We start from the raw sequence: 57,311 nt of genomic DNA, 5'->3' as shown, positions 1-57,311 counted from the left end.
CAGCGTGGCCGCGACCACGGTGGTCGCCGACGTGTCGGTGAACGACTCCACCGTCGCCGAATTGACCTCCACCTTCATGTTGGAGAACTTGCCCTCGTCGAAGAACTGCACGGTGCTGCCGGCATCGGCCTCGACCCGCTCGCGCGCCTCGCCGGTGGTCAGCGGCACCACCACCGCCTTGATCTTCTCCGGAGTGGTGCCCGCGGCCATCATGGATTCGAAGTAGGTGGTGACGAACGACGACGCCGCAGACTTGGAGTCGTCGAAGGCGCTGAGCGTGCGCGACTTGGCCGTCAGCTGCCACGACAGCACCGCGATCGCGACGACCGCGGCCACGGCGACCAGGGCCAGACCGGCGGTCAGGAGGGCGCGCGCGGAGATCGTGAACTCACGACCGCCGGACGCGGCCGGGGCCGCCGACTCGGCGCGCCGGGCCGCCTTGGCCGCCACCCCGCTGTCCTTGGTTCCGCCGTCCTTGGTTCCGCTGTCCTTCGCGGGAGCGTCCGTGGTCACGTCGGAGGCATCCTCTGCCGGGGAATCCGAGCTCATACGTCCTTCATCATCTCGTTGGTCACTGCGTGCGGTATCGGTGGCGGGCGCGCTCAATTCAGCGGCACCGTACGACTGTTCGGATCGTAGCCGGGCGGCGGGTTGGCGGTGTCGTCCCCCTTCGGCCGCGGGGCGTTGATCGATCCACGTCGCTGCTGGTTCGGATCATCGGTGACGCAGTACAGGTTGGTCGGCACCGACGCCTCCATGATCTTGGTCGGGCGGGTGGGCGTCACTTGGTAGTCGCAGTACGGACGCGGGTAGAGCGACGCCAAGGTCCACCATGCGCCGTGGTGGAACATCTTCTGCGACTGCACCGAGCCGTCCCGGATCGATGGGAACAGCACCGCGAGCGTCGGCGCCCGCAGCGCGCCCTGCTGGGCGACGTCGATGAACTGCGCCAGCACGTCGGTGATCGGGTCGGTGATGGTGTCCAGGGATCCGGTCAGACTGACCAGTCGGCTCGATCCGGTGCCCATCAGCGTGCGCAGTTCGGCATCGGCCTCGACCGCAGCGTCGATCACCGAGCCGAGCCCGTCGACCAGGCGGCCGAAGTCCGGCTGCACGTCGGCGGTGGTCTCCATGATGGTGCCGACGTTCTGAATCAACGCCGTGGTCTGCGGCATCACCTTGTACAGCTGCGCGAAGATCACGCCGCCGGAGGAGAAGATCGAACGCAGCTGGTTCGGCTGGTCGTCGTTCAGCGCGATGGTGAGTTCGCCGAGCGCCGACGACAGCTTGTCGGTGTCGATCTGCGCGATCAGGTCCAGGCTCGATTCGAGCACGCCGGAGAAGGGTGCGGTCACGTCGGTCTGGGCGGTCTCGATGACGGCACCCTCGCTCAGGAACGGTCCGTCATCGGTGGTCGGGACGATGTCGACGTACTGCTCGCCGGCGGCCGACAGGCCCAACGCCGAGAACGTGGCGTTCCGATTGATCCGGTAGTCGTCGTTCAGGCTGAGTCGTACGTTCACCGTGCGGGGCGTCACCTGAATGTCTTCGACGTCGCCGATCTCGACGCCGCGCAGCGTCACCTTCGAGGTGTTCTGCAGGCCGCCGGAGATCGGGAACTTCACCGTCACCTCGTAGCGGCCCTGCCAGGGCCGCCAGCTCAGCGAGACGAAGGCCAGGTAGGCCAGCGCCAGCACCATCACCAGGGCGAGGGCGAGGTTGCCCAGCAGCATGGAGTGTTTCCGCAGGAAGGCCATCATCAGTTCGGCGCCCCGTTCGTTCCGTTGAGCCGCGCCAGCACGACGGCCAGCGTCTGCTGCAGACTTTCCAGACCGCCCTGCAGATCCTGGAGCTCGGGGAACCGCGACGCCGCGTCGAAGCCGACGCCCGGGGTGAGCCAGTACAGCTTGGTCGCCACCGTGGCGGCGCTGCCCGGCGTCGAGTTCTGCCACTTCGGGTTCAGCTCGAACAGACGCTGCATCAGCGGCCCCAGTTGCGGGGCCGTCTTCTCGAGAGCGACGGCGGCCGTGCTGAGGTGGGTGAACAGGCTGATCAGGTCGTCCTGCCGCTGGTTGAGGAAGTCGGTGGTCGCCCCGGTCACCACGTTGGACTTGTTGAGCGTGTCCAGGATGAGGCCGAGTTCACCATTGATCGCGTTGATCGCCGGCGGCAGCTTGTTCACCGCGGCGGCGATCTGGTTGCGGCCCGCCGCCAGGTCGGCGGTGAGGGTACGCGTGGTGGCCATCGCCGTGTCGACCTCCGCCGAGTTCGCGTTGAACCGGCTGATCGCGGTGGTGAAACCGTTGATCGCGCCCTGCAGCTCGATGTACTTGGTGTCACCGGACAGGGCCGTCGACAGTTCGGTGAAGATCTGCTGCAGCGCGCCGACCGAGCCGGAGTCCACCTGCGCGGTCATGCTGATGAGCAGATCCTCCACCGTGGCGGCGGCCGACGTCGGACCGGTCAGGGTCTCACCGTTCGTCATCGTGCCCCCGGTCGGGTCGACCGGCGGGTTCAGTGCGACGAAGACGTCGCCGAGCGGCGTCGCCTGCCGCAGTTCGGCACCGGTGCCGACCGGGATCGACGAGCTGGTCGAGACCTTCATGGTGACCACCGCGCGGTAGTCCTTGGCGACGATGTCGGAGACCACGCCCACGTCGGTGCCGCCCAACCGCACCTTGGCCTGCGCGGGCAGGTTGAGGGCGTTGTCGAAGACGGCCTTGAGTTCGATGGTGTCGCCCAGCGAACCCGGTGCGGGCAGCGGAATCTGTTCGACGGTGATGCCGGGTACCGCGCCGCAGGCGGTGAGGCTGACGACGGTGGCCAACGAGACCGCACCCATCGCGATCTTCTTCATCGAGGTCATTTCTTGCTCAACTCCAGCAGGCCCGAGTAGATGCCCAGGTCCGGACCGAAGTCGCCGAGCTGGCCGGTGCGGCAACCGTTCTTCTGCAGGTTGATCGCCTCGCAGAAGCGGGACAGCAGTTCGTTGTCGATGAGCGACTTGTCCAGGAGCACCTGCGCGCGCCACGCGCCCTGCTCGGCGGAGATGGAGTTCGCGAGGTTCTGGAACAGCAGCGGCCCCATGTCGATGGTGTCGACGAGTTGCCGCGAGTAGTCCGACAGGTTCGACGCCAACGACGCCAGCCCGGTCATCGACGACGACACGTTCCCCGCGTTGCCCTCCAGGAATTCGGCCGTGTTCTGCAGGGCCGCGTTTACATTGTCGAGGGTGGCCTGCAGGCCGACGCTCTGTTCGCCGAGCATCTCCGACACCGTGGTCACCGAGTCCGACAGCGCCAGCATCTTGGGGTAGTTCGCGGTCAGCGTGCTGGTCAGCTCGCTGATGGTGCGCAGGATCTGCCCGATGCCGTCGGCGTTGTTCGCGCCGAGCTTGCCCGCCTTCTCCAGCGCGGCCAGCGCCTCCCGCAGCCGTTCGCCGTTGCCGTCGGCCACGCCGGACGCGATGTCGACGAGGTCGGCGATCGGCTGTTCCCCGCCGGGCTTGCCCTTGAGGTTCTCCACCAGCGCGTCGATCGAGTCGAACAGCGTGCCGATCTCCACCGGCGACGCGGTGTTCGCCACGGTGCCGCCGGCCGCCAGCTTCTCCCCGCCGGTGTACACCGGGGTCAGCTCGATGTGCCGGGTGGTGACGATCGACGTGTTGACGATCGCGGCGGTCGCATCCTTGGGGATCGCGATGTCGCTGTCGACCGCCAGCTCCACCTTGACGCGCGTGCCCTCCGGGTGGAGGGAGACGACGCGACCGACCGGCATGCCGAGCACCGCGACGTCGTTGCCCTCGTACAGGCCGGCCGCGCTGTCGAAGTAGGCCGTGTAGGTCTGCGCCGCGCCCACGGCCGTCTGCAGGCCGGTCGGGACCAGCGAGCAGGCGCTCAACGTGAGCCCGCCCACCGCCGCCAATGCCGCCGCCGCCAAGGCCGGGGTGCGTTTGAAGCCCGTCACGCGCTTGTTCCCCCTCAACATCCGTCCACCACCCGCGCCTTGCACAGCCAGTTGTCCGGGAAGATGCCCCACGGCAGGTAGCCGTTGGCGTACGGCCCGTCACCGGTGAGGTTGCTGATCGACCGCGCCGTCACCGGCAGGATGTCGAGCATGTTCCGCAGGTTGTCGCGGTTCTTCTCCAGGCCCTGCGAGATGGTCGTCAAGTTCGCCATCAACGGCGCGAACTGGCCCTGGTTGGCGTCGGCGAGCAGTTCGGCCTGCGCCGTGAGATCGGCGAGGCCGTCGAGCAGCCGCGTCACCAACGCCTCGCGCGCGGTGATCTTGCCCGCCAGCTGCGCACCCTGTCCGACGATAATCGACAGTTCGTGCTGGCTCCCGGCCACCTGGTCGGTGACCGTCTCGGTGTCCTTGATGAGCTGATTGATCTGGTCGGTCCGGTTGTTGATCACGTCGGACATCCGGGTCAACGCGTCCAGCGTCGGTTCGGCGATCGCCGGGACGCCGTCGAGCTGCTTGTTGAGTCCGCGGAGGCTGGCCGCGAGCTGCGCGTCGTCGATCCCCTCCAGGATCGGGACCCCCGCCTCCAGCGTCTTCTGCAGGTCGTAGGGCACCTCGGTGTTCGGGACCACGCCGCCCGGAGCGGGCCCGGCGCCGTTGCCCATGTCGACCTCGACGAACCGCTGGCCGAGGAGCGTCGACAGTTTGATGGTCGCGACGCCGTTGTCGGTGATGTGCACGTCGTCATCGACCCGGAAGGTCACCTCGACGTGGTCGCCGGCGAGTGCGGTGCCGGTCACCTCACCCTTATCGATACCGGCCACCCGCACCTTGTCGCCGGGACGGATCCCACCGGCGTTGGTGAAGTTCGCGGTGTAGGTGGTCTTGCCGATGCCGAGCTCGCTGAACCCGACGATGGCCACGAGCAGCGCGATGATGGTGACCGAGCCGATCAGGCCGTACCAGAGCAGGCGGCGTTCGCCCCAGGAGTGACGCAGCTTCTTCTTCATCAGCGGCACACCACCGAATGCTGGTTGCCGCCGATCTGCCGCAGCAGGCCGGGCGGAAGGAAGACGTTGCCGATGGAGATGTCCAGTTCACAGGCGTAGATGTTCAAGTAGGCTCCCTGGCTCATCACCATCGGGAAGTGGACGAGGAACTCGGGCAGCACCGTGGCGCCGCGGTCCAGGGTGGGGCCGATCGCGATCAGCTTGCTGGTGGCGTTGCGCGCGGCGGTGCCTGCCGTCTCCAAGGAGGCCTGGCTGTCGCCGATCACCGTGCCGAGGCCTTGCGCCGTGCGGCCGATGAGCTGCACCGACTTGCCGAAGGCTGCGGAGTTCCCGTTGAGGCCCTCCACGAGCTGGGCGGTGTTGTCGATCAGCTGCTGCACCTGGTCGCCTTGCGAGGCCAGTTCGCGCATCACCACCGACAGGTTGGTGATGATGGCGCCGAGCATCTCGTCGCGGTCGGCCATGTCGTCGGCCACCTGGCCGATCTGGGTGAGCGTGTTGCTCAGCGAGATCTGATCGCCCTCCTGGAAGGTGTTGATCAGGCTCATGGTGAGGCCGTTGACCTGCTCCGGGGTCAGGGTGTCGAAGACCGGCTGGAAGCCGGCGAGCAGGCGGGTCACATCGAACGAGTCGACGCCGTCCTGCTTGAGCGCGCTGCCCTTCCCGAGCGGCGCGCCGGGGGCGTCGCCGACCAGACTCAGCGCCACGTACCGCTGACCGATGAGGTTCTGGTAGCGGATCGCAGCCTGCGTGTTGTCGTAGATCCTCTGGTCGGTGAGGACGTCGAAGCCGACGCGGGCCTGCCCGTTCTCCAAGTCGATCGATTCGACACGACCCACGCGGACACCGGCCATGCGCACGTCGTCGCCGACGGCGAGGCCGGACGCGTCGTGGAAGACGGTGGAGTAATCGCCGGTCGGACCGTCGAGGGTCCGCTCCAGGGTCGACCAGATCAGGTAGGTCATGAACAGCGCTGCGAGCGCGAACGCGGTGAAACCGATGAGCGGTTTACGAATGCTGGCCGACGGCTGGCTCACTTGGCTCCTCCCTGCGGTGCGGTTGCGGACGGCCCCGGAACGGGGGTGACGCCGGAGACCAGCGGTCCGAGCATCAGCGATTCGGCCGCGGTGGGCTTGCGGCCCAGTGCCGCCGCGATGGTCTTCTCGTCATGTGCGGTGGTGACCTTGCCGGACACCGTGCGACGCTGCAGGCCCTCCTCCGGGTAGATCATCAGCGGACCGGACATGGTGGGTCCGGTGCCGGTGCCCGGGCCGATGCAGCCGGGGCCGCGGAGCTGGCCGTACGGCCCGCCGTCGTACACCGGGCAGTTCTGGCGACCGTAGCGTTCGAACGGGCTGAAGCTGATGCCGAGGTTCAGCTGCACCTTGCCGTTGATGCCGGTGAAGACGCCGAGGACTCGCCCGGCGAGCACGTACAGTTCGCGCACGGCCTGCGGCATGGCGTCGGGCTGCAGCATGAGGGCGCCGATGGTGGTGTTCAGGTCGCCGACGAGCCGGATACCGCCGTCGCCGTTCTTGGCGAACATCGTCTGCGTCTGGTCGAGCAGACCCTGCCCGGCCGACAGCAGCGCGGTCAGGTTCCGCTGATTCTCGGCGATCGTCATGGCCGGGACCACGCTGCGACCCAGTGCGTCGAGCAGTTCCGGCGTCGATTCCGCCAGCCCGCCGATCGCGGCGTTGTAGTTGTCGAAGCCCGACGGCGCACCGGCCGGGAACTGGGCGTTGAGCTCGCGGAAGTAGCCGTCGAGCACCGGCAGGAAGGTCTTGAAGGTCGCGCCGCCGCCGCGCAGTGCGTCGGCGATGTTGCCGAGCACCATGCCCAGGTCCTCCGGCGGCACCGCCTTGAGCAGGTCGCGCAGATCGTTCTGCGCGTCCTGCAAACGGATGGTGTCGGCAGTGGTGTCGGCGGGGATCGTCGCACCGCTCGTCAGATGCGACGACGACGGATCGGCCGGCTGGATCAGCTCCACCGAGTTCACGCCGAACAGGTTCGCCGGAACCGTGCGCGCGGTGGTGTTGGTGGGAATGCCCTCGGCCTGCTTTGGCAGGAGTTCGATGTTGACGCGCTTGAGCGGCCCCGCCGCACCGTCGTGGACCGTGCGGACGGCCTCGACGCTGGCGACCGCGCCGACGATGAAGCCGTTGTACCGGACGTCGGCGCCGGGGATCAGGCCGTCGCCCACGTCGGTCATCTCCGCGACCACGTCGGTCCGGCTGTCGAAGGTGCCCTGGTACCGCATGACCAGCAGCGCGAGCACCACGATGCACACCGCCAGAAAGGCGACGCCCCGCCACAGGTACTGGCCGACCGACGGGTCGCGGCCTCCGGTATCCACTCGAACCATGGTCAGTTACCCCGAAATCTTGATGCCCGACGTGGTGCCCCAGAACACCAGCGTCATGATCAGGTTGGCGAAGACGATCGTGATGATCGCCAGGCGGATCGCGTGGCCGGCGGCCACGCCGACACCTTCCGGACCGCCCGAGGCGAAGTAGCCGTAGTAGCACTGGATGAACGTGGTCAGCAGCACGAACACGATCACCTTCAAGAAGGAGAACAGCACGTCCGTGGACAGCATGAACTGCTGGAAGTAGTGCAGGTAGGTGCCGGCGCCCTGGCCGCTCTGCACCTGGAACATCACCTGCGCGGCGATGTAGTTCGCGGCCAGCGCGATCGCGTACAGCGGGACGATCGACATCACGGCGGCCGCCATGCGGGTGGTCACCAGGTACGGCAGCGGCCGGATCGCGATCGCCTCGAGCGCGTCGATCTCCTCGCTGATCCGCATCGATCCGAGCTGCGCGGTGAACCGACAGCCGGACTGCGCGGTGAACGCGGTCGCCGCCAGCAGCGGGGCGATCTCGCGGGTCGTCGCGAACGCCGACAGTGCGCCGGTGATCGGTTCCATGCCCAGCAGGTTCAGCGCGGTGTAACCCTCGATGCCGACCGTGGCGCCGCCCATGATGCCCAGGATCACCATGACGCCGACGGTGCCGCCGCCGACGACGATGGCGCCGTTGCCCCACGCCACATCGGACAGCAGCCGCCAGACCTCTTTCTGGTAGTGCCGGAAGGTGATCGGCGCCAGCCCGATGGACTTGACCAGGAAGGTGATCAGGTGGCCCATCGAGACCAGGCCGTCGCGCGGGACGGTCCACAGCTTCTTGAGACCGACGAGCGGCCGCAGGACCGGCGCGGTATACCGCGAAGCGGTCATGTCACACCACCTTCGCCGGGACCACGAGGGCGAAGAGCTGCGTCAGCACCACATTCACCGTGAAGAGCAGGATCACCGAGTTGACCACCGCCGCGTTCACCGAGTTGGCCACACCGGCGGGGCCGCCGCTGGTGGTGAGGCCGCGGTCGCAGGCCACCACCGCCACGATGGCGCCGAAGATCACGGCTTTCACCAACGCGAAGACCAGGTCGGAGGTGCCGGCGAAGGACGCGAACGTGCCCGTGTAACTGCCCGGTGTGCCGCCCTGGAAGTACACGTTGAACAGGTAGCCGGTGATGAAGCCGACGAAGCAGACGAAGCCGCAGAGCAGGAAGCTGACCACCATGGTGGCGAGCAGGCGCGGGGAGATGAGGCGTTCGATGGGATTGACGCCCATCACCTTCATGGCGTCGATCTCGTCGCGGATGGTGCGGGAGCCGAGGTCGGCGGCGATCGCCGAGCCGATCGCGCCCGCCATGATCAACGCGGTGACCAGGGGCGCGCCCTGGCGGATCACGCCGAGGCCGGTCGCGGCGCCGGCGAACGACGTGGCACCGATCTGCCCGGCGATGTTGGACACCTGGATGGAGACGATCACCCCGATGGGGATCGCGACCAGCAGTGTCGGGAAGACCGACGTCGACGCCATGAATCCGCACTGGCGGACGAACTCGGCGAACGGAAAGCGCCCCTTGGCCAGGTCGGTGACCAGAACCTTGAATACTTCGACGAACATCGCCAACTGGCGGCCGAAGGTCTCGAACGACTTGGTGATGTGTTCGCGCCACCACTTGCCGAAGCCGGTGTCGGACCATCCGCGCCGAGAGTGCGCTGGCATCTCACCCGCGCCGACCGTGTCTGTGGCCACTCCCCCGCCTTCACCCATCGTCGTGACCGCACGCGTGCCGTCCACCCCGTAACTGACTCGTGGGTAGCAATATACATAGATCAGACGGAAAGATGTGTGCACGATCACGTTTCAGATGCACTGTGAAATACACGGTCCTCGGTCCGCCTACCTTCCCTGTATTACTAAGCGCTCGTTTGTCGGCGTGGGCGCTGGTCCACGGCCTGTTTCCGCACGTCGCGACCCCTTTCCCGGGTCGCAACCGCGAGCTCGGTCAGCGACACGCGGAGGGCGTCGCGACACGCGGAAACAGGTCTGCCGCGCGGGTCTAGCGGAAGGAGACGAAGCGCGCGAGGTGTAGCTGGTGCGCGAAGGTCACCGTGGTCGGCACATGGCGGTGCGGACCGCGCGCGACGACGACGTCGGTCTCGCCCGATCGCGGGTCGTTCGCGTCCCACAGGTCGGGGCGGTAGAGCAGCAGGAGCGAGTCCGCGAGCTGCGCCGCCGGACCGAGCGCGGCGCGGTGCGCCATCGAATGGTCCGCCGAATTGGGGTATTCGCCTGTTCCCATGATCGGCAGGTCGGCCACCACGATGATCACCCGGTCCGCGTCCAGCGCGAGCACCCGCAGGTGGCGGAGCAGGTCCGCCATCTCGTCCGAGGCCAGCGGCGGACTCAGCGGGAAGCGCCAGTCGTCGTCGACGACGCCGATCAGGTTGAGGCAGTCGATCACCAGGAGGTCGTCCTCGTCGACTTGCAGGCTGTGGATGGCCCGTTCGAGGACGGCCTCACGGGTACGGACGTCCGTCTGCCGAATCGTCAGCCTTCCGTCGAACACCCGCTCCACCGCGGCCCTCCGCTCGGCAGCGGTGTCGTGGTGGATCTCGGTGACACGCACGCCGGTCTGACCGGCGATCGCCTCGCGCTGCACATCGGCCGCGCGCGAGCCCACCGCCAGATACCCCGCAGTCAGGCCCTGCTCGGCGGCCGCGTGACCCGCGATCTGGCGGGCCAGCATCGCCGCCCCGGCTCCCCCGTGGCCGGCGATGACCGTCAGCGAACCCCGGCGGAGTCCACCGCCGAGCGCGTCGTCGATCTCGGCGAGCCCGGTCCGGATCAGGTCGTCGCCCGCCGGCATCACGTCCTCCTCGCCGGTGATCAGCCCCGCCTCGATCAGGACCTCCACCGCGCCTTCAACCGCACGTTCCACCGCGCCACCTCTCGTCACCCCGCCGTGCGAGTACTATGTCACGGGGGTACGACAGCGCCGCTGTGTCGCCGTGCACAGCCGCTTCTTGTCCGGAACCGGTGTTACGGGGACTCGAGCCGAGGAGCGCTAGTGGTAGCCAACCAACCGAACGTGCCGGACGTGCTCGCCGAACTGCTGAGTGCTCCACCGATTCAGCAGCGAGCCTTTCCGTGGAAACTGAACAAATGGCGGGGCAAGTTTCACGACAGGTCCGACGTCGTCGATCTCCTCGAGCGCTTGCCCGACAGGGTCGACCGCGAGACGATTCGGCAGGCGGTGCACAGCGAACTCGCCGACGGCCGAGTACTTCCCGCATTCGTGGCTGCGATGGTGTGGGGGTACGGGACCAGCGGATACGGTCCGACCCGGGTCCGTTGGATGCTGACCGGACTCCAACAGGGTGCCGCTACCGCCCCCGTCCGTGAGGACGTCGTCGACCGACTTCGAATCGCGGCCGCCAAGGTCACCTCGAGTGGGGACGACAGCACGTCTGGACCTGTCGAAGGATTCCGCTACCTCACGAACGAAGGCCACATCAAGCAACTCGGCCCCGCGTTCTTCACCAAGTGGCTCTACTTCGCGTCAGCGCACACCGGCATCGAATCCCCGGAAGCGGCGCCCATCCTGGATTCGTTGGTGCAGCAGTGGCTCGCGGATCCGGAGAACGCCGGGTTGATTCTGACCCCCTATCGGACCCCGGACTACACGCGCTACCTCGAGTTGCTGCGGGATTGGGGAGCACCGTTCGGCCGAACTCCCGCACAGGTGGAGACTGCGATCTTCGAGTTGGCGCGCAACGCATAGCCCTCGACCACGAGGAGACCACCTCGTCGGCGCACCACGGTCAGGTGAGGTACTTGTACGCCGCAGAGCCCGGTTCCAGGCGTTCGACGTCCAGTCGCGAGCGCGCCATCCGGTCGAGGAGGCCGTCGAAGCCGGCGCGGCTGCCGAGTTCGACGCCGACCAGCGCGGTGCCGATCTCCCGGTTGTTCCGCTTGAGGTACTCGAAGAGGGTGATGTCGTCGTCCGGGCCGAGGACCTCGTCGAGGAAACGGCGCAGCGCGCCGGGTTCCTGCGGGAAGTTCACCAGGAAGTAGTGCTTGAGGCCGCGATGCACCAGCGAGCGCTCGATGATCTCGCCGTACCGCGAGACGTCGTTGTTGCCGCCGGAGACCAGCGCGACGACCTTCGCGTCGGCGGGCAGGTCGAGTTCGGCGAGCGCCGTGGCCGCGAGGGCGCCCGCGGGCTCGGCGATGATGCCTTCGTTCTGGTACAGCTCGAGCATCGTCGAGCAGATGGCGCCCTCGTCGACGTGCGTGATGGTGACGCTGCCGGGCGCCAGGTCGACGGCGTCGGCGGCGATCACCGGCACCGCCGGGGTGTCGGTGAGGGCCGCGAGCGTCGGGTGCTCCGCCACGCGGGCCCCGGCGTCGGCGAGGACGCGATGCCCGAGCGCGCCGATGCGCTTGACCGCGGCGCCGTCGACGAACGGATCGATCTCGTCGAGGGTGTGCGGCTCGCCGGTCACCAGGGCGGCCGCCAACGACAGTGCGCCGGACGGTTCCACGCCGACGATCGCGGTGTTCGGGCAGGCTGCGCGCAGGTAGGTGACGATGCCGGCCAGGCAGCCGCCGCCGCCGACCGGCAGCACCACCACGTCGGGCGCGTCGCCGAGCTGCTCGACGAACTCCTTGCCGATGGTGCCCTGCCCGGAGGCGGTGCGCGGATCGTCGAAGGCGTGGATCCACGTCGAGCCGGTACGCAGCACGTCGGCTTGCGCGGCGGCCGCGGCGGCGTCGTAGGTGTCGCCGACGGCGATCAGTTCGACGAATTCCTTGCCGTGCCAGGAGATGCGGTCGCGCTTCTGCTTCGGGGTAGTGGTCGGGACGTAGATTCGGCCCTTGACCCCCATGGTGGCGCACGCGAAGGCGACGCCCTGCGCGTGGTTGCCGGCGCTCGCCGCCACCACACCCGCGGCCAGCTCGGCGGGGGTCAGCTGCGCCATCACGTTGTAGGCGCCGCGAATCTTGTACGACCGCACGGCCTGCAGATCCTCGCGCTTGAGGTGAATCTGCGCGCCGGTGGCTTCGGACAGGCGCGGGCACGGCTCCAACGGAGTCCGGACGACGACGCCGTCCAACCGCTCGGCGGCGGCGTCGATGCTGGCCGGGTTCAGTCCGGCGACGACGGTGTGGTCAGCTGCGGGCGTGGTGGTCACGCCCACTATCGTCCCACCGCGGGCGCAGCACGACACGCCCGCCCCACCAGACGACCGCGGCGACTCCCGCCGCGAGCCATCCGGCCAGGATTCCGGTGCCACCGAACGCGAACACCAGGGCCACGACGAGCACTCCGGCGACCAGCGCGTGCAGCTTGTAAGCCGGCCAATCGACGCCGAACACCGCCACGGTCGCGGCCACGCCCCGTCCGGCGTGTTCACCCGTACCGGTCAGCTGTTCAACGGTGGTCATGGATCCCATGATAGCGCAGGTCGCAACAAATGTTTCGGCTCACCGAAACTGCCCGTCTAGGCCAACCGATGCGCGACGTCGACGACGGTCGCGGCCCCCGACGTCAACGACAGCACCCGGTCCCCGACCAGCGCTTCGTCGTCCGCGGGCACCTCGAGCACGAAACACACGCCGCTCGGCGCGTAGTCGACCGCGCGGACGGTACCGAGCGCATGCAGGGCACCCTCGAGTCGGCCGGCGTCGTCGAGCGGGGCCTCGATGGTCAGCACGGCGGTCGCGATCGCCGCCCGCAGCGGCGTGGCGTCGAGCACGGCGTTGGCGCTACCGCCGTACGCCCGGATGAGACCGCCGGCCCCGAGTTTCACGCCGCCGAAGTAGCGCACCACCGTGATCGCCGCATTCGCCACCTCCCGCGACTGCAGTGCCGCGAGGATCGGCGGTCCGGCGGTGCCGCCGGGCTCGCCGTCGTCGGACGAGCGCGCCACCAACTGCGGACCGGACCCGAGCGTGTACGCCCAGCACACGTGCCGCGCGCCGGGCGCACCCGCGACGATCTCGGCGTGAAAGTCCGCGAACTCCTCCGGCGAGGAGACGCCGACCACCGTCGCGATGAACCGCGACTTCTTGATGACCGTCTCGACCACCACCGGCCCGGTCGATTCCATGATCAGCACGGTCGCACCAGCCCAGACAACACAGTCAGCTCAGGCAGCTCGGTCCCAGCAGCGCCTTGAGGTCGCCCATCAGGGCCGACGACTGCGTCACGCGCAACGCGTCGGTGAGCCGCAGCTGGGTCTGCTTTCGTTCGCTCACCAGCGTCACGTGCACGTCCGACGTTCCCGGATGCCGGATCAGCACCTGCTTGAGCGCCGACACCCGAGCGGGGGTGCACGCGCGCGCGGTCAGGGTCAGATTCAGCGGCTTGGTGGTGCCCACCGCCGACAGATCCGGCACCGCCAGATCGTTGGCGCTGATCATCAGCGAATCGTCGCGCTTGTTGGTGCGCGCCTTGACCAGCACGATGTTGTCGACCACGAGGTCCATACCGAAGGCGAGGTAGGCGCGCGGGAAGAACATCACTTCCACGCCACCGACCATGTCCTCGACGGTGACCACCGCCCACGGCTCGCCCTTCTTGTTCACGCGTCGGTTCACCGAGGAGATGATGCCGCCGATGGTGATCTGGGCGCCGTCGCCCACCTGCTCTTGCAGCAGCGACGCGATGGAGGTGTCGGCCTGCGCCGCGAGGGCGTGTTCGACGCCGGCCAGCGGGTGACCGGAGACGTACAGGCCCAGCATGTCGCGTTCGAGGGCGAGCTTGTGCTTGGACTCCCACTCCTCGTCGGGCACCTTCACCGCGAAGACCTCGGCGATGGATTCGTCGCCGCCGCCCATGTCGCCGAACAGATCGAACTGGCCGATGGCCTCGGCCTTCTTGGTGCCCACCACCGAGTCGACGGCGTCGGCGTGCACGAGGAACAGGCCCTTGCGCGGATGTTCCAGCGAGTCGAAGGCACCGGCCTTGATCAGCGATTCGGTGACCTTCTTGTTGCAGGCCGTCACATCGATCTTGCCGAGATAGTCGGAGAAACTGGCGAACGCGCCCTTCTCCTCGCGGGAGGCGATGATCGAGGCCACCACGCCGGCGCCGACGTTGCGGATCGCGGCCAGACCGAAGCGGATGTCCTCGCCGACGGCGGCGAAGTCGGCGCGCGAGGCGTTGACGTCCGGCGGCAGCACGGTGATGCCCATCTGCCGGCAGTCGGCCAGGTAGATCGCCGACTTGTCCTTGTCATCGCCCACCGAGGTGAGCAGACCGGCCATGTACTCGGCCGGGTAGTTGGCCTTGAGGTAGGCGGTCCAGAACGAGACCAGGCCGTAGCCGGCGGCGTGCGACTTGTTGAACGCGTAGCCGGCGAACGGCAGCACCGTGTCCCACAGCGCGGTGATCGCCGGCTGCGAGAAGCCGTTCTTCTGCATGCCCGCCGCGAAGCCGCCGTAGGCCTCGTCGAGGATCTCCTTCTTCTTCTTACCCATGGCACGACGCAGCAGGTCGGCTTCGCCGAGGCTGTACCCGGCCACCTTCCGCGCGATCGCCATGATCTGCTCCTGATACACGATCAGGCCGAAGGTCTCGGCGAGGATCTCCTTGAGCGGTTCCTCCAGCTCCGGGTGGATCGGCTTGATCTCCTCCAGGCCGTTCTTGCGGCGCGCGTACGAGTGGTGCGCGCCCACGTCCATCGGACCCGGGCGGTACAGCGCGAGCACGGCGACGATGTCCTCGAAGCCGGTCGGCTGCATCATCTTCAGCAGTTCGCGCATACCGCCACCGTCGAGCTGGAACACGCCGAGCGTGTCGCCGCGCGCCAGCAGCTCGTAGGTGGCGGCGTCGTCCATCGGCAGCTTGTCGAGGTCGACGTCGATGCCGCGGTTGTTCTTGATGTTGTCGAGCGCGTCGCCGATGACCGTCAGGTTCCGCAACCCGAGGAAGTCCATCTTCAGCAGGCCGATGTCCTCGCACGACGGGTAGTCCCAGCCGGTGATGATCGCGCCGTCCTGGGCGCGCTTCCACACCGGGATGGCATCGGTGAGCGGCTCGGACGACATGATCACCGCGCAGGCGTGGACGCCGGCGTTCCGGATCAGACCTTCCAGACCGAGCGCGGTGTCGTAGATCTTCTTGACGTCCGGATCGGTCTCGATCAGGGTGCGGACCTCGGCCGCCTCCGCGTACCGCTCGTTGGACGGGTCGGTGATGCCGGCGACGGTGATGTCCTTGGCCGCGACGGGCGGGGGCAGCGCCTTGGCGATGCGGTCGGCGATCGCGAAACCGGGCTGGCCGAACTGCACGCGCGCGGAGTCCTTGAGCGCCGCCTTGGTCTTAATGGTGCCGAACGTGATGACCTGCGCCACCTTGTCGGTGCCCCACTTGTCGGAGGCGTACCGCACCATTTCGCCGCGGCGACGGTCGTCGAAGTCGATGTCGATATCGGGCATCGACACGCGCTCGGGGTTGAGGAAGCGCTCGAACAGCAGGCCGTACGGAATCGGGTCGATGTTGGTGATACCCAGCGCCCACGCGACCAGCGAACCGGCCGCCGAACCACGGCCGGGGCCGACGCGGATGCCGACCTCGAGCGCATGCGCGATCAGGTCGCCGACCACCAGGAAGTAGGCCGGGAAGCCCATCTGATTGATCACGTCGAGCTCGTAGCGGGCCCGCTCGGAGTATTCGGTCGGCACGGTGCCGCCCTCGAAGCGGCGGCCCAGTCCCACTTCCACCTCGCGCGCCAGCCACGTCTCCTGGGTGTGGCCCTCGGGCACCGGGAAGATCGGCATCCGGTCGCGGTGGGTGAACACGTCGGCGTACGACTGCACGCGCTCGCCGATCTCGACGCTGTTGTCGCAGGCGCCGGGCACCATGTCGTCCCAGAGCGCGCGCATCTCCTCGGCCGATTTCAGGTAGTAGCCGTCGCCGTCGAACTTGAAGCGGGTCGGGTCGGAGAGGGTCTTGCCGGTCTGCACGCACAGCAGCGCCTCGTGGGCGGCAGCGTGGTCGCGGGTCACGTAGTGGCAGTCGTTGGTCACCAGCGGCGGAATGCCGAGCTTGCGACCGATGTCGAGCAGGCCGTCGCGCACGCGGCGCTCGATCTCCAGCCCGTGCTCCATGAGCTCGAGGTAGAAGTTCTCCTTGCCGAAGATGTCCTGCCACTTCGCGGCGGCCTCCAGCGCCTCCGCCTCCTGGCCCAGACGCAGGCGGGTCTGCACCTCGCCGGACGGGCAGCCGGTGGTGGCGATGATGCCGGCGGAGTGCTCGGCGATGATCTCCGCGTCCATGCGCGCCCACTTGCCGAGCTGACCCTCGATGGACGCCCGCGACGACAACCGGAACAGGTTCCGCAGGCCCTCCGCGTTCTCGGCCACCATCGTCATGTGGGTGTACGCGCCCGAACCGGCGACGTCGTCGCTCTTCTGCTCCCGGCTGCCCCACAGCACGCGCTTGGTGTTGAGCCGCGACTCGGGAGCGATATACGCCTCGATGCCGATGATCGGTTTGATGTCGTGCTTGCGCGCGGTGTTGTAGAACTCGCTGGCACCGAACATGTTGCCGTGGTCGGTCATGCCGATCGCACTCATCCCGAGCCGCTGCGCCTCGGCGAACAGGGGCGACACCTTGGCCGCGCCGTCGAGCATCGAGTACTCGGTGTGATTGTGCAGGTGAACAAACGAACCGGACACGACTTTCGACCCCTTTGCTCTTGCGGCGGCCTCGACGGCCCGTGGAACGCCTCCACTCTAGGCGTCGATGCCGACAGAAAGGATTCGGCTCGCCTGGGTGTGACGCATGAGGTACGACGTCGCCGTCGACCCCGGTATTCCCAGAAACTCAGGCGTCCCGCAGGACCTCCAGCGCGTGGCTGAGGTCGGCCGGATAGGGCGCGGTGAACTCCACCCGACGACCGTCCGCGGGGTGCGCGAAGGCGAGCGTCCGCGCGTGCAGCCACTGCCGGTCCAGGCCGAGGCGCGCGGCGAGCTTCGGGTCGGCCCCGTACGTCGGATCGCCCACGCACGGGTGGTGCAGGGCCGAGAAGTGCACGCGGATCTGGTGGGTGCGCCCGGTCTCGAGGTCGATGTCGAGCAGGCTGGCCGCCGCGAACATCTCCAGGGTCTCGTAGTGGGTCACCGATTCCTTGCCGCGCGCGGTCACCGCGAACCGCCAGTCCGAGCCCGGGTGCCGTCCGATGGGCGCATCGATGGTGCCCTCGGGCGGATCCAGATGGCCCTGCACCACCGCGTGATAGACCTTGTCGACGGTGCGCTGCTTGAACGCGCGCTTGAGCACGGTGTAGCCGTGTTCGGAGGCGGCCACCACCATCACGCCGGAGGTGCCGACGTCGAGGCGGGACACGATGCCCTGCCGTTCCGCGGCGCCCGAGGTGGAGATCCGGAAGCCCGCGGCCGCCAGCGCGCCGACCACGGTGGGGCCGGTCCAGCCCTGCGACGGATGCGCCGCGACGCCCGGCGGCTTGTCGACGACGATGATGTCCGAGTCGTGGTAGAGGACGGTGAGGTCCTCCACCGGTGTCGGCTCCACGCGCAGCGGTTCGGCGACGGCCGGTAGCGTCACGTCCAGCCAGGTACCGGCGGCGAGCTTATGCGATTTGGGCACCGCGGCGCCGTCGACGGTGATGTCACCGGCGTCGGCCAGCCCCGCGGCGACCGTGCGGGACAGGCCCAGAACGCGCGCGACGCCCGCGTCGACCCGCATGCCGTCGAGCCCGTCGGGCACGGGCATAGCTCGTGATTCACGCATCGCTGTCGCCTTCCTCGCGGGTCCCGTCGGCGGCAGCCCGATCGTTGCGGGCGGCCCACCCGGTCCGCTGTCCGTCGTAGTCGTAGCCCAGCAGGGTCAGCACCACCAGCAGGATCGCGCCGCAGACCACCGCGGAGTCGGCCACGTTGAACACCGGCCACTGCCCCACCGAGAAGAAGTCGACGACGTGCCCGCGCAGCGGTCCGGGCGCGCGGAAGATGCGGTCGGTGAGATTGCCCAGCGCCCCGCCCAGCACCAGACCGAGCCCGACGGCCCAGCCGAGCGAACCGAGGCGGCTGCTGAACCGGATGATCACCGCCACCACGAGCAGCGCGACGATGGTCAGCACCCAGGTGTAACCGGTGGCCATCGAGAACGCCGCACCGCTGTTCCGCAGCAGCGACAGCGTGACGAAGTCGCCGATGATCTCCACCGGGTCGGCGGGGTCCAGGTAGTGCACCGCCAGCGTCTTGGTGAGCAGGTCGAGCAGGTAGGCCGCCACCGCGATGACGGCGAGGTACATCAGGAGCCGACGAGAGGTGGCCCGGTCCGGGGTGGCCTCGTTCTCGGTGTCGGGGCCGGGCGCAGCGTCGTCCATGCCCCCAATTGTCCATGAGCGCGCGGCGGACGCCGCACCGGGGCGCGGCCGCCGACGGCCGCTGGCCTAGGGTGGACGACGTGCCAGCCCCTCGATTCTCCCGCGCCGCGGCCGGCCTGCTGCCGCTGTCGGTGGCCGCCGCGATGGCCCTGACCGGCTGCTCCTCCGACGAGTCGACGGGCGCGGACCCCAACCGGGGTTGCGACCCGACCTCCAGCGCGCAGGCCGCCGATCTCCGACCGATCGAGTTGCCGCCCGCCCACGTCGCAGTGCTCGAGCCGGGCACCGGCGAACTGCGGGTGCCGACGTCGGCCCCGACCACCGAGACCCCGCAACGCGTCACCCTCGACACCAAGTCGAGCGAGACCAGCGTGATCGGCAACCAGGGTGAGGAGCCGACCACCACCACCGAGGAACTGTCGACGCCGCTGACCGCCCGCGCCGGCTGCACCGATCCGAAGAACCTCGAGTTCACCCTCGGCGCGATCACCTCGCCCGACGAGGCCCTGAACCCGGCGCTGGCGACGTTCGACGGCGCCGACGGCGGCGTCACCTACGCCGACGGCCTCAGCCCGATGTCGCTGCGTCTGTTCCCGCCGGCGAACGCCGACCAGCCGGCGATTCGCGCGATCGAGCAGTCGCTGGTCAGCGCGTTCACCTATGCCCTGCCCCTGCCGACCGAGCCGATCGGCGTGGGCGCCCGCTGGCGAACCGAACGCACCGTCACCGCCGCGACCACGGTGACCCAGGAGATCGTCGCGACCCTCACCAAGTGGGAGGGCGACGTGCTGACCGTCGACATTGCGGTCGACGAGACGCCGACCTCGACCGTGTTCCGGATCCCCGGTTCGGCGTCGACCCTGGACCTGACGCGCTACGCCAACTCCGGCACCGGGACCGTGACGGTGGACCTGACGCGCCTGCTGCCGACGTCGGCGCAGTTAGCGATGAAGGGTGCCCGCGAACTGGTCGGCGCCGATCCGAATCGGCCGATCATCCAGCAGACCTCACTCACGCTGCGCTGGAATCGGACCGACTGACCAGCCAGACACGAGCCTTGCAGACGAAAACGGTGCGCGCCCGCTGAATTCAGCGGGCGCGCACCGTTTCTACAGGCCGTGCGAGTCGGACCTCAGTTGGCGGACTTGCTCGTGCTCTTGGCGCTCTTGGACTTGGACGCGCCGGAATCGGTGCACAGCGGGCTCTTCACGTCACCGGCTTCCAGCAGCGGGCAGACCGTGCTCTTGGAGAGCTTCCAGCGGCCGTTGTCGTAGACGATCGCGGCGTCGATCATGGTCGGCGGGTTGTCCGGAAGCGTCACCTCGACCTTGACGCTGGCGCGCTTGGGGCCGTTACCGATGACCGGGTTCTTGATCTCGTAGGTGACGTCGGGATTCTCCTTGGCCACCTTCACGAGCTGATCGAACAGCTTCGGGTCGGCCTCGGCGCCCTCGACGAGGTCCACCTTGTCCTCGGCGGGCACATCCGGATCGAGTGCCATCTCCAGCATCTCGTTCAGCGCGTCGACGGTGGGTCGCTTCTTCGGGTTCGACAGCTGGGCCACCAGATCGGAATCTTCGCCGCCGGCGGCGGCGGAGCTGGTCGTCGACTGCGCGGTCGGCACGGGCGGCAGGCTGCTGTCGTCACTGCCGCAGGCAGCGGTAACGCTCAGCATGCCGGCGACGGCGCCGACGACCAAGAACTTGCGGTACTTCACCGAATCAAACCTCCAGGTAGGAATCTGCTCGGCGGTTCGGATGGGTTCCGAGCTGAAACCACTATGCCAAACAAACCTGTGTCCGCTTCACAGGTTCTGCTGGGCACGTCTGGTCACTCCAGCCACACGCCGGTGCGGTGACCAGCGCGCATGTCCGTGCCGGAAGTGCGAGAATCAGGCCATGACGCCACGCCAAGTTGTGATGATCACCACCGGCGGCACCGCCGCCTCCCGTACCACCGACGACGGCGCCGTACCCGTGCTGACCGGCGCAGACCTGATCCCCGCCGAGCTCGGCGAGATCGTCGTCCGACCGGTCGACCTGATGACGCTCGATTCGTCGGCCATGCTGGTGCGCGACCAGATCGCGGTGGCCGTCGCCATCGCCGATGCGCTCGCCGAGGACGACGTCGACGGCGTCGTCGTGACCCACGGCACCGACACGCTCGAGGAGACCGCCTTCCTGGTCGACTGCTTCGCCGCCGATCCCCGCCCGGTGGTCTTCACCGGCGCCCAGTACCCGGCGGACCATCCGCGGTCGGACGGTCCGGCGAACATCGCCGCGGCGGTCGCACTGGCCGCCGACCCGAATAGCCGCGGGAACGGCGTTCAGGTGGCGCTCGGCGGTCGCGTGTTGCCGGCGCGCGGGGTCTTCAAGCTCTCCACCACCGGACTCGAGGCCTTCGACACCGTGCACGACGATCTGCCACGCCCGCTGGTGGCCGACACGATTCCCGCCGGCGTGCCCGCGCGGGTGGATCTGCTGGCGCTGTATCCCGGCGTGTCCCCCGGCCTCCTCGCCGCGGCCGTCGCGCAGCGGGCCGCCGGCATCGTGCTCTCGGCGACCGGTTCGGGGAACACCCACCCAGACATCACCGCGGAGGTGGCGCTGGCCACCCGCCGCAATGTGCCGGTGGTGGTGTCCACGCGCGTGCCCTACGGCGAAGTGGAAGCCACCTACGGCGGCGGTGGCGGCGGCGTGGACCTGGCACGCGCCGGGGCCATCATCTCGCCGTGGTTGCGCGCCCCGCAGGTGCGCATGGCGTTGATCGCCCTGCTGACCACGGGTGCTTCCCGCACGGAGATCGCCGACTTCTTCGCCGCCTCCGGCCCGGCCTGATCGCCGGAACGTCGCTACCGCCCGGGCCTATTCCTCGTCCCAGGCCAGACTGTCCAGCGGATCGGCCCGGACCAGCTTCGGTTCGGGCAGCCGGAAGGTGCGGGCGCGGCCCGGTCCGCTCGCGCGCGTCTCGAACCGCACGGTGACGAAGCCGTGGCCGCCGCCCTGCACCCAGCCGTGGCCGAAGTCGGGGTGCGCCACGTCGGCGCCGGTGGGCCACTGCGCCGCCTCGGCATGGGCCGGTTCGGCGTCGTCGCGTTCGCCGGCGGCCTCCGCGGGTACTGCAACCCCTTGTGCTGCTTGCTGCCCCGGTTCGCCGCTGCCCTCCGGGCCGTATTCGTCGAGATCGGGGAACAGCGAGTACTGCTCGGCTTCGGTCAGCCCCGCGTAGCCCACCCCGACCAGTCGGATCGGCCCGATCTCCTGCGGATCGAGCACCACCCGCTGCGCCGCGGCGGTCAGCACGTCCAGATCCACGCTGGCCGCGGGCATGGTGTGCGAGCGCGTGAGGATCGACATGTCCGCGCGCCGCAGCTTCACCACCACGGTGCGGGCACGCCGCCCGTCCTGCAGCAGTCGACGGTGCGCGTCCGCGGCCGCACCGCTGACCGCCGCGCGCAGCCCGGCCAGATCGATGATGTCGGTGGCGAAGGTCGATTCGGCGCTGATCTGTTTGGCGACGGCGCGTTCGGCCACCGGGCGGTTGTCGATGCCCTGCGCCAGCCGGTGCAGTGCCGGACCGACGGTGCCGCCGAGGACCGACGTCACCTCGGTGCCCGACAGGGCGGCGAGATCACCGATGGTCTCCACCCCGATCCGGGCCAGGCGGTCGCCGGAGACGGGGCCGATGCCCCACAGTTTGCGGACCGGCAGCGCCTGTAGGAACTGCAGTTCGCCACTCGGCGCGATGACCGCGATGCCGTCCGGCTTGGCCTGCCCGGAGGCGATCTTGGCGATCTGTTTGCCGGAGCCGAAACCGACGGACGCCGGCAAACCCACCTCGTCGCGAATAGCCGTGCGCAGGCGCACCGCGAACTCGTGCGCCTCGTCGGCGGTGGCGCCGGCCAGTTCGGCGGGCTCGGCGAAGGCCTCGTCGAACGACAGCGTCTCGATCACCGGGGCGAACCGGCGGATGATGTCGAAGACCCGCCCGCTGACCACGCGGTAGACCGACCCGCGGGGCGGCACGATCACCGCCGACGAACCCACCAGCCGCCGGGCCTGGTGCATGGGCATGGCCGACGACGCCCCGTAGGCACGTGCCGCGTACGACGCCCCGGCCACCACCCCGCGTCCGCCGGCGCCGCCGACCAGCACCGGACGTCCCCGCAGCGTGGGCCGGGTCAGTTCCTCCACCGAGGCGAAGAAGGCGTCCATGTCGATGTGCAGCACCCAGCGCGCACTCGTCTCCTCGCCCCCGGTGGTCACGGCCCCATGCTAATCGGCGCCGGTGACGGCCTGGATCTCGAAGACCGGCAGCAGCGCCGAATGCCTGCGCAGCGTCTCGGCGTCGGCGTCGACGGTCAGCGCGCCGGGCAGCAGGCGGCCCACTTCCCAGCCCCACTTCGCCAGGTACGCCGCGAGCACCTGCACCTTGCGCGGGTCGTCGGCCAGTTCGACGAGGCGCACCTCGCGGACGCGCCGACCGCGACGCACCTGGGCCCGCGGATCGACGCGGACGTTGCGCACCCAGTCGGTGACTCCGCGGGGTGCGACCAGATAGGTCCGGCCGTCGAGGGCCAGCGGATTGACCGGCACGCGATGGGGCACACCGGTGCGACGACCGCGCACGGTGAGGGTCTGCGCCCCGGCCAGGCCGATGCCGCGGTCGGCCAGCCAGCGCACCGCGGCGTTGACGCCTCGATCCATCCGGGTGGGTCGGTTCGCAGTGGCAGCGGTGGTGGTCATCTCGATCTCCTTTGTGAGCGGTGCTCTCTCTTTGCAGAATGCCGCACCGCGCCCGGTAATTCAAGAGCACTGCTCACACTTCGTCTGACAGAATGCATCCGTGACGGGAATCCGGGAGACGCGCCGACGCGCGGTCGATCAGCAGATCCTCGACCTCGGCCGCATCCAGTTGGCGCAGGTCGGCGCGGCAGCACTGTCGGTGCGCGCGATCGCCCGCGACCTCGGGATGGCCTCGTCGGCGGTGTACCGGTACGTAGCCAGCCGGGACGAACTGCTGACCCGACTGGTGGTGGCGTCCTACGACGACCTCGCCGATCACGTGGCAGCAGCCTCTGCGGCCGCGGCTCCCCCGCAGCGGCTGGCGACCACCCTGGCCGCGTTCCGGGAGTGGGCGGTGGGCCACCCGGCCGAGTTCGCCCTGCTCTACGGCAGCCCGGTGCCCGGCTACCAGGCGCCGGCGGCGGAGACCACCGCTCCCGGCACCCGCGTGATCGCCCTCCTGCTGAGCCTGCTGCCGCCGACCTCCGACGGTGCGGCCGACCTCGACCCGACGCTGGCCGCGGAGCTGCAGGCGATCGCCGCCGAGTTCGCTCCGCACCTGGATGCGGCCGGAGTGCTGGCCGCCCTCGACCTGTGGACCTGGCTGCTCGGCACGGTGAGCCAGGAGATCTTCGAGGGTTACGGCCGCGGCACCTTCGCCGATCCCGACCGCGTCTTCGACGCCCAGCTCCGCGCGACGCTAGCGCGTTTCCAGTTCTGAGTCGACGTGGTCCGCGCGCCACTGCGGCAGCCGCGGATCATCGGTGATCACCCGATCCATCTGCGCGCCGCCGTCGCACGTGCACAGCGCCACCGTGAACTGCGCGCCGCGGCGGCCGATCACCTGAAACAACCCGCCGGAATCGATCCAGCGCTGCAATCGGTCCAGGTCGTCGGTCATGCCTCCCACCCTACGACCTGCGCGAAGCCCGGTCCGGCCGAGTCCGCGCGTAGCCTGGATCGGTGACTTTCTCCCGATATGTGGCGCTGGGCGACTCGTTCACCGAGGGCGTCGGCGACCATGCTCCCGAACTTCCCGGCGCGGTGCGCGGCTGGGCCGACCGTGTCGCCGCAGCCCTCGACGCCGCATCCCGCGCGGCCGGCGAGCCCGGCCTGGAGTACGCCAACCTGGCGATCCGCGGCCGCAAGCTGAAGGCCGTGATCGACGAGCAGTTGGCCCCGGCCCTGGCGATGACGCCGGATCTGGTGACCGTGCACGCGGGCGGCAACGACATCCTGCGCCCGAGCGTCGACCTGGACGAGCTGCTCGCCTACTACGACGACGCGATCGCCCAGCTGGTCGCGACCGGCGCGACGGTCGCCATCTTCACCCCGCACGACCCCGGCGGCGCCCCGGTTTTCGGTGCACTGCGCGGCCGGTTCGCCATTCTCGCCGAGGGGATGCGGCAGATCGCCGACACGCGCGGCGCCGTCCTCGTGGACTACTGGCGGATCCGGGACTTCGACGACCGACGTCTGTGGGACTTCGACCGCATGCACATGTCCGCGGCCGGCCACCAGCGCATGGCGATCGCCGTGCTCGACGCGCTGGGCGTCGACCACGATCTGACGCCGACGGCATTGCCGCCGACCCCGGAGCTCACCACCGCGCAGGCGCGCAGCGCCGACCTGGACTGGGCCCGACGATTCCTCGCGCCGTGGATCGGTCGCCGCCTCCGCGGCGTCTCGTCCGGCGACGACCTGACCCCGCGCTACCCCGAACCCGTTGCGGTGGAAGCCGTTTCGAGCCGGTGCCAGCTCGCCCAGAACGCCAGCACGGCCAGCACCGAACCGACCGACGCCAACGACTGCGCGGCCAGGTAGAGGTTGTAGTCCGCCGTCGACCCCGGATCCTGCCCGGCCCCGACGACGCCGAGGAACACCCCGGCAACGCCCATCCCCACCGCGTAGAGGGTCGCGAGCACCACGATGACGGTGCGCACGGGAGCGTGCGCGTCGGCCGGAACCGGCCGCACCAGCCCGCTGCGCAGCAGCACCAGGGCGCCGAGCGATGCCATCAGCACGGCGATCGCGTCGGCCCCCAACGTGTCCGACAGCCGGTGCCAGCGCGCCACCACCGTGTAGGCGCCCACGCCCACCGTCCAGGCGAGCACGAGGATCATGGCCGGGGTGCGCCAGCGCCACGACCGTGAAGGCCAGGCGCAGGCCGCCGCGCACCCAGCCGATCACCGCCAGCACCGCCACCGCGATCGCCAACGAGGTCACCGTGAAGGTGGCGAGCACGTCGTCGGCGGCGGTCACCTCCTCGGAATTGACCTGCAGCGCACCGCGCAGCGCGGCGTTCTCCACCCGCTGACCGGTGTAGGTGCGCACCGCCGCGACGTAGACGCTGATCAGTACGCCGAGCGAGGCCAGGGCGAGCAGCGCCCACCGCCAGCCCGCTCGGCGCGCCGTCATGCCTTCTCGATGTCGACGGTCACGCCGTCGTGCAGTTCGATGGCGCCGGGGGCACCCGAGTCGACCACGAACGACGTCGCCAGGACCTCGCCGGCGATCAGGTCCGCGTGCGTCTGCGCCGTGGCGGCCGCCTCGGCGGGCACCACGAAGCGCACGCTGATGCGGTCGGAGATGTCCAGGCCGAGGTTGCGGCGCGCATCCTGCAGTTCGCGGATCCGGTCCTTGGCCCAGCCCTCGGCCTCGAGTTCCGGCGTCACCGCGGTGTCGAGCACCACCAGTCCGCCGCCGCCGGGCAGTTCACCGGTCGACTCCGGCGCCACCGCGACGAGCTTGCGGGTGAACTCCTCGCCGCGCAGCTCGATGCCGTCGGCCACCACCACGTCCTCGCCGGTCTCCGCGTCGGTGCGCAGCTCCCAGTTCCCGGACTTCACGGCCTTGATCACGCGCTGCACGTCCTTGCCGATGCGCGGGCCGGCGGCGCGGGCGTTCACCGCCACCTCGATGCGGCCGTGGGCGTCGACGTCGGTGCTCAGGGCGACGTCCTTCACGTTCATCTCGTCGGCGATCAGCCCGGCGTACGGCGTCAGATCCACCGCGCTCGGCGCGGCGATGGTCAGCTTGGGCAGCGGCAGCCGCACGCGCAGGTTGTTGGCCTTGCGCACGCTGGAGGCCACCGAGCACACCGACTGCACGGTGTCCATGGCGGCCACGAGCTCCGGATCGGCGGGCAGCTCGTCGGCGGTCGGCCAGTCGGTCAGGTGCACCGACCGCTCCCCGGTCAGCCCGCGCCACATGGCCTCGGTGGCCAGCGGCAGCAGCGGCGCCGCCAGGCGACCGGCCACCTCGAGCACCGTGTACAGGGTGTCGAAGGCGTCCGGTTCCGCGTCCTGACCGGCCCAGAAGCGCGCCCGCGAGCGACGCACGTACCAGTTGGTGAGCGAGTCGCAGAAACCGCGGAACGAGTCGCACGCGCCGGCGATGTCGTAGACGTCGAGGGCCTCGGTGATCTCGTCGCGGGTCACCGCGAGCTTGGCCAGGATGTACCGGTCGAGGACGTTCTCCGAGTCGGTGCGCCACACGGCCGGACGCTCCGCGTACAGCTGCAGGAAGCTGTACGCGTTCCACATCGGCAGCAGCGCCTGCCGTACGCCTTCCCGGATGCCGCGCTCGGTGACCACCAGGTTGCCGCCGCGCAGGATGGGGCTGGCCATCAGGAACCAGCGCATCGCGTCGGAGCCGTCCCGGTCGAAGACCTCGTTGACGTCCGGGTAGTTGCGCTTGGACTTGCTCATCTTGGCGCCGTCGTCACCGAGCACGATGCCGTGCGCCGCAACGGTTTTGAACGCCGGCCGATCGAACAGCGCGGTGGCCAGCACGTGCAGGTTGTAGAACCAGCCGCGGGTCTGACCGTTGTATTCGACGATGAAGTCGCCCGGATTGTGGGCGATCTCGCCGTTTCCGCCGTCGAACCAGTCGACGTTCTCGAACGGGTAGTGCACCTGCGCGAACGGCATGGAACCCGACTCGAACCAGCAGTCGAGCACCTCGGGCACGCGCCGCATGGTCGACTGCCCGGTCGGATCGTCCGGGTTGGGGCGGGTCAGCTCGTCGATCCCCGGGCGGTGCAGATCGGTGGGCCGCACCCCGAAGTCGCGCTCGAGCTCGTCGAGGCTCCCGTAGACGTCGGTCCGCGGGTAGTTCGGATCGTCGGACACCCACACCGGGATCGGTGCGCCCCAGTAGCGGTTGCGGCTGATGTTCCAGTCCTTGGCACCGGCCAGCCACTTGCCGAACTGGCCGTCGCGGATGTGCGACGGCGACCAGGTGATCTCCTGGTTGAGCTCCAGCATGCGGTTCTTGATCTTCTGCACATTCACGAACCACGACGGCACCGCCATGTAGATCAGCGGCTGACCGGACCGCCACGAGTGCGGGTAGGAGTGCTCGATGGTCTCGTGCCGCAGCACGCGGCCGGCCGCCTTGAGGTCCTTGATGATGTTCGGGTTGGCGTCGAAGACCATCTGGCCGGCGTAGTCGGGCACCAGGTCGGTGAACCGGCCGCCCGGATCCAGCGGCTGCACCACCTCGATACCGTGCGCCGAGGCGACGTCCATATCCTCCTCACCGAAGGCGGGGGCCAGGTGGACCACACCGGTGCCGCTCTCGGTGGTCACGTAGTCGGCGGTGAGGATGCGGTGCGCGTTCGGGTGTCCGACGAAGTAGTCGAACGGCGGGGCGTAGTCCAGCCCGGCCAGTTCGCTGCCGCGGTAGGTCGCGACGGTCTCGGTCTCCCCGAGTTCGCGCGCATAGGCGCCGACCAGCGCCGCGGCGAGCAGGTACTCGTCGCCGTCGGCGGTCTTCACGTGCGCGTACTCGGTGTCCGGGTGCACCGCGATCGCGAGGTTCGACGGCAGGGTCCACGGCGTCGTCGTCCAGATGAGGGCGTTCACGCCGTTCAGCGCGGCCAGCGGCGCGTCGGCCGGCACCTGCAGCGGCATGGTGACCGTGAGGGCCGGGTCCTGGCGCATCCGGTAGGCGTCGTCGAGCTTGGCCTCCTGGTTGCTCAGCGGCGTCTGCTCATACCAGGAGTACGGCAGCACGCGGTAGCCCTGGTAGATCAGGCCCTTGTCGTTGAGGCGCTGGAAGGCCCACATGACCGACTCCATGAAGTCCAGGTCCAGGGTCTTGTAGTCGTTGTCGAAGTCCACCCAGCGCGCCTGGCGGGTCACGTAGGTGCGCCATTCGCCGGTGTACCGCAGCACCGAATCGCGGCAGTACTCGTTGAACTTGTCCACGCCCATCACTTCGATCTCCGACTTGTCGGTGATCCCCAGCTGGCGCTCGGCTTCGAGCTCGGCGGGCAGTCCGTGGGTGTCCCAGCCGAAGCGGCGCTCCACCTTCTTGCCGCGCATGGTCTGGTAGCGCGGCACGATGTCTTTCACGTAGCCGGTCAGGAGGTGGCCGTAGTGCGGCAGGCCGTTGGCGAAGGGCGGGCCGTCGTAGAAGACGAACTCGGGCGCGTCGGCGCGGTTGGCGATCGACGCGGCGAACGTCTCGTCGCGGTCCCAGTAGTCCAGAACGCGTTCTTCCACCGCCGGGAACGACGGTGCACCGGGGCCCTTGCCTCCGGTGAGGTCGACGATCGGATACACGCGGCCGCCCTCGGGGGCGTCGTCGAGTGGCGTGTCGGTCATGCGGCGTCTCCTCGTGCCTGCAGAACGACGTCGCCGTCGGACTGCCCGTGCACGGGGACGCGATCGTCGGGTTCGACGAGCCGCGCGGTACCACCCCGCTTGCACCGCGCATCGCGGTGCCGCTCAGCGAGTTCCCCTGCAGGTGCAGGGCACTCGTGCGGCGCTGTCGGGCCGCGCCCGCCCGGTTCTACTGGGGCGCCGTCACCGCGAGCGGGGTCGACGCCGGTTCTTCCGGGAGCTCCCCGGTGATGGCCGGATCAACGCTGTGGAACGTTCAGTCTACTCGTCGTCGCCGACGAACGTGATTTTGGGCAACGGCCCGGTGTTGTCGTGCACCACGAAGGTCCGCTCCGGCTGCGCGGCGGGCGCCGCCGACTCGGGCGCCTCCGACTCGGGTGCACTCTGCTCGGGCGCGACCTCGTCGGCCGGGCCGCTCGCGTCCGCAGCGAGCTCGTTGTCGGCGGGCTCGTTGTCGGCGGGTCCGCCCTCCGGCGCCAGTCCGCGGCGACGTCGACCGACGTACGGCGACAGCGACCGGATGGGTCCGGTGTCCGGACCGGAGTCGACGGTCGGGATGGGACCGGAGGCCGCCGTTTCGGCGGGCACCGGTTCGGCCGACATCGGCCACGCACCCGACGGGGAGGCACCGGACGGGGTCGGGAAACTGCCCGTCACCGACCTGATGTAGTCGTTGGCGTCACCGGTGACCGGCTCGTCGGCCTGCGCGGCGTCCAGGTCGTGCGGGGCATCCGGCTCGGCCAGGTCGAGCGCACCCGAATCGGGTGCACCCGCGTCGCCGACGTCGACATGCGGCACCGGGTCCGCCGCGACGAGCGAACCCAGTCCGCTCACCGAGTCGTCCACCGGGGCGTCCGGTGCCTCCGCCGGCACCGGCGGCGCGACGACAGCGGCCGACTGCGCGGCAGCCGGTGCGTCGTCGGACGCGTCGTGCAGCGGCGCCGAACGTTCGCTCTCGCGATCGCGGATGGTGAACAGCGGCTCGTCGTCGGATCCGCCGCCGCGACCGGCCCGGAGGATGTCGACGAGCAGAATGATCAGACCGACCACGCAGACGATGATGCAGGCCACCGCCAGCCAGAAGTTCGCCGTGATCAGCGCGACCACCAGCAGGCCGAAGCCGACCAGTGTCGCCAACAGTGCCAAGGTCAGCATCTCCGGCCCCTCATCTCATCGAAATGACACACCTCCCCCATGGCCGAATCAGCCCTGAGGGTAGCCGTTCTCGGGCCCGTAGCCCTGCTCCACCGGTGCGGCGCTGCCGCGCTGCTGCAGCTCTTCGAGCTGCGATTCCAGGTAGGTCTTGAGGCGGGTGCGGTACTCGCGCTCGAACGTCTTGAGCTGCTCGATCCGTCCTTCCAGTACCGTGCGCTGCTGGTTGATGGTGGACATGATCTCCGAGTGCTTCTGCTCCGCATCGCGCTGCAGGAAGTCGGCGCGCTCCTGCGCCTGGCGGACCTGGGTCTCGGCGCGGGTCTGGGCGTCGGCCAGCAGGGCCTCGGCGCGCTGACGCGAGTCGGCCAGGGTGGCCTCGGCGGTAGCCTGCGCCTCGCCGACCATGCTTTCGCTGCGAGCGCGGGCATCGGCGACCATCGACTCGGCTTCGCCGCGGGCGCTGCCGGTGACGCGGTCGGCGGTGTCCTGCGCGAGCGCCAGGACTCGGGCCGCGCGCATGCTGGCGTCCTCGTCCAAGCTCGCCGCGGGCACCGGGGGTGCGGGCGGAGCAACGGGCGCCGGGGCCGGAACCTCGACCACCTCGGTGGCCGCCGCGAAGACCTGGGTGTGGTCGCCGCCGCCTCCGCCGGCCCGTGCTGCCTGCAGGTCCGCCTCGAGGTCGGCGTTGCGCTGGGTCAGGTTCGCGTTCTCGTCGATCAGCCGAGCAAGTTCTGCTTCGACGAAGTCGAGGAACTGGTCCACCTCGTCTTCGTTGTAACCGCGCTTACCGATCGGCGGTTTGCTGAAAGCGACATTGTGCACGTCAGCTGGTGTCAGCCGCATTTCGGTATCCCCTTTAGTCTTCGAGCGTGTCCGTGGAAGCACTCTGGTTCAGGTGTCGGTCACCGACGGCAAGTCGGGTCGCAGTTCTATTAATACCAGTAGCACTGTGTAACTAGCGTGCCATCTTGTCACATCTGGACCAAGTTTGCGTCTCGAGATGCTGCGCTTTCGCAATCAGAAACGGGCATCTCCGCGTTCCTTCGCAATGCGCTGCCGCGCCGCGACGACTGCCGATCCGGCGCCCTGAGCAGTGGTTATCTCAGATGACGCCGAGCGCCACCGGGGCCAGTTCCTGCGCGAATCCCTGCGAGACCCGCATCCCGATCGTCACCACGATCAACACCAGGAACAATGACAAATCGAGTCGCACGGCTCCCAGGTCGATCGGCTTGAGCACGCGGCGGATCGCCTTCAGCGGCGGATCGGTGACGGTGTAGATCACTTCCATCACGATCACGGCGACGCCGCGGGGCCGCCAGCGGCGGGCCAGCGACTGGACGAACTCGGCCACCAGCCGACCCAGCAGCAGCACCCAGTACAGAAAGAGGATCAGGTAGAGGATCCAGAGGAAAATACCCACGTGTCTACAGTGCCACGAAAGGCGCCGGATTCCTCCGGCGCCTTCGGTGTGCGTCCTCTCAGCTCTGGCTGTGGAAACCGGTCTCGGCGAGGCGGCGACGATCCTCCGGGGTCACCTCGACACCCGCGGGCGACAGCAGGAAGACCTTGGTGGCCACCTTGTCGAACGACCCGCGCAGCGCGAAGACCAGGCCCGCAGCGAAGTCGACCATGCGCTTGGCGTCCTCGTTGTTCATGTCCACCAGGTCCATGATCACCGGGCTGCCACCGCGGAAACGCTCACCGATGGTGCGCGCCTCCGAGTAGTCGGCCGGTCGCAGGGTGGTGATCCGACTCGCACTCTCGGCGACCACCTCGGCACGCGTTTCGGGCGCGAGGGCATTGGCGCCGCGCACCGCGCCGACGCTGCGGACCGGTGCGGCGCCGCTGCGCGCGAGCGGCTCGAGCCGGCCGCGAACCGGCGCCGGGCCGCGATCGAGTTCCACGTGCACCGCGCGCTCGGCGTAGACGCGATCGTCGCCGCGCTGCCCGTAAGCGACCTCGGCGTACTCCACCGCGTAGGGCTCGTCGTCCCGGAAGGAGTCATCCCGGAAGGAGTCATCCCGGTACGAGTCGTTGCGGTAGGAGTCGTCGCTGTAATGCGGCTCCGGGCGCTCGTCAGCGGCGCGGTAGCGCTCCATGTACAGGCGCTCACGCGAGCTCATCGCGGGGTCCTCGCGGCGCGGCGCGCCACGGTGGCCGTCCACCGAGTCCATCCGACCACCGGCAGGGTCGGCGAGGTAGTCGTCTTCGTACTCGCTCGGGGGCACCATGCCGAAATATGCCTTGAACTTCTGCATCGTCGTCATCGACTTGCCTTCCACTGCTGAATGAATGATCGGGGTGGTTCTGCTGTGACTGATGTGAATGCTGATTACGGAGAGATTATCGGGCGAGCGCCCATGATCGCGGTTCCGACACGCACACACGTCGATCCGTGTTCGATCGCGGTCTCCAGGTCACCGGACATGCCCGACGACAGTTCGCGCGCCTGCGGGTAGTCGCGGCGAAAGCCTTCGGCGATCGTCTGCGCGTGCGCCAGGTGCTCGCGCACCTCGCCGTGCAGCGGCGCGATCACCATCAGACCGTCCAGGCGCAACGCACCGTCGCGGGCGACGACCTGCTCGGCCAACCGCCCCAACTCGTCCACCGGCACTCCCCCGCGGGCGGGATCGCCGTCCAGGCTGACCTGCAGCAGCACCGCCAACGGCGTCGTCCGCTCGCCCGCATCGAGGGACCGCTCGGCGGCGACGGCCAGTGCCTCCGCCAGTTCCGGCGAGTCCACCGACTGCACACGTCGCGCCCAGCGCGCCACGGTCTTGGCCTTCTTGCGCTGCACCGAACCGATCATGTCGACGTCGAAGACAGCGTCCGGCAGCTCGGCGCGGACCTCCGCCACCTTGCGGCCCGCCTCCGGTTCGCGGGATTCACCGAACTCGGTGGCGCCCAGCTCCACCAGGCGGGCGAGATCGGCGGCCGGGAAGAACTTGGTCACCACCATCAGGCGGGCGCTGCCCGGCTCGCGGCCGGCCGCGAGCTCGGCGCGCGCCACCCGCTCGCGCGCCGCGGCCAGCGAGGCCGCCAGTTCGGCGCGTCGTGGGTCGACACTCACGGCGTGGATCCCGTCGGGTCCATCCAGATCACCGAGGCGATGCGTCCGGTGGGCGCCCCGCGGCGATGACTGAACAGACTCGGATCGCCGATGGTGCAGCGCTCGTCCAGCGCGATCGAGGTGACTCCGGCGGCCCGCAGCTGCCGGTCGATGCCGGCCCGCAGGTCCAGACCCGCGGTGCCCTTCGCAGTACGGCAGGCACTGCCGGGCAGATGCTTGTCCACGTCGCGCGCCATCTCCGCGGGCACCTCGTAGCGGGCGCCGGAGGCCGCCGGCCCCAACAGCACGCCGATCCGCTCCGGCCGCGCGCCGAGTTCGGTCATGGTGGCGAGCACCTCCGGCACGATCCCGATGCGGGCACCCACCCGACCGGCGTGCACCGCCGCGATCACCCCGGCCTCGTCGTCGCTGAGCAGCAGCGGGACGCAGTCGGCAGTGAGCACGGCCAACGCCAGGCCCGGTGTGCGGGTGACGAGTGCGTCGGTCACCGGAACCGGCTCGGTCACCGGACCGTCGACCACCGTCACGGTGCGGCCGTGGATCTGCTCCATCCACACCACGTGATCGGGCGCCAACCCGATCTCCCGGGCCAACCGCTCGCGGTTGGCGGCGACCGCGGCCGGGTCGTCGCCCACGTGGTCGCCGAGGTTGAACGAATCGTACGGGGCGCGGGACACGCCACCGGCGCGCGTGGTCACCACGCGCCGCACCCGAGGTGCGGTCACCGGCGAGCCCGTCACTTCATGAAGTCGGGGACGTCGACCTCGTCGTCGTCCAACCGGACCGTGTTGCGACGCGGCGGAGTCTGCGCGAACGGATCGCCCCCGGCGACCGGCTTGCTGCCGAACAGCGGGTCGTTGGCCGGAGGCGTCGAGACCTGTCCGGACTGGGCCGACTCCACGGTGCCGGGCGCCTTCGCGGCGGTCGTCGCGGCCGGGTTCTCCACGCGTTTGCGCGGTGCACCGCCGTCGAAGCCCGCCGCGATCACCGTGACGCGGACCTCGTCGCCGAGGTTGTCGTCGATCACGGTGCCGAAGATGATGTTCGCGTCCTCGTGCGCGGCCTCCTGCACCTGGGTCGCCGCGTTGTTGATCTCGAACAGGCCCAGGTCGGAGCCGCCGGCGATGGACAGCAGCACGCCGCGCGCGCCTTCCATCGATGCTTCCAGCAGCGGCGAGTTGATGGCGATCTCGGCGGCCTTGCGCGCCCGGTCTTCACCGCGCGCGGCACCGATGCCCATCAGCGCACTGCCGGCGTCGCTCATCACGCCCTTGACGTCGGCGAAGTCGACGTTGATCAGGCCCGGGGTGGTGATCAGGTCGGTGATGCCCTGCACACCGTTGAGCAGCACCTCGTCGGCGCTGCGGAACGCGTCCATCAGGCTGACCTGCGAATCGCCGAGCTGCAGCAGCCGGTCGTTCGGGATCACGATCAGGGTGTCGCACGACTCGCGGAGCGCGGCGATGCCCTCGTCGGCCTGGTTGCCGCGGCGCTTGCCCTCGAAGGAGAACGGGCGGGTCACCACACCGACGGTCAGTGCGCCGAGCTTGCGCGCGATCGCGGCCACCACTGGCGCACCGCCGGTGCCGGTGCCGCCGCCCTCGCCCGCGGTCACGAAGACCATGTCGGCGCCCTGCAGCAGATCCTCGATCTCGTCGCGCGCGTCCTCGGCGGCCTTGCGGCCGACCTCGGGATTCGCGCCGGCGCCCAGGCCGCGGGTCGATTCGCGGCCGATGTCGAGCTTGACGTCGGCATCACTGATCAACAATGCCTGCGCATCGGTGTTGATCGCGATGAACTCGACACCCTTGAGGCCCTGTTCGATCATGCGGTTGACAGCATTCACGCCGCCACCGCCGATGCCGACGACCTTGATGACGGCGAGGTAGTTATGAGGGGGCGTCATGATGCCTTCCTGCTCTGAATCAAACCCTAAAGCTCAACCAAAGGGTTATAGTTATGTCAAGTACCGGTCTGAAAAGAGACCGTATTGACCTCGTCGGCTGCGTGCCAGGAGGCGCGCCGGTGTCGGGAGAGTTTTTCTTTTTCCACCCGGCCCGTGGGCCGCGTCAGCTCACCGCGGGATAGTCCGGACTGGACACGTTGAACGTCTTGGCGGGCAGTTTCAGCACGTGCTTGAGGGCTTCGGCCTTGTCCTCCCCGCGCTCGGCGTTTCCCCACACCACGGTGCGGTCCTTGGTCAGGTGCAGGGTGAGGTCGGCGGGCGACGACGCCGAGACCGACTGCACCTGACGGCGCAACCAGTCCGGCAGACCGGACACCATCTCCACCGCCGCCACCGTGGTGGGGTCCTGCGGGCCCGGTCGCGACACCTCCAGCACCGGAAGGTCCCGGTAGACCACCGTGCCGGCGGCAGCGGCGCCCATCGCCTCCGCCGAATCGAACTCGAGGTAGACCACGCCGACATGATCCATCACGCCGACCTTGCCGTCGGCCGACTCGATCAGCATCAGCGGTCGCCGCTCCACGACGTCGATCGCGATGGTCGACGGATAGCTGCGATCGACCCGTGCGCTCGCGATCCCCGGGATCCGCGCGATGCGCTCGGCGATGATCGAGGTGTCCACCTGCAGCAGCGGGCGCCCGACGGGCACCTCCGCCACGGCGAGCACCTCCTCGGTCGGCACCGTTCCGCTTCCGGACACGGTCACCTCGCGCACCGACATCAGCGGCGAGAAGTACGCCACCGCCACCAACCCGGCCACCGCGGCCACTGCGGCGATCGCCCCGAGCAGTCGCCACAGCCGACGTCGACCGACCCGCCGCAGTTCCAGCTGCTCGCTATCGACGGTCCCCCGGCGCCGCGACGCCGGGGTCTCGAGTCTGCGCTCGCTCACGAATCCAGGGCCGCCAGAATGAACGGGGCCTGCATGGTGATGTCGCCCGCACCGATGGTCAGCACCAGGTCGCCGATGCGCGCCCGGGCCGACACCGCGGCAGGCAGGTCGCTCACCGCGTCGACGAAGACGGCGGGCACGGTCACGGCATCGGAGATGAGACGGCCGGTGACACCCGGCCGCGGCTCCTCGCGCGCCCCGTAGATGTCGGCGACGATCACCTCGTCGGCCAGGCTCAGCGCCTGCGCGAACTGCGCCGCGAACTCCTCGGTGCGCGAATACAGGTGCGGTTGGAACACGGCGAGCACGCGGCCGCCGGTCTCCTCGACCACTCCGCGGGCCGCGGTCAGCACGGCGCGCACCTCGGTCGGATGGTGGGCGTAGTCGTCGAACACGCGCACACCGGCTGCGGTGCCGCGATTCTCGAAGCGCCGGTGGACACCGCCGAACCCGTCGATCCCCTCGATCACCACGGCCGGGTCGAGGTTCGGGGCGACGGCCAACCCACCCAGCAGCGCGGCGATCGCGTTGAGTGCCATGTGTTCACCGGGCAGCGTCACGGTCATACCGACCTCGGCGGCCTCCGCCACGAGGGGGGCGCCCAGCTCCAGTCGCACGCTGCTGCCGATGCCGCGCGCGGAACGCTCGATCAGGCGGCCGGTCAGCGGCACCGACGGCGCCAGCGCGCGGTGGCTGCCGGTGCCGTAGCCGATCACCCGTACGCCCGCCTGCGCGAGCTGCTCTGCGCAGCGTCCGGCCAGCGCGGCCGCACCCGGATCGTCGAGGCACACCACGAGCGTGCCGCCCGGGCGGATCAGCGCCGCGAAGTCGTCGAACACCTGCACGTAGGCGGCTTCGGAGCCGAAGAAATCCAGGTGATCGGCCTCGATGTTGGTCACCACCACCACGTCGGGGCGGTACTGCAGCAGCGAGCCGTCGCTCTCGTCGGCCTCGGCGACGAAGACCTCGCCGCTGCCGTGGTGCGCGTTGGTGCCCGATTCGTTCAGTTCGCCGCCGATCGCGAACGACGGATCGGCACCGCTGTGCTGCAGGGCCACCACCGCCATCGACGTGGTCGACGTCTTGCCGTGCGTGCCACTGATCAGCAGCGTCCGGTGCCCCGCCATCAGCTCCGCCAGCAGCTGCGGCCGGTACAGCACCGGAATGCCGCGGCGGCGGGCCTCCACCAGTTCGGGATTGTCCTGCGGGATCGCGGCGTGCGTGGTCACCACCACCGTCGGGCCGCCCTCGAGCAAGTCGAGCGCGGCACCGTCGTGCCCGATGTTCACCTGCGCGCCGCGGGCGCGCAGGGCCACCACGCCCCGACTCTCGCGGGCATCGGAGCCGGACACCTGGCCGCCGCGGGACAGCAGAATGCGGGCCAGACCGGACATTCCGGCACCGCCGATGCCGACCATGTGCACGCGGTGCAGGGACGACGGCAGATCCGTGTCAAGGGCGGTCATCGTCGTGGCCCCTGCGCCTGGGCGGCCCGGAACCGGGCCGCCGCGGCCAGCGCCGCCGCCGCCACGGTCTCGGCGGCATCGCGGTGGCCGGTCTGCGCTCCGGCGGCGGCCATCGCGGCGAGCCGATCCGGGTCGCCGAGCAGCGCGGGGACCTCGCGGGCCACGTAGTCGGCGGTCATGTCGGCGTCGTCGACGAGCACCGCGGCACCCGCCTCCACCACCGGCAGAGCGTTGAGTCGCTGTTCGCCGTTGCCGTGCGGCAACGGCACGTAGATCGCCGGCAGCGCGGCCGCGGTCACCTCGGCGACGGTCATCGCGCCGGAGCGGCAGATCACCAGATCGGCCGCGGCGTAGGCCAGGTCCATGCGATCGACGTACGGCAGCGGCACGTAGGCGGGCGCACCGGCCGGCGAGACCGGATCGACGGTGTTGTTCTTGCCGTGCGCGTGCAGCACGCCGATACCGGCTGCGCCGAGCGCTGCGGCCGCCCCGGCGACCGCCGCGTTGATCTGCTGGGCGCCCTGCGAACCGCCGAAGACCAGCAGGGTCGGCGCCTCCGGGTCGAGCCCGAAGAAGTCGCGGGCCGCGGCGCGCGTCGCGGCGCGATCGAGGTCGGCGATGGTGGCGCGCACCGGCATGCCGACCACCTCGGCCCCGGGGATGCCGCAGTCGGGCACCGCGGCCAGCACGCGATCGGCCAGGCGCGCGCCGACCTTGTTGGCGATGCCGGCGCTCGCATTGGCTTCGTGAATGAGGATCGGCACGCGACGACCGGCGGCCAGGCGGCCGCGGGCGGCGAAATACGCGGGCAACGCCACGTAGCCGCCGAAACCGACCACCACGTCGGCGTCCACCGCGCGCAGCACCTTGCGGGTGGCCGCGACCGCGCGGTTGAGGCGGTAGGGCGTGGCCAGCAGGTCCTTGCCGGGCTTGCGCGGCAGCGGAGCCGGCGGAATCAGCTCGAGCGGGTAGCCGCGCGCGGGCACCAGCTCGGTCTCCAACCCCTTGGGCGTACCCAGGGCGGTGATGCGGGCCGACGGATCCAGCCGTCGTACGGCATCGGCGACGGCCAGCGCCGGCTCGATGTGTCCCGCGGTGCCGCCGCCGGCGACCACCACGGAGAGACCGCTTCGGGCCGACTGAGAATTACTGCTCACCGCTGCCTGTACTCCGTTCGACGCGGCGAGTCGGCTGCCGGGTAGCGCGGGGCGTACCGGCGCGGATCGGTTCGAACCCGGTTGCTCGCCTGACTTGCAGGATAGTGGATCTCGTCCGAGTGCTGCGCGGCCGACCTCATCGGCCGGACCCGCTCCCGCGGCGCCGAGCGCACCCGATCGCCGGGCCCGGGGCGCACACGCTGACTCGGTCCCTGCCGACGATTCCCGCGGGGCTCGGGCGCCCGCCCGGCGCTGCGTCGTCGATCCAGACGATCCTGCACCTGATCCACCAGCCGCTGCCGGTACGGCGCAGGTGCCGGCAGGTGCAGCAACCGGGACAGACCGTGCGCCTTGGTGCCGGACAGCGCCGCCACCGCATCCGGCTCGTGCCGGGCCGCGCTGGCGAGCAGACCCAGCATGGTCAGCATGGTCAACATGGACGTGCCGCCCTGCGACATCAGCGGCAACTGGATACCGGTCACCGGAAGCAGGCCCACCACGTATCCGACGTTGATGAACATCTGCGTGGTGATCAGCACCGTGATGGTGGCCGTCAGCAGCCGCAGGAAGGGATCGGCCGAGCGTCGCGCGATCCGCATGCCGACCCAACCGAGCAGCAGGAACAGGCCGACGACGATCATGCCGCCGACCAGACCGGTCTCCTCCACCAGGATGGCGAAGATGAAGTCGTTGTGCGCGTTGGGCAGATAGCTCCACTTGGCGGTGCTCTGTCCCAGTCCGACGCCGAAGATACCGCCGTTGGCCAGCGCGTAGGTCGCCTGCAGCGCCTGGTAGCCGCCGCCCAGCGGATCGTCGTTGGAGCCGAGGAAGCTGAACACGCGCGCGGCACGGTAGTCCACACTCAGCGCCGCGATCGCCGCGCCCACGACCACGAAACCGACGAACCCGGCGAAGACCGAGGTCGACAGCCCACCGAACCACAGCAGCGCGCCGGTGATCACCAGCACGATGACCGTGGTCGACAGGTTCGGCTCGGCGATGATGAGCACGCACATGATGAAGGCCACAGGCACCAACGGCACCAGCAGTTCCCTGGTCCCGGCACCCGTGGTCCGCCGCGACGCCAGGACATGGGCACCCCAGATGCACAGCGCCACCTTGGCGAGTTCGGACGGCTGGATGGAAACGCCGCCGACCTCGAACCAGCGGCGCGCGCCGTCGACCTTGACGCCCAGGCTGGGCACCAGCACCAGCACCAGCAGGGCGAGGCTCACGACCATGCCGAGCGCGGCGAAGCGTCGGAAGAACCGGAACGGCAGGTGCAGCACCGTGTAGAAGGCGATCCAGCCGAGTACTGCGAAGGCGGCCTGCGTGGCGAACGCGCCGTACGAGGATTGATTCTCGGCGTAGCCCTCGACCGACGACGCCGACTGCACCATGATCAGGCCGCACACGGTCAACACCAGCGACAGCGAGACCACCAGGTGGAAGGAGGTGAGCGGCCGCGCCATGAGGGTGCGTACGCCTTCGCGCGCGGTGGACAGCCAGGCGCGCACGTCGATGGACGGTCGCGCCAGCGTCAACGCGAGAGTCGCCTTCGACGAGTCCGCAGACTTCTCGGCGGCCTTCGCCGCCGCGCCGGTCTTCGTTCGGCCCGCGGTCGTGGCCGCGGTGTCGGCCTCGGCCTCCGGCTGCGCCTCGGCGTCGCCTTTCGGCTGGGCCGGGTCCGGTGCGTCGACCGGCGCCGTTTCCGACGACTCGCGCTTGACGCGCCGCGCAGTGCGAGGAGGAACAGTCACCGGACCATCGTCCCCTGTGAAGGCTGTGACTGCTGGGACCTATGGGGCGTGTCGCGCGAACCGATCCGCAATCGGCGGCCGCGCGGCGTCGGCACCGTCAGCCGGCGACCCATTCCCCGTAGAACAGGCCCAGACCCAACGCGCAGGAGATGGCGGCGAGCAACCAGAAACGGATGATCACCGTGGTCTGATCCCAGCCGCCCAACTCGAAGTGATGATGGAACGGCGCCATGCGGAACGGCCGCTTGCCGGTGGTCCGGAAGGCGGCGATCTGGATCATCACGGTGACGATCTCGGCGACGAACAGGGCACCGATGACCACCATCAGCAGTTCGGTGTGCGTGGTCATGGACAGACCGGCGACGATGCCGCCCAATGCCAGCGAACCGGTGTCGCCCATGAAGATCTTGGCCGGTGCCGCGTTCCACCAGAGGAAGCCCAGACACGCGGCGGCCGCGACCATCGCCACGATCGCCAGGTCGTGCGGATCGCGCACCTGATAGCAGGAGGCGGCCTTAAGGTCGCCGACCACGTTGTCGCAGGAGTGCTGGTCCTGCCACATGGTGATCAGCACGTAGGTGCCCATCACCATCGCGGTGGAACCGGCGGCCAGGCCGTCGAGCCCGTCGGTGAAGTTCACCGCGTTCGACCAGGCCGAGACCACCAGCCAGCAGAAGATCACGAAGCCGACACCGGTGAAGGTGATGGCCTCGATGTCGCGCACGTAGGACAGGTGATCGTTGGCGGGCGTGCGGCCCTGATCGTTGCGGAACTGCAGCAGCAGGATGCCGAAGACCACGGCGACGATCAGCTGCGCGACCGACTTCTGGGTCTTGTTCAGGCCCAGGTTGCGCTTCTTGGCGAGCTTGATGAAGTCGTCGAGGAAGCCGACCAGACCCAGGCCGGTGGCCAGGCCCAGCACCAGCAGGCCCGAGGCCGTCGGGCCGCCGTCGCCGCGGACCCAGCTGAAGATGTAGGAGCCCAGGTAACCGGCCCAGATCGCGATGAGAATCGCGACGCCGCCCATCGACGGCGTGCCCGCCTTCGCCTGGTGGCTGGCCGGTCCGTCCTGCCGGATCTCCTGGCCCCACCGACGCCGGGAGAACTCCCGGATCAGCACCGGCGTCAGCAGAATCGCCACCGCGAGTGCGATCGCCCCCGCGATCAGGATCTGAGTCACTGGATGAATCCTTCGTCGTCTACGGCCGCCGTGTCGGTCGACCGAGTGAAGACCCTACCGGTCATGGAGTGCGCACCTGCACCGCGAGTCCGGCCTCGTCCCGCCACGCGGTCACCAACGCCTCCGCGAGATCCGTGCCGCCGGCGATCAACACCATGTCGCCCGCCCGCGGTGCGGCGGACGTGCCGACGTCGGCGCGCTGCTGCGCGAGCACCTCGTCCAGGGTGAGGTGGAAACCGGCCTCGTCGCCCCACGACCCCTCCTGGATCGCACCCTGGTACAGCGCGCGCACGGCGCGCGTGTCGCCCACCGCCACCGTCTGGTCGACGGCCAGGCGTACCGCACGGCGACCGATCAGGTCGTGCGCCACGCAGCGCGCGTTCTCGTCCGCGCCCGCCTCGGCGAGGTCGCCGAAGAAGGCCCAGGTACGACGGCCCCGGGTGACGTCCGCGTCCGGACGGTGGGCACTGCCCACCCCGGCATCCACGGCGTCGGTCACCATGAGCCGCAGCAGGCGGCCCGCCTGCTCGATCGTGGCCCCCGCGGGCGCCACATAGACGGTGAGGGGTTCGGCCACCGACGTCGCCGCGCGCGCCTCCAACGCCGCGGCGAGCACGAGGCGATCGTCGAAGGGATGCACCTGCCCGGCGATCTCCTGGCCGCTCTCGTGGCCCTTCCCGGCCACCAGCACCACGTCGCCGGGTCCGGCCCACGCGACCGCCTCGGCGATCGCCGCGGCCCGGTCGCCGCTCTCGCGGATCTCCGTCGCCCGCCGTTCCCCGGCAGGCACCGCTTCGGCGCCGGCGCGGACCGCGGCGCGGATCGTCGCCGGGTCCTCGCTGCGCGGATTGTCGTCGGTGATGATCACCAGGTCGGCGCCGCGCGCCGCCGCCGCACCCATCAGCGGCCGCTTCTCGGTGTCGCGGTCGCCGCCGGCGCCGAGCACCACGGCGAGCGCGCCGCCGGTCTGCGCGGAAAGGATCTGGGCGGAGAGGGTGGCCAGCACCGCCTCCACCGCCGCCGGCTTATGGGCGTAGTCGACCACCGCCAGGAAGTCCTGGCCGCGGTCCACCTGCTCCACCCGGCCGGGCACGCGCACCTGGGCGAGGCCGGCGATCGCCGTCGCGGTCGGCACCCCGGCCGTCGTCGCCAGACCGACCGCGAGCATCGCGTTGGCCACGTTGTACGCCCCCGGCAGCGGCACCGCCATCACGTGCTCGGCCCCGGTCGCGTCCCGGACCGCCACCGTCTGGCGACCGGCGTCGGCCTCCACCTGCCCGACGATCGACCAGTCGGCGTCGCCGGACACCGACACCGTGGCCACCCGTTCGGCGCTGGCGCGCGCGACCTCGGCCATTCGCTCGCCCCACTCGTCGTCCACGCAGATCACCGCCGCGGCGGCGTGATCGGGGGCGGCTCCGTCGAACAGGCGCACCTTCGCGTTGAAGTACTCCTCCATCGTGTGATGGAAGTCCAGGTGGTCCTGGGAGAGATTGGTGAACCCGCCCACCGCGAAGCAGGCGCCGTCGACCCGGCCCAACGACAGCGCGTGGCTGGACACCTCCATGACCACCGCGTCGACCCCGCGCTCGCGCATCACCGCGAACATTCGCTGCAGGTCCGGCGCCTCCGGCGTGGTCAACGAACTGGGCACCGGAGTGCCGTCGATCCGGATCTCGACGGTCCCGATGAGGCCGACGACGTGTCCGCCGGCCCGCAGCGCCGCCTCGGTGAGATACGCGGTGGTGGTCTTGCCCGAGGTGCCGGTGATCCCGATGAGCGTCAGCTGCTGCGACGGGTCGCCGTAGATCCGCGCGGACACGACACCCAGGATCGACCGGGGCGCCGGGTGCAGCAGCACCGACACGTCCGCGGTGGCCGGATCGGCCTGCAGCAGCCGCAGTCCCTCGTCGTCGGTGAGCACCGCGACCGCACCGGCAGCGACCGCCTGGGCCGCGAAGCGGGCGCCGTGCACGCGGGCGCCGGGCAACGCGGCGAACAATTCCCCGGGCGCGGCGTGCTGCGCGCGCAGCGTCGCACCGACGACGGTGCGATCGTCACCGATCACCCGGGCCCCGGACAGCGCGGCCAGCGCCGTCAGATCGGCCCCGACGGGATGTTCCGGCCGCACCGGTGGGTGCTGAATCTTGTCCGCCACAGTTCTCGTACCTCTCTGCCAGCTCGGTTCTACCCAGCTCGGTCGTCGACGACCATCGAACCGATGCGGTCGAGCCTATGCTTCCAGCTTCAACCGCGGAGTCTGGGTGGCCGAGAACGGCACCTTCTCGTGCTGCAGCAGCCAGGTCCCGATGGTGGAGAACAGCGGCGCCGCCGACTGGCCGCCACTGCCGTCCGAGCTGCGCACCGGGTTGTCGAGCATGATGCCGATCACGAAGCGCGGATCATCGGCGGGCGTGATCCCGGCGAAGGTGATGTTGTAGCTCGACTTCGAGTAGCAGTTGCACTTCGGGTCCACCTGCTGCGCGGTGCCGGTCTTGCCGGACGTCTGGTAGCCCTCGATCGCGCCCTTGGCTCCGGTGCCCGACTGCACGCCCATCGGGTCGTCCTGCATCACCGACCGGAACATCTCGCGGACGGTGCGCGCCGTCTCCGGGCTCACCACGCGCACCGGTTCGGGTTCGGTGAAGCCGGCGCTGCGCTCACCGTCGAGCGGCGCCAGAATGCGCGGCGGGATGCGCACGCCGTCGTTGGCGATGGCCTGGTACATCGCGGTCATCTGCAGCAGCGTCATCGACAGACCCTGCCCGATCGGCAGGTTCGCGAACGAACCGCCGGACCACTGGCTCAGCGCCGGGACTTCGCCGCCGCTCTCGGCGGGCAGCCCCACCTCGGTGCGCTGGCCCAGCCCGAAGGCCGTCAGCATGTCGGCGAACCGCTTCTCGCCCACCTTCTGCGCCAGCATCAGTGTGCCGACGTTCGACGACTTACCGAAGATCCCGGTGGTGGTGTACGGCACCACGCCGTGGTCCCACGCGTCCTTGACCGTGATGCCGGCCATGTCGATGGAACCGGGTACCCGGTACACCGCGTTCGGATTGGTGAGCCCGTACTCGACCGCCGCCGAGGCCACCACCAGCTTGTTCACCGAACCCGGCTCGAACGGCGAGGTCACCGAGCGATTGCCCAGATCCGCGTCGCGCTGCTCCTCCACCGGAAGGGACGGATTGAACGTGTTGTCGTTGGCCATCGCCAAGACCTCGCCGGTGCGCGCATCGAGCACGACGGCCGACGCGTTGTTCGCGCCCGACTTCTTCTTGGCCTCGTTGACCTGCGCCTGCACGAACCACTGGATGTCCGAGTCCAAGGTGAGGGTGACGGTCTGGCCGTCGATCGCCGGGTGCACGTTCCGCTTGCTGCCGGGAATGATCGCGCCGTCCGCACCGCGGTCCACGGTCTCGGTGCCGTTCATGCCGGCCAGGATCGGATCCAGCGACGACTCCAGCCCGATGTGTCCGTTGCCGTCGAAGTTGACGTCGCCGATCACGTTCGCGGCCAGTGAGCCGCCCGGATAGACGCGCACCGACTGCGGGTCGGCGCCCACCTCGGGGAAGTCCGCGGTGATCCGGTTCGCCGTCTCCGGGCTCACCGAGCGGGCCAGGTAGACGAAGTCGTCGTCGGAGGTCACCTTGGCGAGCAGGTCCTCGGTGGAGATCGAGCCGCCCAACTGCAGCGACACGCCCTCGGCGATCTCCTTGAGCCGCGTGTTCGCGTCGGGCAGCTGATCGTTCTTCTCGTGCTCGGCGTCGATCGCCTTGCGGACCGCACGCGGCAGGAAGGTCAGCGACCGCGCCTCACCGGTGTAGGCCAGCGGCCGGCCGTTGCGATCCAGGATCGCGCCGCGCTTGGCGTACAGCGTGATGACGTCTTCGCGCTGCTGCGCGGCCTGCGCCGCCAGATCGCCCGCATCGATGACGTTGATCCACACCAGCCGACCGGCCACCGCCATCGCGATCACCGCGGCGAGCGCGATCAGCACGCGCGACCGGATCAGAAAACGCTGTGCGGCACTGCTCCCACCGGAATCGGCCGGGGTTCGAGGATTGGTCATGATGGCTGCATCCACTCCCGGGTCATCGATCGGCGGCGGTATTGCGGTTCGGCGTGGCGGCACTGGGGGGCAGGACGTTCGGCGCGGGCGCCTGCGGGGTCGCGGTGTTCGGCGGGGTCACGCTCGGCGGGGCGGGCGCGGGGTTCGGGGCCTGACCGTCCGGGGTATGACCGTTCGGGGCCTGCTCGCCGGGGGTCTGCTCGCTGGGGGCGGGGTTGCCGCCGAGACCGCCGGAGTCGTCCACCTTGCTGGCGTCGATCTGCTTGACCGGATCCGGCTTCGGGTTCAGCGAACCGGGGCGGTTGCCGTCGGCCGGCTTGAGCTCGCCGCGCAGGCGAGCTTTGCCGTCCGGACCCACCACCAGGTGGGCGCCGATCCCGGGCACCATGCCCAGCTTGGCCGCCTTGTCGGCCAGCTCCGGCGCCGAGTCGCCGGAGTCGGCGGTGCGCTTGAGGTTGTCCCGCTTGTCCACCAGCGCCTGGTTCTCCTGACGGAGCGACGACAACTGATACGAATCCTGCGCGGCCTTCGTCGACAGGTACAGCGTCAGACCGAGCGCACCGATCACCAGCACGACGATCGGCACGATGAACGGCATGTCGGACAGCCCGGTGAAGACGCCCGACGCCTTCTTCGGCGTGAGGAGCTCCGCGCGCCGCGGCGGACGCCGACGACCAGCCGCGGGCTCGGTGGACGCCGACCGGGACGCGCCCGACCGAGAGGCGGAGGCGGCCCCGCGAGACACGGACGTCCGAGGCGTGGCGGCCCGGGGTGCGGACGGACGGGTTGCGACGGCGCGGCGCGCGGACCGACGGTCGTCGAGGAGAGTCATCGTCGGTTCCCTTCACCTGCGGGGTCGCCGTCGCCGGCGGCCCCGATTCGTTCGATCGCACGCACCCGGACCGGGGCGCTGCGGGGGTTCTCGTGTCGTTCCTGTTCGTTGGCTTGTTCGGCACCGCGGGTGATCAGCGCGAACTTCGCGGCGGTGCCGGGCAGGTCCACCGGCAGACCCGCCGGAGTGGTGTTGCGGACCGCCTGCGCGAAGTCCCGCTTCACGATCCGGTCCTCCAGCGACTGGTAGCTCATGACGGCCAGCCGACCGCCCACCGCGAGCAGCTCCAGCGACGCGGGAACCACGGCGCGGAGCGAATCCAGCTCCCGGTTCACCTCGATGCGCAGCGCCTGGAAGGTGCGCTTGGCCGGGTGGCCCCCGGTGCGCCGGGTGGCGGCGGGGATGGTGGCGTACAGCAACTCCACCAGCCGTCCACTGGTGGTGAACGGCTCCTGCTCGCGCGCCCGCAGGACCGCGGAGGCGATCTTTCCGGCGAACCGCTCCTCGCCGTACTCGCTCAGGACGCGCGCCAGCGCGCCGTGATCGTAGGTGTTGAGGATGTCGGCGGCGGTGAGCTCGTCGTCGTCGTTCATCCGCATGTCCAGCGGTGCGTCGACGGCGTAGGCGAAGCCCCGCTCGGCCTGATCGAGTTGCATCGACGAGACTCCGAGATCCAGCAGAATGCCGTCGACCTCGGCGAGCCCGGCCGCTGCGGCCACGTCACCGATCTCGTCGTACCGGGCGTGGTGGAAGTGCATGCGTTCGCCGAACGGCGCCAGCCGCTGCGTCGCGATCTCGAGAGCGTGTTCGTCACGGTCGATCCCGTGCACCGTGAGTCCGGGCAGCCGGGTCAGGATCAGTTCGGTGTGGCCACCGGCGCCGAGGGTGCCGTCGATCAGCACCGCCCCGGACCCGTCGGCGTTGCCGCGCGTCAGTGCGGGACGGAGGAGTTCGAACATCCGATCCGCCAAGACCGGCACGTGCCCGTGCTCGGACGACGTCGATTCGGACACACCGATCACCTCTCCCCTGTTTCCTGCTGATGGCATTGCTCGTGGCGGAATTCCTGCCGACGAGGTCGTCGAGCGGCCCTGTCGAAGAAGCGGAACTGCGGTGAGGCGGGGTCCCCGCCCGGTGCGCACCTGACGCTGGGGAAGTACGTCAGGGTCGGCCGGGCCGAGGCCTCGCCTCACCGCAGCAGTCCAGTTCTTCACTTGTCGTCTAGACGATCGCGTCCAAAGCGGCGGAACCGCCGGCCGCGAAGGCCTCCTCGTGCGTGGCCTGGTACTCCGCCCACCGAGCGGCGTCCCAGATCTCCAGGTGGTCGTACTGGCCGGTGACCACGCAGTCCTTCTGCAAGCGCGCCCACTGGCGCAGTCCCGCGGACAGGTTGACCCGGCCCTGACCGTCGAGCGTCTGCTCGTCGGCGCCGGCCAACATCAGCCGGACGTAGGCACGCGCTTCCGGATTGTTGCGCGACGCCTCGTTCGCTTTCGCGGCGGTGACGTCGAACTCCTCGGCGGGATACACCGACAAGCTGTGATCGAGACCCTGTGTGACCACAACCCCTCCTGACAGCGCGTTCCGAAACTTGGCCGGCAGCGTGAGCCGTCCCTTGTCGTCCAGCTTTGGGGTGTAGGTCCCGACGAAGCCAGGCACGTCGCCACCTCCTACCCCGGTATCAGCGGGAGAACCTGAGCTCTCCGGTCGATGTGCACCACATTACCCCACTTTGCTCCACAATCCACCACCCACGCCCCACTTCCCCACCACCTGCGGACATAGTCACAGGTCAGCGGCACATTAGCGGGGGCGTGCCGTTTTAAAGCACGCCGCGCGTCCGTGCTGCTGAGCTGGTGGAGGGTGCGCCGAAATGGCACTGAAGTGGCCAATGGGATCTGCCGATACCCCAAAGTGGGGGGAAGTGGGTGATCGGGGTGGGGCGCGGTGGGGAGGACCCGAGAGCGCTGCCGTCTGGTGCAGTCACCAGGCGACTGCACCAGACGGCAGAGTGCCCGGGGATGCAGACGGGGGCCGCAACCTGAAGAGGTTGCGGCCCCCGTCTGGGAGTCAGTGGCGGCGCACGGCCGCGCAGGAATGTCTAGTGATCGCCGCGGTCGAAGCGCCGATTGAAACGGTCCTCCATACGCGAGCTCAGCGAGCCCTTGCCCGCAGACTTCGTCGACCCCCGCTTAGCCGGGCCCGCGGAAGCCGGACCGCCGCGCGGACTGAGCACCAGCAGCAGACCGCCGGCGAACATCACGAAGAAGCCGACCAGGCTGAGGATCTTCAGCTCACCGATCTGCACGTCGACCATGAGGCCACCGACCAGGAGCGCCAAGCCCACGATGAACAGCAACGCGGCCTGCCATTGGCGGCGCGCACCGGGGCGGCCGACACGCTGCTTGCTGACGCTCGAGACGAACTTCGGATCCTCGGCGTACAGCGCGCTCTCAATCTCGTCGAGCATCCGCTGCTCATGTTCCGAAAGCGGCACCGCTCTCCTCCCTCACTGTCCGAGCAACGCAAACGACGGGGCATCGGCGCCTGCTATCCACCCATGATACGAGCAGAATCGATAAACGACCACTTTTCTCCGGCGAAGCGCACATCACGCGCCCACCATCCGCTCCGCGGACGCCGCCCCGGGCAGTCGGCCCTGCTCATAGGCCAACAGGTTGGCGTCGGCCGCGTCGAGGAATTCGGCCGCACGACGCTCCACCCGGGCACACAGCGTGTCGTCGACCCGCGACACCAGACCGGCCTCCACACGCGCACGCATCGTGGACAGTCCACTGAAGTATTCGGCGAGATCGGCATACTCCGGCGCCACCGCCTTGATCCGGCTCCAGGCGTCCCGGGCGTTCCGGCGGCGACGCACCGGACCGAGCGGCTCGTGCACGGCCAACACCGCACCGGCCGCACGGATGGCCGCCAGATAGAACTGCCGGAAGCGTTCGGCGCCGTCGTCGTGCACGGCGGTCGCGCCGTCGAACAACACTTCGGCACGGTCGAGCAGATCGCGACTGCGATGCACCACGCGGGGATCGGGACTATTCGGTGCCATGGGGCCGCCTCCTTCGTTGAAGAGAACGTCTCATGAGCCTCGGACATTTCCGCTCCACCGATGACCACTGCCCACCCGTTTTCGAGGGCGGGGCCGCACACGGAAGCGGCGGTCCGACGTCTTCCCCGTCGCACCGCCGCTTCCCTTTATCGAACTTCTGTTCGATATTCTCAGGCTATCCCGCGCCGGGCCCGCGAGGCAAGTAAGGATAGTGTCTCCGACGAGACCGAACAGACAGCCGAGAGGGACGCGAGTGGGGGCACCGATGTCGATCCGATTGATCGCACTGCCCGCCGACGACGCCCAGGCCTGGTTGGATCCGGCGGTGCACACCTACGTGACCGCGATGCGTTATCCCCGCGGCACCGAACAGGGCCGCATCAGCCTGTGGCGAGAACACCTCGGACGTCCCGGCTGGACGGCGATCGGCGCCCTCGCCCAACTCTCTCCGATGGAGCTGCGGCGCCCGACGAATGCGCGACGCCGCGTCACCGCGCCCTGGACCACCGGGCACGAGGCCCTGGTCGGGGTGGCTTACGGCTACACCGGCGCGGCCGACCAGTGGTGGAATCGGCAACTCCGCGCCGGCCTGGGCCGCCGCGGACTGACGGCGGCCCAGGTCCAGGATCTGGTCACCGACTACTTCGAACTCACCGAACTGCACGTGCACCCGTCGGCGCAGGGCCGCGGGATCGGCGCCGCACTGCTGACCGCGCTGCTGACCGGCCGCCCGGAGTCGCAAGTGCTGCTCTCCACGCCCGAGGTGCCCGATGAGCGCAATCGCGCCTGGTCGCTGTACCGACGCTTCGGATTTCAGGACGTCCTGCGCGATTTCACCTTCGTCGGCGATCCGCGGCCGTTCGCATTCCTCGGCCGCCCCCTGCCGCTGCCGCCGCCCGCGCCCGGGTTCGGCTGAACATTCCGAGCACGCCCTGCCCGGCATCACCGTAGGCCTCTGGCACGATGACACACGTGCCTTCTCTCCCCCGCTCCCGGACCGTCCGCCGATCTCCGGCGGCGCTCTGCGTCGTTCTGCTCGCGCTGACCGGACTGCTCAGCAGCTGCATGACCCGGTCGGAGACCGTCGGCGACCAGTTCTCCGGCGTCGTGATCGTGGCGGCCAACCCCGAGACCGGGCCCGCGGTACCGAGTTTCGACGTCCCCGCCTCGCTGGCCGGCTCCGTCCACGTGAGCTCGTTCCCGAACGAGTTCAGCGAGAAGGACCGGGAGCAGCAGGAACCCGAAGATCAGGAGGAGAACGAGCAGGCGCCCTCGCCGGTCGGCAAGGTCGGCTCGCGGTTGACGTACACCAACCTCACCGCGGGCCAGTTCTCACAGCTGGGCGATATCGTCTCCAGCGCCCTGGACTCGGGCGCGACGATCGACCTGAGTGCCACGCGCAGCGGCGACATCGTCCGGATGCGGGGCGCCGCCGCGCTCACCGAGCTGGCGCCCGCCCTGTACTACGTGTCGATCACCGTCGAGTTCGCCGGCCCGGTGGTGGCCACCAACGGCACGCGGGCCGGTGATACCTCGGTCACCTGGACCCCGGTGCCGGGCCAGACCGCGGAGTTCAACGCCGATGTCGAGTACGCCGACCCGGCGACCGCCGCGCTGCCCAGCTGGACCTGGTTCCTGGTGATCCTGTGCCTGGCCATCGTCGGCGTGGTCGCGGCGACGGCCTATCGCTTCCGCGACCGGACGCCGCGCTACTCGGACGCCGCGCGCACGTCGTCGACGACGACGGACGCGGACGCTGCGAGCGTCGCGGGCGCCGAAGTGAAGGCCCCCGAAGACGCCACGCCCACGTCCTGACTTCGACGGTCAGGCGGCCGGGCCGTCAGGCCGGAGCGAGGGCTCCGCGGGTGTCCACGCCCAGGCGGTCGAGGACCTCACTGGTGGCGCGCGCGAAGTTGAGGCTGCAGAAGTGCAGGCACGGAACGCCCTCGGCGATCAGCCGCTCGGACATCTCGGTGCACAGGTCGATGCCGACGGCCCGGACGGCCGCCCGGTTCTCCTCCGGACCGTCGCCGGCCGCTGCGGCCAGACGCTCGGCCACCGGAGCAGGCAGCACACTGCCGGACAGCTCCACCATCCGGCGCACGCTCTGCAGCGAGGTGATGGGCATGAGGCCCGGGATCAGCGGCTTGGCGCCCTGTTCCGGATCCGCAGCAACCACGCGATCGCGCAGGCGCAGGAAGTCGTCGGTATCGAAGAAGATCTGCGAGATCGAGTATTCGGCGCCGGCCCGCAGCTTGCGCACCAGGTTGGCGGTGTCGGCCGCCAGATCGGGGGCACGGTGATGCCCTTCCGGGAACGACGCGACGCCGACCTGGAAGTCGCCGAGGGTGCCGATCAGCTCCACCAGTTCGCTGGCGTACTCCACCCCGTCGGGGTGCTTGACCCACTCGCCGAGCGGGTCACCCGGCGGGTCGCCGCGCAGCGCCAGCAGGTTGGTGATGCCCTGGTCGGCGTAGGCGCCGACCAGGCCGCGCAACTCGTCGATGCTGTGGTTGACGGCGGTCAGGTGCGCCACGGTGGTCAGGGTGGTGGTGGTCGCCAGTTCCCCGGCGATGCGCACGGTGCGGTCGCGGGTGGACCCGCCCGCCCCGTAGGTCAGGGACACGAAAGCCGGTCCCATGCGTTCGAAAACCCGCACGGCGTGCCAGAGTCGGGCCTCTTCGTCCGCCGATCGTGGCGGGAAGAACTCGACGGAGAACGGTACCGGGCCGCTGTGCGGCGCGGCGAGCCGTTCGATGACAGACGACTGCCCCAGGGGCTCCACGGGAAGGACACTCACCCTGCCGATAGTACGGATCACCGCCGTACCCACCGATTCCTCGCACGAGTTTTACGCACCGTCGCCGACCCCCTTGACCGCGACGCACAACTGGGCTATTGCCGTCCGGCGGTGGCCGACGACGCTTCCGCGCCCCGGTAGGCTTACCCGCGTGTTGAGCCAGCAGCAGGTACCCGGCGCCGTCGAGAACATCCTGCGGGACTTCGTGGCCGCGACGGCCCCGTCCCTCGACGAGATCTCTCCGGTGGTGGCCGAGGCCGGTGCAGCCTTGGCGGAGTTCGTCCTCACCGGTGGCAAGCGTCTGCGCCCCCTTTTCGTGCACGCCGGATGGCAGTGCGCGGCGACCGGACCGGAGGCCACGGCCACCGAGGCACTCGCGCTGCGGGTGGGCGGCGCGATCGAACTGATCCAGGCGTGCGCGCTGGTGCACGACGACATCCTCGATCGCAGCGACACCCGCCGCGGCCGGCCCACGGTGCACCGGCGGTTCTCCGCGCTGCACCGTGATCAGCGCTGGACCGGCGACAGTGCGCACCACGGCGCGTCGGTGGCCATTCTGCTCGGCGACCTGGCCCTGGCCTGGGCCGACGACCTGGTGCACGGCCTGGCCCCCACCGCCACGAACACCGAGGACGAGACCGCCCCGACTCCCCTGCCGCCGGCGGCGGGCACCCTCTGGGCCCGGATGCGCACCGAGGTCCTCGGCGGACAGCTCCTGGACATCACCAACGAAGCGTCGGCCGACGAAACGGTCGACGCCGCCTACCGGGTGATGAAGTACAAGACCGCCGCCTACACGGTGGCCCGGCCCCTGCAGATCGGCGCGGCCCTCGGCGGCGGCTCCGCCGCACTCTCCGAGTCGCTGTGGCGGATCGGCTCCGACCTCGGTCTCGCCTTCCAGTTGCGCGACGATCTGCTCGGCGTCTTCGGCGATCCGGAGCAGACCGGCAAGCCGTCCGGCGACGATCTGGTGACCGGCAAGCGGACCGTGCTGGTGGCGCAGGCGCTCGCCGACTCCGATGCGCCCACCGCCGACACCCTGCGCGGCCTCCTGGGCCGCCCCCTGTCGGCGGACGAATTGGTCACGGCGCGCGGTATTCTCATCGATTCCGGCGCCCTGACCTCGGTGGAGGGTCAGATCGACGCGCACCTGCAGACCGCGCTCGGCGAGATCGATGCGCTCGCCACGTCGGTCGGCGCACGCGAGGACCTCACCGCCCTCGCGTACCGCATCGCGCACCGGCAGAAGTGAGGCAGCACTGATGGCCGCTCCACCCCATGTCGTCGTCATCGGCGCGGGCCTGTCCGGGCTGGCGGCCGCGGCCCGGCTGCGCGGTCGCGGCTGCGCGGTGACCGTCGTCGAAGCTGCCGACACCCCGGGCGGCCTGGTCCGCACCGAGACTCTCGACGGACACCGATTCGACACCGGCGCAACGATTCTCACGATGCCCGAGCTGATCGTCGACCCGCTGACCGAGCTCGGCCTGACCCCGGCCGAGGTCCTGGACCGACTGGCGCTGCGGCCGGTGGATCCCGGGTACGTGATGAACTACGCCGACGGCTCCGCGCTGGCCTTGCCGCACCACGCCGCCGACATCCCGGACGCGGTGGCCGAGGCCTTCGGCCCGCGGGCGGCCCGCGGCACCGATGATCTCCTGCGATGGCTCCGCCAGGTGTACGACGCCGAGTTCGACGTCTTCATCGACCGCAACTACGGCGGCCTCCGCGACCTCACCGGACCCGAAACCCGCAGGGCGGCAACCGAACTCGTCAAGCTCCGCACCCTGGGCGGCCTGACCGGCGCCGTCGCCCGCTTCGTGGACGACGAACGCGTCCAGCGCGCCTTCACCTTCCAGGCCCTGTACGCGGGCGTCCCGCCGCACCGGGCGCGGGCCATCTACGCGATCATCGCCGACATGGACATCGGCCGCGGCCTGTCCGCGCCGGTCGGCGGCATGGGCCGGGTGGGCGCGGTGATGGCCGACGCCCTCGTCGACGCCGACACCGCGATCGCCTACGGGTCCCGCGCCACCGCGATCGTGCACGACGGCGGGCGGGCGACCGGCGTCGTCGTCGACGGCGACACGCTGCCCGCCGACGCCGTGATCGCCACCGCCGAACGCGACACCGTCGCCGCGCTGGTGGGCCGCCGTCCCCGCCGCAAGCTCCGGTACTCGCCGAGCGCACTCGTGGTGCACGGGCTGCTGCCGGTCGGCGTCACCGACGACTGGTCGGCCGGCCACCACACCCTGGATTTCGGTGCGGCGTGGTCGCAGACCTTCGCCGAGATCACCGGACGCCCCGGCGCGCCGATGTCCGACGGCTCGTTCCTGCTCACCCGCAGCGCCGTCAGCGACCCGGACACGTTCGTCGCCGACGGACTGGAGTCGGTGTCGGTGCTCGCGCCGACCCCGAACCTGGACAGCGCACCCCTGGACTGGGACGCGATCGCCGAGCCCTACGCGGCCGAGGTGCTCGCCACACTCGCTGCGCGCGGCTACCGCGGGCTGGACCGACTGCAGGTGCTGCGCATCGACCATCCGAAGTCCTGGCAGCGGTCCGGGCTCCCCGCGGGCACACCGTTCTCGGCCGCGCACACCGCGACGCAGACCGGCCCGTTGCGCACCCGGAACACCTGGCCGGGTCTGGACAACCTGTTCCTGGCCGGCAGCGCCACGGTGCCCGGCGTGGGCATCCCGCCGGTGCTCGTCTCCGGCGGACTCGCCGCCGACCGCGTCACCGCGCGGCTGGCCGAGGCGCTGGCGACGGCGGGGTCCCTGCCGAGGTCGGCGCGGTGACCGCACTCCGGCGCTGGGTGCGCACACACCCGGATGCCGGGCTCGGCTTCCTCGGTGCGGTGCTGCTGAGCATCGGCACCTACGGTCTGGCCGACATCCCCCGCAACGACGCCACCCTGGCCGACCTCGGTCTCGCGCCGATGAGCTACGGCCACGGCAAGACCCTGTCGTGGCTGGTGTTCTGGGGCGGCGCCGCCCTCATGGTGATCGCCTGGGTGCGTATCGGGCGCGCGATGGCCGCCGACGAGGGCGGCTGGGATCTGCGCAGCACCCGGCTGACCGTCTACTCCTGGACCGCGCCGCTGCTCTTCGCCATCCCGGTGTTCAGCCGCGACGTCTACGCCTACCTCGGGCAGGCGCGGGTGCTGGCGGCCGGCTTCAACCCCTACTACGACGGTCCGGCGCACTATCCCGGCCCCATCGTCGACTCGATGGCGCAGATCTGGGCGCCCACCACCTCCCCGTACAGCCCGGCCTTCCTCCTGCTGGCCCGCGGCGTGGTCGGCGTCTCCGGCGACAACGTGTGGCTCGGCGTCTTCCTGATGCGCCTGGTGCTGCTCGTCGGCCTGGTGCTCAGCGTGTGGGCGCTGCCGAAGATCGCCGCACGCTTCGGCGCGGCGCCGCCCGCGGCCCTGTGGCTGATCCTGCTCAATCCGATGCTGCTGGCCCACCTGGTGGGCGGACCGCACTTGGAACTGCTGATGATGGGCTTCCTCGCCGCGGGCATCGCGGTCGCCCTCACCGGCCGCCCGGTACTCGGCCTGCTCCTGCTGGGCTGCGCGGCGTCGATCAAGATCACCGCCGCCATCGCAATCCCGTTCGTGTTCTGGATCTGGCTCGACCAGGTGCGCAGGCGCCGCGCGGTGACCGGTCGCGATCGGGTCGGTATCTTCGCCGCCACCGCGCTCGTGCCGGTCGCCGTCTTCGGCGTCTTCACCCTGCTCCTCGGGTTGGGTGTGGGCTGGATCAACGGCCTCTCCTGGGCCTCGCGCATCATCAATCCGTTCACCGTGCCGACGCTGGTGGGCCACGTGGTGACCTACGTGGCCGCCCCCTGGCAGGTGTGGAACCTGCAGGAGGTGCTGCCGGTGACGCGAGCCGTGGGCCAGGCCGTGCTCGCCGTGCTGCTGGTGTGGCTGTGGTGGCGGTTCCGCACCGACGCGCGCAGCGCCATGGCCGGCGCCGGGTGGGCGATGCTCGCGCTGCTGCTCCTCGAGCCGTCGACCCTGCCGTGGTACTACGTGTGGGCCCTGGTGTTCGCGGTGGCCTTCCCGCTGCCGCTCTGGGTCCGCCAGGTGGTGGTCGGCGTCAGCGTCTACTTCTTCATCGTCTTCCAGCCCGACGACTCGATCCTGTTCTACAAGCCGATAGAATCGTTGCTGGCCATCGCACTCGCGGTGCTGGCCGCGCTCGCGCTCGGCCGCCCCGATCCGCTGCGCCTGGGCCGGGCGCGTCGATGGGCGTTCGCCGCCCCCGCCCACCGAGATACCGCCGCCCGAGATACCGCCGACCGAGATGATTGAGTCCGGCTACGCGCAGGCCCGCACCATCACCGCGCGCGCCGGCCGCACCTACTACCTGGCCTCGGCCCTACTGCCCGCGCACCACCGACGCGGTGTCTTCGCGCTCTACGCCTTCGCCCGGACCGCCGACGACCTCGTCGACGGCGATCTGGAGCCGACAGCGGCGACGGCGGCGCTGGATGCGCTCGCCGACGGTCTCGCCGCGGCCCTGGACGGGCGGGCTCGCGACCCGCTGCTGGCCGCGCTCGCCGACACGGTCGCCGCGTTCCACATCGACCCGACCACCTTCGACGCCTTCCTGCACTCGATGCGGATGGACCTGCCGGGCGCACCCGAGTTCCGCAACCGCTACGCCACCATGACCGCGCTGGCGGAGTACACCTACGGGTCGGCCGCGGTGATCGGCCTGCAGATGCTGCCGATCCTCGGCGTCGAGCGTGACCGAGACGATTACGCCGAGGTCGCGGCC

At 69.8% G+C, this 57,311-nt stretch carries 54 protein-coding genes (2 of these 54 only partly in view); 12 read left to right on the top strand and 42 right to left on the bottom strand.

Annotation, left to right across the window (positions count from 1 at the left end):
- The 10 genes from ABD989_RS08300 to ABD989_RS08255 all read right to left on the bottom strand — a co-directional run.
- On the bottom strand, positions 1-549 hold the 5' portion of the coding sequence (locus ABD989_RS08300; RefSeq protein ID WP_345313131.1) for a hypothetical protein. It extends 180 nt beyond the left edge of the window; only the first 549 of its 729 coding nucleotides appear in the window; its start codon is at positions 547-549; the stop codon falls past the left edge of the window.
- A gap of 53 nt (positions 550-602) precedes the next feature.
- Positions 603-1,760 (bottom strand): MlaD family protein, encoded by a 1,158-nt coding sequence (locus ABD989_RS08295; RefSeq protein WP_345313130.1) that lies wholly within the window; start codon positions 1,758-1,760, stop codon positions 603-605.
- Positions 1,760-2,866: an MlaD family protein gene (locus tag ABD989_RS08290; protein WP_246996502.1), complete on the bottom strand. Its 1,107-nt coding sequence runs from the start codon at positions 2,864-2,866 to the stop codon at positions 1,760-1,762. Before ABD989_RS08290 ends, ABD989_RS08295 begins: the two co-directional genes overlap by 1 nt.
- The gene (locus ABD989_RS08285) at positions 2,863-3,987 is read right to left on the bottom strand and encodes an MCE family protein (RefSeq protein ID WP_345313129.1); all 1,125 of its coding nucleotides are present in this window, start codon (positions 3,985-3,987) and stop codon (positions 2,863-2,865) included. Before ABD989_RS08285 ends, ABD989_RS08290 begins: the two co-directional genes overlap by 4 nt.
- Positions 3,981-4,973: an MCE family protein gene (locus tag ABD989_RS08280; RefSeq protein ID WP_345313128.1), complete on the bottom strand. Its 993-nt coding sequence runs from the start codon at positions 4,971-4,973 to the stop codon at positions 3,981-3,983. Before ABD989_RS08280 ends, ABD989_RS08285 begins: the two co-directional genes overlap by 7 nt.
- A complete protein-coding gene (locus tag ABD989_RS08275) occupies positions 4,973-6,010 on the bottom strand; it encodes an MlaD family protein (protein ID WP_345313127.1) in 1,038 nt (345 codons plus the stop codon). The genes ABD989_RS08280 and ABD989_RS08275 overlap by 1 nt, the downstream gene beginning before the upstream one ends.
- Positions 6,007-7,338 (bottom strand): MlaD family protein, encoded by a 1,332-nt coding sequence (locus ABD989_RS08270; protein WP_345313126.1) that lies wholly within the window; start codon positions 7,336-7,338, stop codon positions 6,007-6,009. Before ABD989_RS08270 ends, ABD989_RS08275 begins: the two co-directional genes overlap by 4 nt.
- A gap of 6 nt (positions 7,339-7,344) precedes the next feature.
- Positions 7,345-8,211 carry an ABC transporter permease gene (locus ABD989_RS08265; RefSeq protein ID WP_345313125.1) on the bottom strand — a complete coding sequence of 289 codons (867 nt, stop codon included), beginning with the start codon at positions 8,209-8,211 and terminating at the stop codon, positions 7,345-7,347.
- A 1-nt stretch (position 8,212) separates the two neighbouring features.
- On the bottom strand, positions 8,213-9,049 hold the full coding sequence (locus ABD989_RS08260) for an MlaE family ABC transporter permease (protein ID WP_246997135.1): 837 nt from the start codon (positions 9,047-9,049) through the stop codon (positions 8,213-8,215).
- Positions 9,050-9,386: 337 nt separating this feature from the next.
- Entirely contained in the window at positions 9,387-10,268 is an 882-nt protein-coding gene (locus tag ABD989_RS08255) for a DnaB-like helicase C-terminal domain-containing protein (protein ID WP_246996513.1), read from the bottom strand.
- A gap of 129 nt (positions 10,269-10,397) precedes the next feature.
- Between ABD989_RS08255 and ABD989_RS08250 the strand changes: the two genes are divergently transcribed.
- On the top strand, positions 10,398-11,111 hold the full coding sequence (locus tag ABD989_RS08250; RefSeq protein ID WP_246996515.1) for an 8-oxoguanine DNA glycosylase OGG fold protein: 714 nt from the start codon (positions 10,398-10,400) through the stop codon (positions 11,109-11,111).
- Positions 11,112-11,151: 40 nt separating this feature from the next.
- On the opposite strand, the gene ilvA is transcribed toward ABD989_RS08250, so the two are convergent.
- From ilvA to lspA, 6 genes are all read right to left on the bottom strand, one after another.
- A complete protein-coding gene (gene ilvA / locus ABD989_RS08245; RefSeq protein ID WP_425556502.1) occupies positions 11,152-12,525 on the bottom strand; it encodes a threonine ammonia-lyase IlvA in 1,374 nt (457 codons plus the stop codon).
- Complete coding sequence (locus ABD989_RS08240) at positions 12,503-12,778, bottom strand: hypothetical protein (RefSeq protein ID WP_246996517.1); 276 nt, start codon at positions 12,776-12,778, stop codon at positions 12,503-12,505. The genes ilvA and ABD989_RS08240 overlap by 23 nt, the downstream gene beginning before the upstream one ends.
- Positions 12,779-12,834: 56 nt before the next feature.
- Positions 12,835-13,443, bottom strand: a complete 609-nt coding sequence (locus ABD989_RS08235) for an IMPACT family protein (protein ID WP_345313124.1) — start codon at positions 13,441-13,443, stop codon at positions 12,835-12,837.
- A gap of 34 nt (positions 13,444-13,477) precedes the next feature.
- Positions 13,478-17,017 carry a DNA polymerase III subunit alpha gene (gene dnaE, locus ABD989_RS08230; protein WP_345313123.1) on the bottom strand — a complete coding sequence of 1,180 codons (3,540 nt, stop codon included), beginning with the start codon at positions 17,015-17,017 and terminating at the stop codon, positions 13,478-13,480.
- A 148-nt stretch (positions 17,018-17,165) separates the two neighbouring features.
- Entirely contained in the window at positions 17,166-18,092 is a 927-nt protein-coding gene (locus ABD989_RS08225) for an RluA family pseudouridine synthase (RefSeq protein ID WP_345313122.1), read from the bottom strand.
- Positions 18,085-18,690 carry a signal peptidase II gene (gene lspA / locus ABD989_RS08220; RefSeq protein WP_372493268.1) on the bottom strand — a complete coding sequence of 202 codons (606 nt, stop codon included), beginning with the start codon at positions 18,688-18,690 and terminating at the stop codon, positions 18,085-18,087. Before lspA ends, ABD989_RS08225 begins: the two co-directional genes overlap by 8 nt.
- A gap of 80 nt (positions 18,691-18,770) precedes the next feature.
- Between lspA and ABD989_RS08215 the strand changes: the two genes are divergently transcribed.
- Complete coding sequence (locus ABD989_RS08215; RefSeq protein ID WP_345313121.1) at positions 18,771-19,730, top strand: hypothetical protein; 960 nt, start codon at positions 18,771-18,773, stop codon at positions 19,728-19,730.
- Between the two features lie 92 nt (positions 19,731-19,822).
- Here the strand turns inward: ABD989_RS08215 and ABD989_RS08210 are convergent, their stop codons facing one another.
- The gene (locus ABD989_RS08210) at positions 19,823-20,407 is read right to left on the bottom strand and encodes a WKL family lipoprotein (protein ID WP_345313120.1); all 585 of its coding nucleotides are present in this window, start codon (positions 20,405-20,407) and stop codon (positions 19,823-19,825) included.
- A 181-nt stretch (positions 20,408-20,588) separates the two neighbouring features.
- Between ABD989_RS08210 and ABD989_RS08205 the strand changes: the two genes are divergently transcribed.
- The gene (locus tag ABD989_RS08205) at positions 20,589-21,527 is read left to right on the top strand and encodes an asparaginase (protein ID WP_345313119.1); all 939 of its coding nucleotides are present in this window, start codon (positions 20,589-20,591) and stop codon (positions 21,525-21,527) included.
- A gap of 27 nt (positions 21,528-21,554) precedes the next feature.
- On the opposite strand, the gene ABD989_RS08200 is transcribed toward ABD989_RS08205, so the two are convergent.
- Together ABD989_RS08200 and ABD989_RS08195 are read right to left on the bottom strand one after the other, a co-directional pair.
- Complete coding sequence (locus tag ABD989_RS08200; protein ID WP_425556504.1) at positions 21,555-22,904, bottom strand: DNA polymerase IV; 1,350 nt, start codon at positions 22,902-22,904, stop codon at positions 21,555-21,557.
- A gap of 60 nt (positions 22,905-22,964) precedes the next feature.
- Positions 22,965-23,435: a nitroreductase/quinone reductase family protein gene (locus ABD989_RS08195; RefSeq protein ID WP_345313117.1), complete on the bottom strand. Its 471-nt coding sequence runs from the start codon at positions 23,433-23,435 to the stop codon at positions 22,965-22,967.
- Between the two features lie 100 nt (positions 23,436-23,535).
- On the opposite strand from ABD989_RS08195, the gene ABD989_RS08190 reads away from it, so the two are divergent.
- Positions 23,536-24,195, top strand: coding sequence for a TetR/AcrR family transcriptional regulator (locus ABD989_RS08190; protein ID WP_345313116.1), 660 nt, complete (start codon positions 23,536-23,538; stop codon positions 24,193-24,195).
- Here the strand turns inward: ABD989_RS08190 and ABD989_RS08185 are convergent.
- Positions 24,175-24,375, bottom strand: a complete 201-nt coding sequence (locus tag ABD989_RS08185) for a hypothetical protein (RefSeq protein ID WP_246996534.1) — start codon at positions 24,373-24,375, stop codon at positions 24,175-24,177. The two genes, ABD989_RS08190 and ABD989_RS08185, sit on opposite strands and share 21 nt — an antisense overlap.
- Before the next feature lie 62 nt (positions 24,376-24,437).
- Here ABD989_RS08185 and ABD989_RS08180 point away from each other — a divergent pair, with 62 nt between their 5' ends.
- Positions 24,438-25,298 (top strand): SGNH/GDSL hydrolase family protein, encoded by an 861-nt coding sequence (locus ABD989_RS08180; RefSeq protein WP_345313115.1) that lies wholly within the window; start codon positions 24,438-24,440, stop codon positions 25,296-25,298.
- Here the strand turns inward: ABD989_RS08180 and ABD989_RS08175 are convergent.
- Positions 25,187-25,597, bottom strand: coding sequence for a hypothetical protein (locus ABD989_RS08175; protein WP_345313114.1), 411 nt, complete (start codon positions 25,595-25,597; stop codon positions 25,187-25,189). The genes ABD989_RS08180 and ABD989_RS08175 overlap by 112 nt on opposite strands.
- 26 nt (positions 25,598-25,623) lie before the next feature.
- Between ABD989_RS08175 and ABD989_RS08170 the strand changes: the two genes are divergently transcribed.
- On the top strand, positions 25,624-25,791 hold the full coding sequence (locus ABD989_RS08170; RefSeq protein ID WP_345313113.1) for a hypothetical protein: 168 nt from the start codon (positions 25,624-25,626) through the stop codon (positions 25,789-25,791).
- 97 nt (positions 25,792-25,888) lie between these two features.
- Here the strand turns inward: ABD989_RS08170 and ileS are convergent, their stop codons facing one another.
- The 20 genes from ileS to ABD989_RS08070 all read right to left on the bottom strand — a co-directional run bounded on the left by ileS (position 25,889) and on the right by ABD989_RS08070 (position 49,721).
- Positions 25,889-29,086, bottom strand: coding sequence for an isoleucine--tRNA ligase (gene ileS, locus ABD989_RS08165; RefSeq protein ID WP_345313112.1), 3,198 nt, complete (start codon positions 29,084-29,086; stop codon positions 25,889-25,891).
- A gap of 279 nt (positions 29,087-29,365) precedes the next feature.
- Entirely contained in the window at positions 29,366-30,259 is an 894-nt protein-coding gene (locus tag ABD989_RS08160) for a hypothetical protein (RefSeq protein ID WP_345313111.1), read from the bottom strand.
- Between the two features lie 48 nt (positions 30,260-30,307).
- Complete coding sequence (wag31, locus tag ABD989_RS08155; protein WP_345313110.1) at positions 30,308-31,102, bottom strand: DivIVA-like cell division protein Wag31; 795 nt, start codon at positions 31,100-31,102, stop codon at positions 30,308-30,310.
- A 259-nt stretch (positions 31,103-31,361) separates the two neighbouring features.
- Positions 31,362-31,682: a YggT family protein gene (locus ABD989_RS08150; protein WP_246996547.1), complete on the bottom strand. Its 321-nt coding sequence runs from the start codon at positions 31,680-31,682 to the stop codon at positions 31,362-31,364.
- A 58-nt stretch (positions 31,683-31,740) separates the two neighbouring features.
- On the bottom strand, positions 31,741-32,529 hold the full coding sequence (locus ABD989_RS08145) for a cell division protein SepF (RefSeq protein WP_246996549.1): 789 nt from the start codon (positions 32,527-32,529) through the stop codon (positions 31,741-31,743).
- Between the two features lie 65 nt (positions 32,530-32,594).
- A complete protein-coding gene (locus ABD989_RS08140) occupies positions 32,595-33,332 on the bottom strand; it encodes a YggS family pyridoxal phosphate-dependent enzyme (RefSeq protein WP_345313109.1) in 738 nt (245 codons plus the stop codon).
- Positions 33,329-34,057, bottom strand: coding sequence for a peptidoglycan editing factor PgeF (gene pgeF / locus ABD989_RS08135; RefSeq protein ID WP_345313108.1), 729 nt, complete (start codon positions 34,055-34,057; stop codon positions 33,329-33,331). The genes ABD989_RS08140 and pgeF overlap by 4 nt, the downstream gene beginning before the upstream one ends.
- Before the next feature lie 11 nt (positions 34,058-34,068).
- Entirely contained in the window at positions 34,069-35,238 is a 1,170-nt protein-coding gene (ftsZ, locus tag ABD989_RS08130; RefSeq protein WP_345313107.1) for a cell division protein FtsZ, read from the bottom strand.
- A gap of 163 nt (positions 35,239-35,401) precedes the next feature.
- Entirely contained in the window at positions 35,402-36,190 is a 789-nt protein-coding gene (locus tag ABD989_RS08125) for a cell division protein FtsQ/DivIB (protein WP_345313106.1), read from the bottom strand.
- The gene (gene murC / locus ABD989_RS08120) at positions 36,187-37,656 is read right to left on the bottom strand and encodes a UDP-N-acetylmuramate--L-alanine ligase (protein ID WP_345313105.1); all 1,470 of its coding nucleotides are present in this window, start codon (positions 37,654-37,656) and stop codon (positions 36,187-36,189) included. Before murC ends, ABD989_RS08125 begins: the two co-directional genes overlap by 4 nt.
- Positions 37,653-38,813: an undecaprenyldiphospho-muramoylpentapeptide beta-N-acetylglucosaminyltransferase gene (murG, locus tag ABD989_RS08115; protein WP_345313104.1), complete on the bottom strand. Its 1,161-nt coding sequence runs from the start codon at positions 38,811-38,813 to the stop codon at positions 37,653-37,655. Before murG ends, murC begins: the two co-directional genes overlap by 4 nt.
- The gene (gene ftsW / locus ABD989_RS08110) at positions 38,810-40,573 is read right to left on the bottom strand and encodes a putative lipid II flippase FtsW (protein ID WP_425556501.1); all 1,764 of its coding nucleotides are present in this window, start codon (positions 40,571-40,573) and stop codon (positions 38,810-38,812) included. Before ftsW ends, murG begins: the two co-directional genes overlap by 4 nt.
- Positions 40,574-40,670: 97 nt before the next feature.
- Complete coding sequence (gene mraY / locus ABD989_RS08105) at positions 40,671-41,753, bottom strand: phospho-N-acetylmuramoyl-pentapeptide-transferase (protein ID WP_246996564.1); 1,083 nt, start codon at positions 41,751-41,753, stop codon at positions 40,671-40,673.
- 61 nt (positions 41,754-41,814) lie between these two features.
- A complete protein-coding gene (locus tag ABD989_RS08100; protein ID WP_345313103.1) occupies positions 41,815-43,911 on the bottom strand; it encodes a UDP-N-acetylmuramoyl-L-alanyl-D-glutamate--2,6-diaminopimelate ligase in 2,097 nt (698 codons plus the stop codon).
- 75 nt (positions 43,912-43,986) lie between these two features.
- Entirely contained in the window at positions 43,987-45,822 is a 1,836-nt protein-coding gene (locus tag ABD989_RS08095) for a peptidoglycan D,D-transpeptidase FtsI family protein (protein WP_345313102.1), read from the bottom strand.
- Positions 45,823-45,844: 22 nt separating this feature from the next.
- A complete protein-coding gene (gene ftsL / locus ABD989_RS08090; RefSeq protein ID WP_345313101.1) occupies positions 45,845-46,654 on the bottom strand; it encodes a cell division protein FtsL in 810 nt (269 codons plus the stop codon).
- Positions 46,651-47,703, bottom strand: a complete 1,053-nt coding sequence (gene rsmH, locus ABD989_RS08085; RefSeq protein WP_425556500.1) for a 16S rRNA (cytosine(1402)-N(4))-methyltransferase RsmH — start codon at positions 47,701-47,703, stop codon at positions 46,651-46,653. The genes ftsL and rsmH overlap by 4 nt, the downstream gene beginning before the upstream one ends.
- A gap of 172 nt (positions 47,704-47,875) precedes the next feature.
- The gene (gene mraZ, locus ABD989_RS08080; RefSeq protein ID WP_345313099.1) at positions 47,876-48,313 is read right to left on the bottom strand and encodes a division/cell wall cluster transcriptional repressor MraZ; all 438 of its coding nucleotides are present in this window, start codon (positions 48,311-48,313) and stop codon (positions 47,876-47,878) included.
- A 442-nt stretch (positions 48,314-48,755) separates the two neighbouring features.
- On the bottom strand, positions 48,756-49,151 hold the full coding sequence (locus ABD989_RS08075) for a DUF3040 domain-containing protein (RefSeq protein WP_345313098.1): 396 nt from the start codon (positions 49,149-49,151) through the stop codon (positions 48,756-48,758).
- A 114-nt stretch (positions 49,152-49,265) separates the two neighbouring features.
- Entirely contained in the window at positions 49,266-49,721 is a 456-nt protein-coding gene (locus ABD989_RS08070; RefSeq protein WP_246996576.1) for an SAV_6107 family HEPN domain-containing protein, read from the bottom strand.
- 265 nt (positions 49,722-49,986) lie between these two features.
- On the opposite strand from ABD989_RS08070, the gene ABD989_RS08065 reads away from it, so the two are divergent.
- Together ABD989_RS08065 and ABD989_RS08060 are read left to right on the top strand one after the other, a co-directional pair.
- Positions 49,987-50,637 (top strand): GNAT family N-acetyltransferase, encoded by a 651-nt coding sequence (locus ABD989_RS08065; protein WP_345313097.1) that lies wholly within the window; start codon positions 49,987-49,989, stop codon positions 50,635-50,637.
- 56 nt (positions 50,638-50,693) lie between these two features.
- Positions 50,694-51,536 carry an LppM family (lipo)protein gene (locus tag ABD989_RS08060; RefSeq protein ID WP_345313096.1) on the top strand — a complete coding sequence of 281 codons (843 nt, stop codon included), beginning with the start codon at positions 50,694-50,696 and terminating at the stop codon, positions 51,534-51,536.
- A 25-nt stretch (positions 51,537-51,561) separates the two neighbouring features.
- Here ABD989_RS08060 and ABD989_RS08055 read toward each other — a convergent pair whose 3' ends face one another.
- Entirely contained in the window at positions 51,562-52,521 is a 960-nt protein-coding gene (locus ABD989_RS08055) for a methylenetetrahydrofolate reductase (RefSeq protein ID WP_345313095.1), read from the bottom strand.
- A gap of 151 nt (positions 52,522-52,672) precedes the next feature.
- On the opposite strand from ABD989_RS08055, the gene ABD989_RS08050 reads away from it, so the two are divergent.
- The 4 genes in view from ABD989_RS08050 to ABD989_RS08035 are tightly spaced (at most 10 nt apart) and all read left to right on the top strand, a layout consistent with a single transcriptional unit that may run on beyond the window.
- Entirely contained in the window at positions 52,673-53,773 is a 1,101-nt protein-coding gene (locus ABD989_RS08050) for a polyprenyl synthetase family protein (protein WP_345313094.1), read from the top strand.
- Positions 53,774-53,783: 10 nt separating this feature from the next.
- Positions 53,784-55,319: a phytoene desaturase family protein gene (gene crtI / locus ABD989_RS08045; protein ID WP_345313093.1), complete on the top strand. Its 1,536-nt coding sequence runs from the start codon at positions 53,784-53,786 to the stop codon at positions 55,317-55,319.
- Positions 55,316-56,842, top strand: a complete 1,527-nt coding sequence (gene mptB, locus ABD989_RS08040) for a polyprenol phosphomannose-dependent alpha 1,6 mannosyltransferase MptB (RefSeq protein ID WP_345313092.1) — start codon at positions 55,316-55,318, stop codon at positions 56,840-56,842. The genes crtI and mptB overlap by 4 nt, the downstream gene beginning before the upstream one ends.
- Positions 56,835-57,311 carry the 5' portion of a phytoene/squalene synthase family protein gene (locus ABD989_RS08035; protein WP_345313091.1) on the top strand. 405 nt of this gene lie beyond the right edge of the window, so only the first 477 of its 882 coding nucleotides appear in the window; the start codon lies at positions 56,835-56,837; its stop codon lies beyond the right edge, outside the window. Before mptB ends, ABD989_RS08035 begins: the two co-directional genes overlap by 8 nt.

The organism is Gordonia alkaliphila (assembly GCF_039542465.1).
Classification (GTDB): domain Bacteria; phylum Actinomycetota; class Actinomycetes; order Mycobacteriales; family Mycobacteriaceae; genus Gordonia; species Gordonia alkaliphila.
Note: the sequence above shows the minus strand (reverse complement) of the source record. Positions and strands in the feature narration are given on the sequence as shown.

Excerpts from the sequence above, each read along its gene's own strand:
- ABD989_RS08195 (WP_345313117.1), bottom strand. The coding sequence starts at position 23,435 with ATGACCACCACCGCTGCCACTGCGAACCGACCCACCCGGATGGATCGA.
- ftsZ (WP_345313107.1), bottom strand. The coding sequence starts at position 35,238 with ATGACGCCCCCTCATAACTACCTCGCCGTCATCAAGGTCGTCGGCATC.
- ABD989_RS08160 (WP_345313111.1), bottom strand. The coding sequence starts at position 30,259 with ATGCTGACCTTGGCACTGTTGGCGACACTGGTCGGCTTCGGCCTGCTG.
- ABD989_RS08225 (WP_345313122.1), bottom strand. The coding sequence starts at position 18,092 with ATGCGTGAATCACGAGCTATGCCCGTGCCCGACGGGCTCGACGGCATG.
- ileS (WP_345313112.1), bottom strand. The coding sequence starts at position 29,086 with ATGACCGACACGCCACTCGACGACGCCCCCGAGGGCGGCCGCGTGTAT.
- ABD989_RS08290 (WP_246996502.1), bottom strand. The coding sequence starts at position 2,866 with ATGACCTCGATGAAGAAGATCGCGATGGGTGCGGTCTCGTTGGCCACC.
- ABD989_RS08065 (WP_345313097.1), top strand. The coding sequence starts at position 49,987 with ATGTCGATCCGATTGATCGCACTGCCCGCCGACGACGCCCAGGCCTGG.
- ABD989_RS08270 (WP_345313126.1), bottom strand. The coding sequence starts at position 7,338 with ATGGTTCGAGTGGATACCGGAGGCCGCGACCCGTCGGTCGGCCAGTAC.
- ABD989_RS08265 (WP_345313125.1), bottom strand. The coding sequence starts at position 8,211 with ATGACCGCTTCGCGGTATACCGCGCCGGTCCTGCGGCCGCTCGTCGGT.
- crtI (WP_345313093.1), top strand. The coding sequence starts at position 53,784 with ATGGCCGCTCCACCCCATGTCGTCGTCATCGGCGCGGGCCTGTCCGGG.
- ABD989_RS08260 (WP_246997135.1), bottom strand. The coding sequence starts at position 9,049 with ATGCCAGCGCACTCTCGGCGCGGATGGTCCGACACCGGCTTCGGCAAG.
- lspA (WP_372493268.1), bottom strand. The coding sequence starts at position 18,690 with ATGGACGACGCTGCGCCCGGCCCCGACACCGAGAACGAGGCCACCCCG.
- ABD989_RS08175 (WP_345313114.1), bottom strand. The coding sequence starts at position 25,597 with ATGATCCTCGTGCTCGCCTGGACGGTGGGCGTGGGCGCCTACACGGTG.
- murC (WP_345313105.1), bottom strand. The coding sequence starts at position 37,656 with ATGACCGCCCTTGACACGGATCTGCCGTCGTCCCTGCACCGCGTGCAC.
- ABD989_RS08235 (WP_345313124.1), bottom strand. The coding sequence starts at position 13,443 with ATGGAATCGACCGGGCCGGTGGTGGTCGAGACGGTCATCAAGAAGTCG.
- ftsL (WP_345313101.1), bottom strand. The coding sequence starts at position 46,654 with ATGACTCTCCTCGACGACCGTCGGTCCGCGCGCCGCGCCGTCGCAACC.
- ABD989_RS08280 (WP_345313128.1), bottom strand. The coding sequence starts at position 4,973 with ATGAAGAAGAAGCTGCGTCACTCCTGGGGCGAACGCCGCCTGCTCTGG.
- ABD989_RS08240 (WP_246996517.1), bottom strand. The coding sequence starts at position 12,778 with ATGACCACCGTTGAACAGCTGACCGGTACGGGTGAACACGCCGGACGG.
- wag31 (WP_345313110.1), bottom strand. The coding sequence starts at position 31,102 with ATGCGGCTGACACCAGCTGACGTGCACAATGTCGCTTTCAGCAAACCG.
- ABD989_RS08205 (WP_345313119.1), top strand. The coding sequence starts at position 20,589 with ATGACGCCACGCCAAGTTGTGATGATCACCACCGGCGGCACCGCCGCC.
- ABD989_RS08200 (WP_425556504.1), bottom strand. The coding sequence starts at position 22,904 with ATGGACGCCTTCTTCGCCTCGGTGGAGGAACTGACCCGGCCCACGCTG.
- ABD989_RS08295 (WP_345313130.1), bottom strand. The coding sequence starts at position 1,760 with ATGATGGCCTTCCTGCGGAAACACTCCATGCTGCTGGGCAACCTCGCC.
- ABD989_RS08095 (WP_345313102.1), bottom strand. The coding sequence starts at position 45,822 with ATGACCAATCCTCGAACCCCGGCCGATTCCGGTGGGAGCAGTGCCGCA.
- rsmH (WP_425556500.1), bottom strand. The coding sequence starts at position 47,703 with ATGCCATCAGCAGGAAACAGGGGAGAGGTGATCGGTGTGTCCGAATCG.
- ABD989_RS08070 (WP_246996576.1), bottom strand. The coding sequence starts at position 49,721 with ATGGCACCGAATAGTCCCGATCCCCGCGTGGTGCATCGCAGTCGCGAT.
- ABD989_RS08285 (WP_345313129.1), bottom strand. The coding sequence starts at position 3,987 with ATGTTGAGGGGGAACAAGCGCGTGACGGGCTTCAAACGCACCCCGGCC.
- ABD989_RS08145 (WP_246996549.1), bottom strand. The coding sequence starts at position 32,529 with ATGACGACGATGCAGAAGTTCAAGGCATATTTCGGCATGGTGCCCCCG.
- ABD989_RS08185 (WP_246996534.1), bottom strand. The coding sequence starts at position 24,375 with ATGACCGACGACCTGGACCGATTGCAGCGCTGGATCGATTCCGGCGGG.